The sequence below is a fragment of the Micromonospora sp. KC606 genome, assembly GCF_004348675.1.
GTDB lineage: Bacteria > Actinomycetota > Actinomycetes > Mycobacteriales > Micromonosporaceae > Micromonospora.
In genome coordinates, this window is sequence record NZ_SMKN01000014.1 from 1 (window position 1) to 55,975 (window position 55,975).

The following is a 55,975-nucleotide window of genomic DNA, read 5'->3' on the forward strand; positions in this document are numbered from 1 at the left end:
GCCACGGACCCCGCCGCCCGCGCCGCCGCACTGGCCGGCACGCTCTCCGACGAGGACCTGGTTGGCCAGGTGCTGATGCCCTACGCGTACGGCAGTTCGGCCACCACCGTCACCCCCGCCTCCGCCGCCGGCAACCGGGCCCTCGGCGGCGTCGACACCCCGGCCGAGATGGTGGCCAGGTACCGCCTCGGCGGGGTGATCCTGGTCGGCTTCAGCGCCGACGACCCCACCTCCGGCAACCAGGCCACCACCAACGTCGACAGCCCGAAACAGGTCCGAGAGCTGACTGACGGGCTACGCGCGGCCGCCGCGAAGCTTCCCGCCGGCGCCGCCCCCCTCCTGATCGGCACCGACCAGGAGTACGGCGTGGTCACCCGGGTCACCGACGGGGTGACCATCCTGCCCAGCGCCCTCGCCGCCGGGGCGGCCGGCAAGCCGGCGCTGACCGAGGCCGCCTGGCGGGCCGCCGGCAGCGAACTGGCGGCGATGGGGATCAACCTGGACTTCGCGCCGGTCGCCGACGTGCTCGCCACCCGCAGCACGGTGATCGGCTCCCGCTCCTTCGGCGCCGACCCGAAGGCCGCCTCCGCCCAGGTCGCCGCCGCCGTGCGGGGGCTGCAGAGCGCCGGGGTCGCGGCGAGCGTCAAACACTTCCCCGGGCACGGCCTGAGCGCCGACGACTCGCACGAGGAACTGCCGGAGATCACCCAGTCCCGCGGCGAGCTGGACCGCGTCGCGTTCCCGCCGTTCGCCGGCGGCGTCGACGCCGGCGCCATGGCGGTGATGTCCGCGCACCTGGACGTCAAGGCGGTCGACCCGGGCACGCCGGCCACCTTCTCCCGCAAGCTGCTCACCGACGTGCTCCGCGGCCAGCTCGGCTTCACCGGCGTGGTGATCACCGACGGGATGAACATGGCGCCGGCCAAGCGGTACCCCCCGGGTGAGGCGGCCGTGAAGGCGCTGCTGGCCGGCAACGACCTGATCCTGATGCCGCCGAACGTCGGCCAGGCGTACGACGGGCTGCTCGCCGCGCTGCGCGACAAGACGCTGCCCCGGGACAGGCTGGTCGATGCGGCCACCCGGGTACTGACGATGAAGTTCCGGCTCGCCGACCGGCCCGCCCCGGCGATGTCCACGCTGAACAGCCCCGCGCACCGCAAGGCCGCTGACGCTCTCGCGTCCGCGGCCGTCACCATGCTGCGCGGCAGCTGCGCCGCGCCCGTGCGTGGCCCGGTCACCGTCACCTCCTCCAAGGGACGGGAGCGCACCCGGGCCGTGCTGGCCGAGGCGCTCACCGCCGCCGGGGTCAAGGTGGTGCCCAGCGGCGGCACCCAGGTGCACCTGGTCGGCTACGGCGACGGGGCCGGCGACCTGAGCGCCGACGCGGCGGTGACCGTCGCCATGGACACCCCGTACGTGCTGGAGAAGGCGACGTCACCGACCCTGCTGGCCACCTACTCGTCCAGCCGGACCTCGATGACCGCGCTCGCCCGGGTGCTCGCCGGCAAGGCGCGGCCGGCCGGTCGGTCGCCGGTCCCGGTGCCCGGTCTGCCCGCCACCAGCTGCGCCTGACGCGCGGGCCGGGTCCGGGAGCGGTCAGGGCGCGAGGACGGCGAAGTGCCCCCCGTGTGGGCGTCAGCCGGCGACGGCGACCGTCCGCCCGGCCAGGCGGTACCCGGGCAGGACGTCGTTGGCCTCGGCGATCAGCCCCTCGCTCACAGCCAGCAGAACGGTCCGGTCGCCGGCGGGGACCGCCAGGGCCCACTCCCGGTTCTTCTCCTCGATCAGCTCGTTCGTGGTGATCCAGGAGGCCTCGACCGCGTCCACGGCGCCGGCCCGGACCGTCCGGTACTGCGGGTCGCTGGCCTTCGCGTCACCGGCGACGAACGCCTCCAGCGCCGGTCGTGGGTCGGTGGCGGGCTGGTCGGTGAGCCACACCCGCAGGAAACCGGCGCCGGCGGCCCGGCCGTCGACCTCGCACTGGACCGTCGCGCCGCCCCGCCTGGTCAGCGCCTCGCCGAGCAGTTCACCCAGCTCGCCCTCGGGCGCCTTGATCGGTTTCGCGGTCCGTTCTGGCCCGATGGAGAAGGTGAGCGGCAGTTCGCAGCCGCTGCCCTTGCCGCCGACCGTGGTGCCGGCCGGGGCCGGCGCGATCTCGTCGTGCCAGGGCGCGCCGGTGGCGCTCGGGACAGCCGACGGCGAGGGTGCCGCCGACGGCCCGGTCCGGCCGTCGGCACAGCCGGCGGTCATGGTGAGAGTGAGTGCGGCCAGTACGGCCAGCCGTCGCGTCATGTGTCCCGTCCCCGTCGAATCTTCCGCCGTCGAAACGGCGACCGACGGATGCTAGCCGACGCGTGGCGTCGGGTGCTGCCCGCGCGAGGGTCGGCCACGCGACGGCCGGCACTGCCGGTGAAAAGGGCAGCATCAGCGGTGGAAATGCGGATGCGGCAGCGGGCGAGCACTGGGAGGCTGCCCGGCATGGGACAGGACGCGCAGGGATTCGCGTACGTGGAACGGGCGGACGGCTCGGTGGTGATCACCCACCACGGCCGGGCGGCCGGCACGCTGCGGGGCGGGCGCGCGACGGAGTTCCTCGTCGAGGTCGGCGAGGACCCGCAACTGGTGATGGCCCGCTGGACGGGCAACTACCGCCGGGGCAACGAGCGGACCGCCCGCCAACATCCCCGCAACCGGGGTTGAGACGCCCGTGGGGTCCGCGCTCGACGAGCGCGGACCCCACGGATGCGTCCGGTCTTACAGTGGAATGTTGCCGTGCGCGCCCCGAGCGGCCGGGGCCGCGGCGAGCGCCTCGGCGATCCGACGCCGGGTCTCCTCCGGCTTGATCACGTCGTCCACGACGCCGATCTCCAGGGCCCGGTTCACGCCGCCGGCGACCCGGATCTGCTCCTCGATCAACTGCGCGCGCAGCGTCTCCCGCTGCTCCGCCGGGGCTGCGGCGAGCTTCTTGCGGTGCAGGATGTTCACCGCCGCGCTGGCGCCCATCACCGCGACCTCCGCGTTCGGCCAGGCGAAGACCGCGGTCGCGCCGAGCGAGCGGGAGTTCATGGCGATGTACGCGCCACCGTACGCCTTGCGGGTCACCAGCGTCACCCGCGGCACGACCGCCTCGGCGAAGGCGTGCAGCAGCTTCGCCCCGCGCCGGACCACACCGTCCCACTCCTGGCCCAAACCGGGCAGGTAGCCGGGGACATCGACCAGCACGATCAGCGGCACCCCCAGCGAGTCGCACATCCGCACGAACCGGGCGGCCTTCTCGGCGCTGGACGCGTCGAGGCAACCACCGAGCCGCAACGGATTGTTGGCGATCACGCCGACCGTACGGCCGGCGAACCGGCCGAGCGTGGTGACGACGCTCGGCGCCCACTTGGCGTGCAGCTCCACGCCGGGGGCATCGAGCAGCGCCTTGACCACCGGCTTCACGTCGTACGCCCGGTTGGTCTCGGTCGGCATCCGCGCGGCCAGGTCGTGGCCCTCGTCGCCCACCGGCACGTCGTCCGGGGAGAGCCGGCCCTGGCAGCCGAGCAGCGCGGCGAGCTTGCGGGCCTCCACCATCGCCGCGGCGTCGTCGGCGCACGTCACGTGCACCACGCCGGAGCGCCGGCCGTGCGGCTCGGGACCGCCGAGACGCTCCATGTCGACCTGCTCGCCGGTGACGCTGCGGACCACCTCCGGGCCGGTCACGAAGATCCGGCCCGTCCCGCTCATCACCACGATGTCGGTCAACGCCGGACCGTACGCGGCCCCGCCGGCCGCCGGGCCGAGCACCACCGAGATCTGCGGCACCCGGCCGGAGGCCCGCACCATCGCCGCGAAGACCTGCCCGACGGCGTCGAGCGCGACCACGCCCTCGGCCAGCCGGGCGCCGCCGGAGTGCCAGAGACCGAGCACCGGCACCCGCTCCCGCACGGCGGTGTCGATCGCGTCGACGACGTGCCGGCACCCCTCGGTGCCCATCGCGCCGCCCATCCGGGTGGCGTCGGTGGCGTACGCGATCGCCGGCGTCCCGTCGATCTCACCCCGTGCCCAGAGCACGCCGGAGGTGTCCCGTGGCGCCAGCAGGCGCAGCGAGCCGGCGTCGAACAGGGCCCGGAGCCGGACCTCGGGATCACGGTAGTCCGTTGTCGGGGTTTCCGCGCTGACGGCGGTCGTGGTCACTTGAGCCTCCAAGGCTGTGGTCTCAGGCCCGCGTGAAGACGAGAGCCACGTTGTGGCCGCCGAATCCGAACGCGTTGTTCAGCGCGGCGGGGATCTCCATGTGGCGCGCCTCGTGTGCGGCCACCTCCAGGGTCAGACCGTCGTCCGGGTCGTCCAGGTTGATCGTCGGAGGGACGACCCCGTCGCGGATGGCCAGGATGGTGGCGATCGACTCCAGCGCCCCGGCCGCGCCGAGCAGGTGACCGGTCATCGACTTGGTCGCCGACAGCACCGGGTGGTCCCCGACGGCCTGGTGCAGCGCGCCGATCTCCAGCATGTCGCCCACCGGCGTCGACGTCGCGTGCGCGTTGACGTGCATGATGTCCATTCTGGCCACGTCGGAGTCCGCGATCGCCTTCCGGATTGCCCTGATGGCGCCCTCACCCTCGGCGTGCGGCTGCACCATGTCGTACGCGTCGGAGGTGATGCCGGCGCCGGCGAGGCGGGCGTACACCCGGGCGCCGCGGGCCGCCGCGTGGTCGGCCCGTTCCAGCACCACGATGCCGGCGCCCTCGCCGAGGACGAAGCCGTCGCGGCCCTTGTCCCACGGGCGGGAAGCCCGTTCCGGCTCGTCGTTGCGGGTGGACATCGCCCGCATCGAGGCGAACCCGGCGATCGGCAGCGGGTGGATGACCGCCTCGGTGCCACCGGCCACCACCACGTCGGCCCTGCCGGCGCGGATGATGTCCAGCCCCAGCGCGATGGCCTCGGCCCCGGTGGCGCAGGCGCTGGCCACCGAGTGCACCCCGGCCTTGGCGCCCAGCTCCAGCCCGATCCAGGCGGCCGGCCCGTTCGGCATCAGCATCGGCACCGTGTGCGGGGAGACCCGCCGGGGGCCGGACGCCTCCAGAATGTCGTCCTGGGCGAGCAGGGTGGTGGCGCCGCCGATGCCGGAGCCGACGCTGACCGCCAGCCGTTCCGGGTCCAGCCCGGAGTCGGCGAGGCCGGCGTCCGCCCACGCCTGGTGGGCGGCGATCAGGGCGATCGCCTCGGACCGGTCCAGCCGGCGCAGCTTGACCCGCTCCAGTACCTCGGAGGGGTCGACCGCGAGCTGGGCGGCGATGCGGACGGGCAGCTGCCCGGCCCACTCCTGGGTGAGCGGAACCACCCCGGAGCGGCCGGCGAGCATGGCGTCCCAGGTCGACGTGACGTCCCCGCCCAGCGGGGTCGTCGCGCCGAGCCCGGTGACGACGACGTCGGTGCGACTCATGATCAGGACTGCGCCTCGATGTAGCTGACGGCGTCCCCGACGGTCTTGAGGTTCTGCACCTCGTTGTCGGGGATCTTGACGCCGAACTTCTCCTCCGCCGCCACCACGACCTCCACCATGGAGAGCGAGTCGACGTCGAGGTCGTCGGTGAAGGACTTCCCCTCGGCGACGTCGTCCGGGTTCACCCCGGCAACCTCTTCGAGGATCTCGGCGAGGCCGGCGGTGATCTCGTCACGGGTCATTACGGTGGTTTTCCTCTCCATAGGGGTTGTTCTCCGCCGGATGGCGGGGCGGCACGGTGGGACCGGCCGGGTCTTCACGGGCAGCGGACGACCTGACCGGCGTAGGTCAGGCCGCCGCCGAAGCCGAAGAGCAGCACCGGGGCGCCCGAGGGCACCTCCCGCCGCTCGACCAGCTTGGACAGGGCCAGCGGCACGCTCGCCGCCGAGGTGTTGCCGGACTCGACGATGTCCTTGGCGATGATCGCCTGCGGGATGTTCAACCGCTTGGCGATGCCGTCGATGATCCGGGCGTTGGCCTGGTGCGGCACGAACGCGGCGAGCTCGGACGGGGCGACCCCGGCCCGCTCGCATGCCTGCAGGGCCAGTGGGGCCAGCGCGGTGGTGGCCCAGCGGAACACCGCCTGCCCCTCCTGCGCGACGTACGGGCGCCAGCCCTCGATGCGTACCGCGTCGCTCTTCTCCGGCACCGAGCCCCAGACCACCGGACCGACCCCGGCCGGCTCGTCGCCGGTGGTGGCGGTGACCACCGCGGCGCCCGCGCCGTCGGCGAAGATGATGCAGGTCGAACGGTCGGTCCAGTCGGTGAAGTCGGAGAGCTTCTCCGCGCCGATGACGATCGCGTTGCGGGCCGCGCCGGCCCGGACCGCGTGGTCGACGGTGCCCAGTGCGTACGCGAAGCCCGAGCAGGCGGTGTTGAGGTCGTACGCCGCGGGGGCGTTGATGCCCAGCTTGCCGGCGACCCGGCAGGCGACGTTCGGGCTGCGGTCGATGGACGTGCAGGTGGCGACGACGACCAGGTCGATGTCGGCGGCGGTGAGGCCGGAGTTGGCCAGCGCCTTGCCGGCGGCGGCGGTCGCCATGTCGGCCACCGACTCGCCGTCGGCGATCCGGCGGCTGACGATCCCGACCCGGTCCCGGATCCACTCGTCGTTGGTCTCCACGAGCTGGGCGAGGTCGTTGTTGGTCACCACCCGGGAGGGCTGGTAGTGGCCCAGCGCGAGGATCCGGCTTCCGGTGACGCTCATGCGTGGCCTCCGATGCGGGCGAGGGGCTGACCCGGCGCCACCGGATCGTCGTGGTGGGCGAGCCACTCGGTGAGCAGCCCGCTGTCGTGCGCGGCCACCTCGACCGGCCCCTGCCGGGTGACGATGTGACCGATCACCTGCCCGGTGCGCAGGTCGGCGCCCTCGGCGAGCTCCGCGACCGGCTCGAAGGTGCCCGCGGCGGGGGCGACGACGACCCGGAACTGGATCACCGGCTCGTGCCCGCCCAGGCCGCTGTGCCGGGCGATCAGATCGCGCGCGGCCGGCAGGTCGTCGGGAGTGTTCAGGGTGACGATCTCCGGGACGCCGGTCGCCTTGAGCTCCCGCTTCACCAGGCCGGCCAGCGTGCCGGCCGGCGGCAGCTCGATCACGCCGGTGACGCCCAGGTCGGCCAGGGTACGCATGCACAGGTCCCAGCGGACCGGGGCGGTGACCTGGCGGACCAGCCGCTGGACCATCTCCCGGCCGTGGTTGACGGCCGAGCCGTCAAGGTTGGACAGCAGGATCCGAGCCGGGTCGGTCGGGGTGATGCCGGCGGCGACCCCGGCCAGCGCGGCCTCGGCCGGGGCCATGTACGGGGTGTGGAACGCGCCGGCCACCGGCAACCGGATCACCCTGCTCTTCGCGGGCGGCTCGGCGGCGAGCTTTTCCAGCCCGGCGACGGCGCCCGCGGCGACGACCTGGCCGGCGCCGTTGCGGTTGGCCGGATGCAGCCCGAGCGACTCGATGGCGGCGAGGACCTCGTCCGGGTCGCCGCCGAGCACGGCGGCCATCCCGGTCGGCTCCACCGCGCAGGCGGCGGCCATCTCCCGACCGCGTACCCCGGCGAGGGTGATCGCGGCCTCGGCCGGGAGCACCCCGGCCAGCGCGGCGGCGCCCAGCTCGCCGACGCTGTGCCCGGCGGTGACGGCGACGTCGTACATCGGCAGGTGCTCGGCGGCGAGCAGGGCGGCGGCCACCAGCAGCGGCTGGGTGCGGGCGGTGTCCTTGATCTCGTCGGCGTCGGCCTTCGTGCCGAGGTGCACCAGGTCGACTCCGGCGAGCGCGGACCACCAGCGCAGCCGCGCCTCGGCGCCGGTCAGGTCGAGCCAGGGGGTCAGGAAGCCGGGTTTCTGGGAACCCTGGCCGGGGGAGAGTACGGCGAGCACGTCTATGACTCTCCTGGATACGCGTGGGTATCGCTGTGCCGGCACCAACCAAGCCGCACTAGAACCTTTGGAGGAATCCTACAAACATCTACGATGGTCATCGCCCGACTGGGGCGTTTTCCTGACGGTTGGGGGCAATGTCGGGGTCGGGGCCGCTGAGACACCCGGGACCACCGGGTCGAGCCGACCCACCGTGAGCGCCACCTGGAGCGCGAACGCGTCCCGCGCCGCCAACGGCGAGAAGCCGGTCACCTCGGAGATCCGGCGCAGCCGGTAGCGGACCGTGTTCGGGTGCACGAAGAGCGACCGGGCGGCGCTCTCCAGGGTCCCGCCGGCGGCGAAGAAGGCGTCCAGCGTCTCCAGCAGCTCGCCGCCGGCGCGCACCAGCGCCGCGTACACGTCGTGCCGCAGCCGCCGGCGGGCCTCGGCGTCGCCGGCCAGGGCCCGCTCGGGCAGCAGGTCCGCCGCCGACACCGGGCACGGCGCAGTCGGCCAGGCCGGCGCCGCCCGGAAACCGGCCAGCGCGGCCCGCGCCGACTCCGTCGCCTCGTCCAGACTGGGTACCGCCGGCCCCACCACCACCGGCCCCGTGCCGAACGCGGGCAGCAGCTTCTCGGTGGCGGCGAGCGGGTCGGCGGCCCCGCCGAGCACGATGACCAGCCGGTCGCCGTGCACGCCGCCGATCACCTCCACCCCGATCCGTCGGGCCTGCCGGTAGACCGTGTGCAGCACGGCGGCGACCTCGCCGCCTGGGGAGCGGCCCACCGCCACCGCCACCGGCGGGGCGTCCGCCCACCCCAACGCGGCCGCCCGGCTGGCCAGCACGTCCGGGGAGTCGCCGCGCAGCAGCGCATCCACCAGCAGGGCCTGCAACCGAGCGTCCCACGAGCCGCGGGACTCGGCGGCTCGGGCGTACACCCGGGCTGCGGCGAAGGCGATCTCCCGGGAGAAGCGCAGCACCGCCTCCCGCAACCGCTGTTCCTCGCCCTGGACGGCCAGGTGCCCCACCTGCTCCTCGACCACGTCGATGGTCACCTTGATCAGGGCCACCGTCTGCTGGAGGGTGATCGAGCGGGCCAGGGCCTGCGGGGCGGTGGCGAAGACCTCGTCGGAGACCTCCTGGGTGGCGTCCGGCGTGCCGCCGCCACCGCGCAACCACTGCACCAGGGACCGGACGCCGGCCTGCGCCACCAGCATGACCCAGGACCGCTGGTCGGCCGGCAGCTCGCGGAACCACGGCAGGGTCTCGTCCATCCGGGACACGCTCGCGGTGGCCAGCGCCCCCGCCACCCGTTCGATCCGGCGCAGCGTGGCCGACAGCTCGGTCCCGCCCGGCTCGCTCACCGCTTCAGCCTGTCACGTCCTGACCAGCTCCTGAACCTCGGGCGGGCGGCAGCCCCCGCAGATCCCTCCACCGATGGCGCGAGTGGGTGGGGCAGGGCCCACCGTCGCCGCCGTGATCCGCCCGGTCGCCCCCAGGGCCGGGAGACGATCTCCCGCGCCGGTCGGGGCCTCCGCGCCGGGGTACGTGCCGCACGAGCCGTCGGTGCCGGCCAGTACGGTGGCACTGCCGCCGGGGCGACCTCCCGGCGCGACGCGAGCGTGAGGAGACCGGGATGGCGCACGGGGAGGCCGACCACGGCTGCGCCCAGGGCGAGTCCTGCCGGCCGGGCCACCACGACCAGCCGGGGCCGGCCCGGCCCCACCGACGGCTGGTCGCGGCACCCTGCCCCACCGAACAGGTCGCCCGGGGATTTGAGCGGGTCGACGACGAGCCGGCGGTGCCGCGGCAGCGAGCCGGCCAGGACCGGCCCGAGGCGGGCGGGGGCGTGCGCCCGGCCGAACAGTCCGCACCGCAACCGCCGCGCGGCGTCGAGCCGGCCGATCCCGGCGAGACCGGGCGGGACGCGTCGCGCGGCTGCCGCAGCGAGCTGGCCGGGTGGGCCGGCGCGCACCGGCACGGTCCGGTCCGCCCCGGGCGCCGTCCCGTCCGCCGGGAGCGGCCGCCACACCGCTGGTGCTGACCGTGTGCCGGTCGCCCGGCCAGTAGCGTGGACGCGTGAAGGCGATCGCGATCGACGCGTACGGCTCGGCCGACCAGCTCGCCCTGCGGATCTTCCGCACCCGCCCGTCGGCCCGGACACGGTCCTGGTGCGGGTGCGGGCCGCCGGGGTGAACCCGGTCGACTGGAAGGTCTGCGAGGGCCATCTCGCCGGTGCCATCCCCGGCCACTTCCCGCTGGTGCCCGGCTGGGACGCCGCCGGCGTGGTGGCGGCGGTCGGCCCCGCGGTGACCGGGTTCTCCGTCGGTGACGAGGTGATCGGGTACGTCCGGCGCGACCACATCCAACACGGCACGTACGCCGAACTGGTGCCGGCTCCGGAGCGCTGCCTGGCGGACAAACCGGTGCGGGCGTCCTGGGCCGCCGCGGGCGGGCTGCCGCTGGCCGGGCTCACCGCCTACCAGGCGTTGCGGGCGACGCGGACCGGCGCGGGGGACGTTGTGCTGGTGCACGGCGCCGCGGGCGGGGTGGGACACCTGGCGGTGCAGCTCGCCCGGGCGCTCGGCGCCGACCGGGTGATCGGCACGGCGGGCGAGGCCAACACGACTTCGTCCGTTCGCTCGGGGCCGAGCCGGTCCACCACGGCGCCGGGCTGGCCGACCGGGTCCGGGCGGTCGCGCCCCACGGGGTGGACGTGGCGCTCGACCTGTTCGGCGGGGAGGCGCTGGACGTGTCCGCCGAGCTGCTGTCCCGCCCGGCCCGGCTGGTCTCCACCGCCGACCCGGAGCACGTCACCAGGCTGGGCGGCAGCTACCTCTTCGTCAAGCCGTCCACCCCGGACCTGACCGTGCTGGCGGGCCTGGTCGACGCCGGGCGGCTCGCCGTGCACGTCGAACGGACCTTCCCGCTCGAGCAGGCCGCGGCGGCCCAGCGCCTGGTGCGGGCCGGGCACGTCCGCGGCAAGGTGGTGCTGGAGGTCTGAGCCGCCGGCCGGGCCAGCTCAGCGGGTGCGGCGGCGGACCAGCAGGGCGATCCCGGCCAGCCCGGTGGTGATCACGAGCACCACCCCCAGGTTGAGCAGCAGCAGGCGCTGGAGCTCGCTGATCGCGGTGTCGATGTCCCGGGCGGGGTTGATCGCGTCCTCCGGCAGGACACGCTCACCACCACCGATCCCACCGCTGAGCGTGTCGAACTGGCGCTCCAGCGGGACTCCGGCGTGACGCAGGGTCTCGGACATGTTGAGCCGGCCGAGGAACCAGCCCGCGCTGGTCTTGCGCCCGTCGGGCTGCTTCGCCGGCCGGTAGGCCCGCGGCCCGCCCTTGGCCAGCGGGTAGAGGTCGAAGGTCTGCTTCGGTGCCTCCCCGGCGAGCACCACGACCGTGTACTTCGGACCGAGGTCGGCGACCTTGGGGCCGGTGGGCGCGCCGGTGCGGCCGAACCAGTTGACCTGGTCGATCACCGCGAGCACGAGGGTGGACTGGGTGTCGGAGCGCAGCCGCAGCGGCTCGCTGAGCCCGACGCCGGTGATGTCCACCCCGGGGGCCGGCTTCGGCGCGGCCTCGGCCGCCCGGGAAGGCACGCCCGGGCCGAGACTCAGCACCATGGTGGCCACCACTGCCGCGAGCACCCCGAGCACCCGCCTCGTCCGTCCGACCATCGCCGCCTCCTCGCCCCGTTCGATGGATGGCTGTGCTGCAGGTCACGCGTGTGGTGCCAACGGCGACGACCATGCCCGCGGGCGGGGTACCCACCGCAAAGACTCCGTGGAACGGCGATCGGTTGCAGCTGCTCGACCAGTATGTGGAACTATTTGCGATCCGGATCCGACTAATGGTCAGCCGTTGATCAGCGGCCGGATCGTACCTTTGCGGAGGGACTCATGGGGGGCAGGGTCGCACGTGTGGCGCGTGCCACGCCAGTCGTTATGGGCGCGGCGCTCGGTGTGTCGCTGCTGCTGCCGGCGGTGCCGGCGGCCGCGCACAACTCGCTGACGGGCAGCAGTCCGGCCGACGGGGCCCGGGTGGCGGCCGCGCCTACCCAGGTGGAGCTGCGGTTTCTGTCGAAACTGGACCCGGCCACCACGACGGTCACCGTGGTCGGCCCGGGCCGCGTGCCGGCCGCCGGTGGTGAGCCGCGCTTCGCCGGCAACCGGGTGCGCGTGCCGTTCGCCCCCGGGCCGGCGGGCGAGTACACCGTGGGCTATCAGGTGGCGTCCGGCGACGGCCACCCGGTGAAGGGACAGGTGACGTTCACCCTGACCACCGGGGCACCGGCACCCGCTCCGAGCCCCACGCCGTCCCCGACCGGTCCCGTCGCGCAGTCGGCCACGCCGGGCGGCGGCACCCCGGCCGGGGACGCCCCGACTTCCGCCGAGCCGGCCTCTGCCGCCGCCGACGACCGGACCGCTCCGATCTGGCCCTGGCTGCTCGGTGCCGGGCTGGCCGTGGCGCTCGGCGGCGCGTTGTTGCTGCTGCTGCGCCGCCGGCGTTCCTGAGCGTGCCCGTGCGGACCGGGGGCGGCCGGCACGGTCACGGTCAGACCAGGCGGACCCGGGCGGCGCGCAACCGGGCCAGGGTGCGCTCCCGGCCGAGCACCTCCAGCGACTCGAACAGCGGCAGCCCGACGGTGCGGCCGGTGACCGCGACCCGGACCGGTGCCTGCGCCTTGCCCAGCTTCAGGCCACGCTCGGCGCCAACCGCCTCCAGGGTCGACTTCAGCGCGTCGGCGTCCCAGGACGCCAGCGCCTCGTACCCGGCGACCGCCGCGTCGAGCAGTTCGGCCGCGCCTTCCTTCATGGCTTTGGTCCAGGCCGCCTCGTCGATCAGCGGGTCGGCCACGAAGAGGAAGTCGACGTTCGGCACGATCTCGCTGAGCACCGCGATCCGGGTCTGCGCCAGCGGCGCGACCTTGGCGAACGCCTCGGCGTCGAACTCCTCCGGCCGCCACGGCGGTGGGGCGACGGTGTCCGTGCCGGTCAGCCACGGCTGGCAGGCGACGACGAACTCGTCGAGCGGCAGCGCGCGAATGTACTCGCCGTTGAACGCGCGCAGCTTCTTCTCGTCGAAGAAGGCGGGGGAGGGGTTGACCTCCTCCAGCCGGAACTCCGCCTCGATCACCGACCAGGGCACGATCTCCCGGTCGCCCGACGGCGCCCAACCGAGCAGCATCAGGTAGTTGCGCATCGCGTCGGCGAGGTAGCCCTCGTCCCGGTACGCCTCCAGGGCCACCTTGTCACGGCGCTTGGAGAGCTTCTGCCGCTTCTCGTTGACCACCACCGGCACGTGCGCCCAGACCGGCGGCTTGACCCCGAGCGCGTCCCAGAGCAGCTGCTGCTTCGGAGTGTTGGGCAGATGCTCCTCGGCCCGGATCACGTGGGTGATCCCCATGGTCAGGTCGTCCACGACGTTGGCCAGCAGGAACACCGGCGAGCCGTCGCCGCGGGCGATGACGAAATCCTCGATGAGCCTGTTCTCGAAGGTCGGCTCGCCGCGGATCAGGTCGACGACCACGGTCTCGCCCTCGTCGGGGGTACGGAAGCGCAGCGCGCGCCCCTCGCCCGGGCCCAGGCCACGGTCCCGGCAGTAGCCGTCGTAGCCCTGGTACTGCGAACCGGTACGGGCCTGCACGGTCTCCCGGGTGCAGTCGCAGTAGTAGGCGCGGCCGGCGTCGTGCAGCCTCCGTGCGGCCGCGCGGTGCTCCCCGGCGTTCGACGACTGGAGGTACGGGCCCTCGTAGCTGCCGCGGGCGATGCCGATCCAGTCCAGCGCCGACAGGATGCCCTCGGTCCATTCGGGCCTGTTGCGTGCGGCGTCGGTGTCCTCGATGCGCAGCACGAACACCCCGCCCTGCTGCTTGGCGTAGATCCAGTTCTGCAGCGCCGAGCGGGCGCCGCCGACGTGGAACATACCGGTCGGGGAGGGGGCGAAGCGCACACGTACCGTCACGTCTACCAGCCTACGGCCGACCGCGACGGGATTCCGCCAGGGGGCGGCTGCCCGCGTCCGGCACGCCTGTCGCCCCGCTGACCATGAAGTTGACGGCGGTGTGGATCTCTCCACGTGCCGCCAACCCCATGATCACCGGAGCGACTGGCGGAGCCGGAGGGGTGTGAGGTCAGCGCACGCCGCGAATCTTGAAAACCAGGGCGCTGCCGAACACGGTGATCACCGCGGTGACCGCGTAGAGCGCGGGGTAGCCGCCCAGGTGCACCACGATCGGGGCGGAGATCGCCGGGCCGAGCACCTGCGGGGCCGAGTTCGCGATGTTGATCACGCCGAGGTCCTTGGCCCGGTCGGTGGCCCGGGGCAGCACCTCCGTGATCAGCGCCGCGTCCACCGACAGGTAGACGCCGTAGCCGGCGCCGAGCAGCAGCGCGGCGGCGATCGCCACCGGCCAGACCGGGGCGATCGCGAGCATCAGCGCGGCCACCGCCATCACCAGCCCGGAGACGATCACGTAGATCTTGCGCCGTCCGGAGCGGTCCGAGAGCATCCCGGCCACCACGGCGGTGAGGATCATGCCGAGTGTGTAGAGCAGGATCAGCGTCAGCAGCGCACCCTCGGGGTCGGGGTGGCGCACCCCGTCGGTGAGGAAGTACAGCAGGTACAGCGTGCCCAGGGCGTTGCCGATCTGGACCAGGAACCGGGTGATCCAGGCCCAGGCGAAGTCCGGGTGCCGGCGCGGGCTGATCCACATCGAGGCGACCATGGCCCGCAGCCGCAGCGCCGGCCGGTGCGCCCGGGGCAGCGGGTCGTCGGTGGTGAGCAGCGTGAACGGCAGCGACAGCACCAGCATCGCGACGGCGATCGCGGCGTACCCGGCGGCATTGCCGGTGACCACCGCGGTGACCAGCACCGCGCCGACCACCAGGCCGAGGGCCTGGGGGATGCCGACCCAGCCGGAGACGCCGCCGCGCTGGGTGACCGGCACCCGGTCGGGGATGGCGGCGGTCAGGCTGGCCAGCATCGCGTTGAAGCACACCTGGGCGGCGACCCAGCCCAGCGCCACCCCGGCGATGGTCCGCTGCTGGGCCAGCAGCAGCAGGGCGAGCGCGCCGAGTACCGCGCCACCGGCGGTCCAGACGTGCCGCCGGCCGAACTCCCGGCCGCCCAGCCGCAAACAGGTGCGATCGGACAGCGCTCCGGCGAGGGGGTTGGCGAGCACCGCGGCGAGGGCGCCGAGGCCGGTCACCACGGCCAGCATCGCCTCCTTGTCGGCGGGGGCGATGCGTTCCACCTGCTGCGGCAGCAGCACCTGGATCGGGGTGAAGAACGCCATCCAGACGCCCAGGTTGGCGGCGAAGATGAGCGCGATCCAGTTGCGTCGGACCGGGACGGCCGGTTCGGCGAGCGCCGCCGGCAGCGAGGTCGGTGTCGGGTCGACGGTGGTCACGGCCGGCCCCGGTGATCCGCGATGAGGTCGCGGTACCACGCGTACGAGGACTTGGGCGTGCGGGCCAGGGTGTCGAAGTGGACGTGCACCAGCCCGAAGCGCTTGGTGAAACCCTCCGCCCACTCCCAGTTGTCCAGCAGGGACCAGACGAAGTACCCCGTGACGTCGACCCCGGCGTCCATCGCCGCGCGGACGGCCCGCAGGTGCCCGTCGAGGTACGTGATCCGTTCCGGGTCGTGCACCCGCCCGTCGGCGTCCGGCGCGTCGTCGTACGCGCAGCCGCCCTCGGTGACCTGGATCGGCGGGAGAGCGTCGCCGTACCGCTCCTTCAGTCCAGTGAGCAGGTCACGCAGCCCGTCGGGGACGACCGGCCAGTCGAAGGCGGTGCGTGGGTACCCGTCCAGCGGCACCATGGTGAAGGGAAGCGGGAAACCCTCCTCGGGGGCCCGGATCCCGGTGGGGTTGTAGTAGTTGACCCCGAGCACGTCGATCGGGGCGGCGATCACGTCGAGGTCACCGTCGCGGACCACCGTCGGCTCGGTGCCGGGCGGGTAGCCCAGACCCAGCAGCGGGTCGGTGAACAGCCGGTTGTGCAGCGCGTCGTACGACGCCCCGGCTGCCCGGTCGGCGTCGGTGTCGCCGCAGAGCACCACCGGCGAGTAGTTGTTGGCGATCGCCACCGGGCTGGCGCTGCGCGCGCGTAGCGCGGCGACGGCGAGCCCGTGGCCGAGCAGTTGGTGGTGGGCGACCGGGAAGGCGTCGAAGAGCAGGGACCGGCCGGGGGCGTGCTCTCCCGTGCCGTGGCCGAGGCTCATGTGGATGAACGGTTCGTTGAGCGTGATCCAGAGCTTCACCCGGTCGCCGAGGCGCGCGGCGACCAGGTCGGCGTACTCGGCGAAGCGGCCGGCAGTGTCCCGGTTGAGCCAGCCGCCGGTGTCCTCCAGGGGCTGCGGGAGGTCCCAGTGGAACAGGGTGGCGACCGGGTCGATGCCGGCGGCGAGCAGGTCGTCGACGAGGCGTTCGTAGAAGTCCAGGCCGGCCGGGTTGGCCGCGCCGGTGCCGCCGGGCTGCACCCGGGGCCAGGCGATGGAGAACCGGTACGCCGAGACGCCCAGGCCGGCCATCAGCGCGACGTCCTCGGCGTGCCGGTGGTAGTGGTCGCAGGCCACGTCGCCGGTGCTGCCGTCGGCGATCCGGCCGGGCGTGTGGGCGAAGGTGTCCCAGATGGAGGGTCCACGCCCGCCGGCGTCGGCGCCGCCCTCGATCTGGTACGCCGAGGTGGAGACCCCCCAGCGGAAACCGGCGGGAAACCGGGGTAGCGGCGTCGTCATGAACCCTCCCGAGAAAACGTGAATCTTGCTCGGGACTCTAGGGGGCGAATCGCCGTCGCGCCATAGGCTGCCGACGATGACGACGCAAGGGGTTTCGGCGTGTCTTTTCCAAACCCGTCCCAGTAAGTCCGATTTTGCGCATAGAGTGTGGAATATCGCGGATGTCCTCAGTGGGGGAAGTACAGAAATGATCCTCGTGGAACGCAGTGCGCACGTGATGGCGCCGGTGGAAGCGGTCTGGGACGTCGTGCAGCGGGCCGAGCAGTTGCCGGCCTGGCTGGCGGGGGTCCGTGCGGCGGAGGTCCTCTCGGGGGAGGGCTTCGGCCGACGTCAGTTGGTCCAGGCCGGGCGCGGAGCGGCGCACGAGGCAGAGGTGATCGCCTACCAGGAGCCGACCCTGATCGGCTGGCGGGAGCGCGCCAAGGGCGCCGGCGCTCGGGCCGAGGCGCGCACCGAGATCTACGTCCAGCTCACTCCCGACGAGGAGGAAGGCGGGACGGTCGTGCGGCTCATCGTCGTCCGGTGGCCGGCCGGGCCGGTCAAGGCGGCCCTGCTTCGGCTCGGGCTGCGTCGGGTCGGCGCCGACCTGGAGGAGTCGCTGGCCCGGCTCACCGACCTGGCCGCCGTCGGCTGAGCAGGTCGCCTCCCGCGGCGTCACCCGCGACGGCGGTGGCCCGGCGTCACCACCAGGGGCGTCCGGACCACCGCCGGCTGCTGCGGGGGCGCGGGCCGCGACGTCGCCGACCGGCTGGCTCAGGCGGTCACGGTGAACTCCGCGACATGCACCACGTCGCGGTGCCGGAACTCGAAGAACAGCCGGTAGGTGCCCGCCGACGGCACCGTCACGCCGAACGCCACCACCGACTCGGGCCGGCTCGCCGCCGCCGGATGGACGTGCAGGTAGGCCAGGTCGCCGTGGCGCAACGCCACCAGGTGCCCGTACGCCCCCAGGTGCGGTTGCAGGTCGCCGACCGGCTTGCCGTCCCGGCCCAACCAGACCAGCACCTGGTTCGACTCGCCCGGGCGCAGGCCGCCGTCGAGGGTGACCGTGTAGCCGTCCACGACGATCGTCTCCTGCGGCTCGGCCGGCGGCCGGGGCGCGTACCGGCCGGGGACCGGCACGTCGACGCCGAGGGTGACCGCCCGGTCGGCGTCGGCGGGCCAGAAGTCGGCGATCGCCCGCAACGGGCCGGGCGCCTCCGGGGTGACCCGCACCCGCCAGGTCCCGTCGGGGGACAGCTCCGGGTGCACGTGCCGGTAGCCGGTCAGGTCCCGGCCGACCAGGACCAGGTGCATCAACCGCTCGTGGGTGGTCCGGAACCGGGTCACCGCCGCGCCCGTGGCGTCGACGATCCGGAAGGCCAACTCGCCGGCGCGGCCCGCGCTCAGCGCGGGAGGGCCCAGGGCGAGGGTGTAGCCGTCCTGCGACACCTGGAGGCCACCGGGGGCGTGGGCGGCGTGGGCGGCCGGCTGGGGCGCCGCCGACCGGGCCGGGGCGCGCCCGGCGTCGAGCCGCCCGGCCACGAAACCGAGCGCCAGCGTCAACCCCAGCACCAGCCCGGAGGCCAGGTACCGGGACCACCGGCCGGACGCCGCGACCGCCCGGCCGTCGCCCGCGTCGACCGGGAGGGGGCGCCCCGGGCGGGGCGCCCCCTCGACGTCGGCCGGCGCTACCGGACGGTCGCTGGTCGCGGTCACGACAACCGGGGTCGCAGGACGAAGAGCCCCTGCTCGATGCCGCTGACCACGACGACGCCGCTCGGGAAGTACGGGTAGACGCTCCACGCCCCGTTCATCGAGCTGCTGTCACTGGACGGGTAGATGTCGAAGTACCCGGCCTCCGTCGCCCGGCCGGCCGTCACCTCACGAAGGTCCAGGATGCGCAGCCCGGCCCGGTAGTTGGCCTGGTAGCTGTAGTTGCCCTTGACGTACTGGTTGTGGTCGGTGGCCTTGACGCCGGAGGGCGCGCTGTAGGTGCCGATGTGCCGGGGCGCGTCCAGATCGGCCAGGTCCCAGATGTACGTCTGGGTGTTGACCCCGCGCCGGGACTCGTCGAGCTCGTCGTCGAGCAGGAAGTACCGCTGGTTCTCGGTGAACCACCCCTGGTGGGTGTAGGCCCGGCCGGCGTACCCGATCCGGGAGAGCTGGCGCGGTGCCGACTTGGTCGTCACGTCCACCACGGTCACCGTGTCCTCGTTGGAGCTCACACAGATCTCCCGCCCGGTGTACGTGGTGTCCGGGCCCTGGTAGACGACGCACTGGGTGTCGTGGGTGTACCCGTCGTTGCTGACGCAGCCGGCCTGGGTGGGCGACTTCGGGGTGCGGATGTCCACCATGTGCAACCCGCCGGAGCAGGTGTTCGAGCCCACCGCGTAGGCGTACCCGGTCTCCTCGTTGATCGCGATGTTGTGGGAGTTGCCGAAGCGGGCGTAGTGCACGTCCGCCGTCCAGGTCTGTGGCGTGGTGACGCCCCGCAGCCGGGTCAGGTCGAAGACCTGCATCCCGTGGCCGGACACGTCGGCCACCACGTACGCGTGGTTCTTGTAGACCTTGATGTCCCGCCAGATCGCCGTGCGGTTCTGGTGGGCGGGCAGGTTGCCCAGGTAGACCGGGGCGGTCGGGTTGGACACGTCCACGAACGAGGTGCCGTTGCGGCGGCCGACCAGCGCGTACTCCTTGCCGGTGGCGCTGTCGGTCCAGCCCCAGATGTCGTTGGCCTGGCTGCCGCCCATGTTCGCCAGCGGCATGAACGACAGCAGGTCCACGTTGCGGCACGGGTAGCCCGCCGCCTGGCCGTTGGTGCAGGTCACCTCGGCGGCGGCAGCCAGCCGCTGGGTCGGCTCGCGTTGCGCCATGAACTCCTGCGCCGAGGCGCGCCCGGCGGGCGTGTCCGGCGAGTGCGCCACCGATGCTGCCCCTGGCCCCAGCATCGACACCGTCAGTGTGCCGATCGCCAGGGCGATTCCGATCCGGACGACTCGCATGTCGCCTCCCCACCGTCGCGCCGACCGGGGTCGGTGCGCGATCGTTGGTGGACCGGCGCGACGGAGTGGCCCACCGGCCCAGGCATCGCGCTTGTGGCGCGACGCCCTGAACGCGCCGACATCTATCGAGGATTGTGAACGGCCCACCGGTTCTTGACAAGATGGACAGTGAAAAACGTTCGCGTAGCCGCCGGACGAACAGGGGCCCGGCGCACCGCGCCGGGCCCCTGCGTCGTACCGGGGTGGATCAGCTGTCGCCGCCGGTCTCGCCGACCGGGGCCGCGTTCACGTCGTCGATGGCGTACTTCTTGGCCGCCTCGGCCGGCACGTTCGCCGGCACCGCGCCACGCAGCGCGAGCTGCCGCAGCGTCGCGACCGCCACCGACTCGGCGTCGACGTGGAAGTGCCGGCGCAGCGCGTGCCGGGTGTCCGACAGGCCGAAACCGTCCGTGCCGAGCGAGGTGTAGTCGCCGGGCACCCAGCGGGCGATCAGGTCCGGCACCGCCCGCATCCAGTCGCTGACCGCGACCTTCGGCCCGTCGGCGTCGGCCAGTTTCTGCTGCACGTACGGAATCCGCGGCTCGCCGCCCGGGTGGAGCAGGTTGTGCTCCTCGCACTGCACCGCGTCGCGGCGCAGCTCCGTCCAGGAGGTCACCGACCATACGTCGGCGGCCACCCCCCAGTCCTGGGCGAGTAGTTGCTGCGCCTTGAGCGCCCACTGCATGCCCGTGCCGGAGGCCAGGATGTTGGCCTTCGGGCCGTCGACCTGCGGGGCCGGCGAGTAGCGGTAGATGCCCTTGAGCAGGCCCTCGACGTCCACCTCCGCCGGCTCGGCCGGCTGGTGGATCGGCTCGTTGTAGACGGTGAGGTAGTAAAAGACGTTCTCCTGCTCCTCGCCGTACATCCGGTGCAGGCCGTTCTCCACGATGTGCGCGATCTCGAACGCGAACGCCGGGTCGAACGCGACCACCGCCGGGTTGGTGGCGGCGAGCAGCAGCGAGTGGCCGTCCTCGTGCTGGAGGCCCTCACCGTTGAGCGTGGTCCGGCCGGCCGTGGCGCCGAGCACGAAGCCACGGGTCATCTGGTCGGCCGCCGCCCAGAAGCCGTCGCCGGTGCGCTGGAACCCGAACATCGAGTAGAAGATGTACATCGGGATCATCGGCTCGTCGTGCGTGGCGTACGAGGTGCCGGCGGCGGTGAACGAGGCGACCGAGCCGGCCTCGTTGATCCCCTCGTGCAGGATCTGCCCGACGGTCGACTCCTTGTACGACAGGAAGAGCTCCCGGTCCACCGAGGTGTACCGCTGACCGTGCGGTGAGTAGATCTTGGCGGTCGGGAAGATGGAGTCCAGGCCGAAGGTGCGCGCCTCGTCCGGGATGATCGGCACCCAGCGCTTGCCGAACTCCTTGTCCTTCATGAGGTCCTTGAGCAGGCGGACGAAGGCCATCGTGGTGGCCACCTTCTGCTTGCCCGAGCCGCGCTTGATGTCGGAGAACCGCTCCGAGCCGGGAATGGCCAGCGACTTGTGGGTCGTCCGCCGGGACGGCAGGTAGCCGCCGAGCTGCTGACGTCGCTCCTTGAGGTACGCGATCTCGTCGGACTTCTCACCCGGGTTCAGGTACGGGGGGAGGTACGGGTTCTCCTCCAGCACCTTGTCCGGGATGTCCAGGTAGAGCCGGTCGCGGAAGAGCTTGAGATCCTCCAGCGTCAGCTTCTTCATCTGGTGGGTGGCGTTGCGGCCCTCGAAGTGCGAACCGAGCGTCCAGCCCTTGATGGTCTTGGCCAGGATGACCGTCGGCTGGCCGGTGTGCTCGGTCGCCGCCTTGTACGCCGCGTAGAGCTTGCGGTAGTCGTGGCCGCCCCGCTTGAGGTTCCAGATCTCGTCGTCGGACAGGTGCTCGACCATCTTGCGGGTGCGCTGGTCGCGGCCGAAGAAGTGCTCCCGTACGTACGCCCCGGACTCCGCCTTGTAGGTCTGGTAGTCACCGTCGGGCGTGGTGTTCATCAGGTTGATTAGCGCCCCGTCGGTGTCGGCGGCGAGCAGCGGGTCCCACTCGCGGCCCCAGACCACCTTGATGACGTTCCAGCCGGCGCCCCGGAAGAACGCCTCCAGCTCCTGCATGACCTTGCCGTTGCCCCGGACCGGGCCGTCCAGCCGTTGCAGGTTGCAGTTGATCACGAAGGTGAGGTTGTCCAGCTCCTCGCGGGCGGCCACCCCGATCGCGCCGAGGGTCTCCGGCTCGTCCATCTCGCCGTCGCCGAGGAACGCCCAGACGTGCTGCTGGGAGGTGTCCTTGATGCCCCGGTGCTGCAGGTAACGGTTGAACCGCGCCTGATAGATGGCGTTCAGGCCGCCCAGCCCCATGGAGACGGTGGGGAACTCCCAGAAGTCCGGCATGAGCCGAGGGTGCGGGTACGACGGCAGCCCGCCGCCCGGGTGGGACAGCTCCTGCCGGAACCCGTCGAGCTGGTCCTCGGTGAGCCGGCCCTCCAGGAACGCCCGCGCGTACATGCCGGGGGAGGCGTGGCCCTGGTAGTAGATGTGGTCGCCGCCACCCGGGTGGTTCTTGCCCCGGAAGAAGTGGTTGAAGCCGACCTCGTAGAGCGAGGCGGAGCTGGCGAAGGTGGAGATGTGCCCGCCGACGCCGATCTCCGGGCGTTGCGCCCGGTGCACCAGCATCGCCGCGTTCCACCGGACGAACGCCCGGATCCGCCGCTCGACGTGCTCGTCACCCGGGAACCACGGCTCGCGTTCCGGCGGGATGGTGTTGATGTAGTCGGTGGTGGTCAGCGACGGCACACCGACCTGGCGCTCGCGGGCCCGCTCCAGCAGGCGCAGCATGACGTAGCGGGCGCGCTTTGTCCCGCGCTCGTCGATGACACCGTCGAGCGACTCGACCCATTCGCCGGTCTCTTCTGGGTCGATGTCCGGAAGCTGGCTCGGCAGACCAGCGGTGATCACCGGGCGCTTGCGTTCCGTAGCCACAGGCGTTCCCTCAGTTGTGTGTGGGATAGGTCTCTGCCGCCATCCTGCCCTCTGGTGGTGCCCGCCGTCACGTCCACCGGCAGGAGACGCGACGCTCGACACAGGTACCGACCAGTAACTTTGCCCGGTCGGCCAAGCCGCCACCCGGTTGCCGGCTTGCGCCGGCTGCCTACCCTTCGGGCATGCGATGGCAGGAGCGCCTCGGGTTGGTACTGGCTACGGCCGGGCTCGGCGCCGGCCTCGTCGGCACCACCCTCCTGTGGACGGGAGATCTGACGATGCTGATCGTGCTCGCCCTCGGACTGGTCGCCGTGCTCGTCGGGATCCTGCTGGCACGCGACACCCGGCGAACCGGCGGACGGTCCCGCTCGTCCGGGGGCGGCGCCGGCCCCTACCACCCGAGCACCGCGTACGGCGACACCGGCGTGGCCCACCCCAAATCCCCGCTCGACGACCGGGCCGGCGGCTCCGGGTCGAACGGCGGCGGGTCGGGCTTCTCCTCGGGCGGCGGTGACAGCTCCTCGTCGGGCGGGGACAGCGGCGGCGGAGGCGGCTGGTAGGTCGGTGCGGCAGAATGCGCCCCATGCGCAGTGAGGTGATCAACGTCCGGACCGGATCCAGGCCGACCGTCCTGGACATCACCGCCGAGGCCGAGCGGTTCGTCGCCGGGCAGGGTGACGGCCTGCTGCACGTCTTCGTCCCGCACGCCACCGCCGGCCTGGCGATCATCGAGACCGGCGCCGGCTCCGACGACGACCTGCTGCGCGCCCTCGACGACCTGCTCCCCACCGACGACCGGTGGCGGCACCGGCACGGCTCGCCCGGCCACGGCCGCGACCACGTGCTGCCCGCCGTCGTGCCGCCGTACGCGACGCTGCCGGTGCTCGGCGGGCGGTTGCAGCTCGGCACCTGGCAGTCGGTCTGCCTGGTGGACACCAACGGCGACAACGCCAGCCGCCAGGTCCGCTTCTCCTTCCTCCCGGGCTGATCCCGGCCGGGCGCGACCCGCCGGCCCGGGTCAGGGGCGCGACGTCTCGGTCTCGACGGTGTGGCGGTCCTGGTCGACCTCGGCGGCCAGGCCCCGGGCGACGGCCGGCGGCCGGTCGTAGGTCTGGTGCAGGCCGGGCACCCGGTCCTCGATCGCGAACGAGGCCCGCACGTGCGCGGGGGCGTCCGGCCGGGTGACGTACGGCAGCACCGCGAAGTCGGCAGTGAGTCGCGCCGGGGTGATCGTGGTTCGGACGAATCCGCGCAGATTGTTCTGGAAGCGCAGGTGCGGGTTCGTCCTGAGCCACGGGTGCGAGCCGCTGGCCGAGTCGAAGCCGTCGCCGCCCGAGGTGATCGACGAGCAGACCAGCTCGCTGCCGACGGTGCGGGAGGTCGGGTCGGTGTAGTCGAGCTTCAGGTCGCTGGCCCAGTGCGCGTGCACGTCGCCGGTGAGCACCACCGGGTTGCGTACCCCGGCGGCCACCCAGCCCCGGGTGATCCGGTCCCGGGAGGCGAGATAGCCGTCCCAGGCGTCCATGCTGGTGACGGTGAGCGGCCCGGCGTCGCGGTCCCGCTGGGCGAAGAAGACCTGCTGGCCGAGGAGGTCCCAGCGGGCCTCGGAGCGGCGGAACCCGTCCAGCAGCCACGCCTCCTGCTCTGCGCCGGTGATCGACCGGGTCGGCTCGGCGGCCGCGGCGCAGCTCTGGTAGCCGTCGCCGCAGGCCTGGTCGTCGCGGTACTGCCGGGTGTCGAGCAGGTGGAAGCTGGCCAACCGCCCCCAGCGCACCCGCCGGTAGAGCTGCATGTCGATGCCGCGCGGCACCGACGTGCGCCGCAACGGCATGTTCTCGTAGTACGCCTGGAAAGCCGCCGCCCGCCGGGCGAGGAAGTCCGGGTCCGGCTCCTCCGGCACCTCGTCGGCCCAGTTGTTCTCGATCTCGTGGTCGTCGAAGACCACCAGCCACGGGGCGACCGCGTGCGCCGCCTGGAGATCGGCGTCGGTCTTGTACTGGGCGTGCCGCTGCCGGTAGTTGGCCAGTGTCCGGGTCTCCGGCCCCTCGTGGCCGCGCGGCCGGGTCGGCCCAACCTCCCGGGCGTACTCGTACTGGTAGTCGCCCAGGTGCAGGATCAGCTCCGGCTCCGTCTCGGCCAGCCGCCGGTACGCGGTGAACCAGCCCTGCTCGAAGTGCGAGCAGGAGGCGAAGCCCATGGCCAGCGAGGCCGGCATGGTCCACGGCGCGGGTGCGGTCCGGGTGCGGCCGACCGGCGAGGTGTGCCCCTCGGCGTGGAAGCGGTAGAAGTACTCCCGTCCGGGCAGCAGCCCGTCCAACTCCACGTGCACGCTGTGCGCCGACCCGGGCCGGGCGTCCTGCGCCCCACGCCGGATCACCTGCCGGAACAGTTCGTCGGCAGCCACCTCCCAGCGCACCTCGACGGTTCGGTGGGGCATCCCGCCGAGACCGTCCTCGGCCAGTGGCTGCGGGGCCAGCCGGGTCCAGAGCACGAAACCCTGGTGGTCCGGGTCGCCGGAGGCCACCCCGAGGGTGAACGGCCAGGCCAGCCGGCGGTAACCCGCGCCGACCGGCCCGGGTCGGACCGGGCGGGCGGTGGCGGCGAGCGGGCCAGCCGCCGCGCCGGCCACGCCGAGCGCCGCGCCGGTGATCAGGACAGCACGTCGGGACAGTGTCACGGTTCCTCCCCAGAGTCCGGTTCCGGGCCGACTCCGGGCAGCGTCGCGAGCGTGGGTGACCGTCAGGTGACAGTCTGTGCCCCACGCCGTCACCGGCACGGGAACAGCAGAAGCGGCGGCCATTGCCCACCGGCCGGTGGTCGCCGAGCTCCGCGTGGATCGTGTCTGAGTGGGCGAGCCTGGCCTCCGTCGGTAATGCTGAGCGACGTGACCACCCCGCAGGATCTTGACGACCGGTTCCGGGAGAGCCTGGGCGCGCTGCCCGAGCCCGAGCGGCGGCGTGAACCGGCAGAACCGGTCCGTGCCGATGCCGCGCTGACCGGGCGGCAGCTGCTCGCCCTCTTCGACGCCCAGGTCACCAGCCGCCAGCTCGACCTGGCCGGGCGCTGGCTGCACAGCTTCGACGAGGGCTACCACACCGTCGGCTCCGCCGGCCACGAGGCCAACGCCGCGGTGGCCGCCGCGCTACGCCCGACCGACCCCGCGCTGCTGCACTACCGCTCCGGGGCGTTCTACTGCACCCGCGCCGCGCAGGCCGCCGGGGAGTTCCCCGGCCCCGACGCCACCGACCCGTCCGCGTCCGGTGGCGCCGACCTCGCCGAGCGGCCCGCAACGGGGGTGAGCGTGACCGCCGCCTACCGGGTCGGCGCAGACGGCGTTGCCGAGACTGTCGTCACCGGCCCGGCCGGCTCGCCGCCGGCAACCGGAGCCGCCGCCGACCCGACCACCCGCCCCGCCGACGAAAGCGACCCCACCGGCTCCGCCGGGGACGCCTACGCGGCGGCGGCCTGGGACGTGCTGCGGGGCATGGTCGCCTCGGCCCGAGAGCCGATCGCCGGCGGCCGGCGCAAGGTCTTCGGCCGGGCCGACCTGGCCGTCGTGCCCACCACGGCCACCGTCGGCTCGCACCTGCCCCGGGCGGTCGGCCTCGGCCTCGCCCTGGAACGGCTGCGCCGGATGGAGGCCGGCGGCCGGCGCGGCGACGAGCCCGCGCTGCGTTCGCCGTGGCCCCGAGACGCCATCGTGGTCTGCTCCTTCGGCGACGCCTCGGTCAACCACGCCAGCGCCACCGCCGCGCTCAACACCGCCGGCTGGTACGACCACACCGGCCTGCGTATCCCGGTGCTCTTCGTCTGCGAGGACAACGGCCTGGGCATCAGCGTCCGCTCGCCCGAGGGCTGGGTGGAGCGCGCCCTACGGGCCCGACCGGGGGTACGCTACTTCGCCGCCGACGGCGAAGACCCGGTCGGCACGTACGCGCTCGCCGCCGATGCGGCGGCGTGGGTACGCCGGCACCGGCGGCCGGCCGTGCTGCACCTGCGCACGGTACGGCTGATGGGGCACGCCGGGGACGACGCGGAGACCGCGTACCGCAGCCCGGCGGAGATCGCCGCCGACGAGGCCCGCGACCCCGTGCTGGCCACCGCCCGGCTGCTCGTGGCGGCCGGGGTGGCCGGCGGGGAGGAACTGCTCACCCGGTACGACGAACGCGGCTGGCAGGTCCGCCGGATCGCCGAGGAGGTACTGGAGGAGCCGAAGCTGGGCAACGTCGCCGAGGTGGTCACCCCGCTGGCGCCCCGCCGCCCGTCCCGGGTCGCCGCCGAGGTGGCCGAGGTGGCCGCCAGAGCGGCCGGGCCCGCCGCCGGAGCGCGGTTCGAGGCGTTCGACGGCAGGCCGCCGGAGCTGGCCGGCCCGCTCACCCTCGCGCAGAGCGTCAACGCCGCCCTCACCGACGGGATGCTGGCCCACCCCGGCATGGCCGTCTTCGGCCAGGACGTGGCCGCCAGGGGCGGTGTCCACGGAGTGACGCAGGGGCTGCGGGAGCGGTTCGGCGCGGCCCGGGTCTTCGACACGCTGCTCGACGAGACCTCGGTGCTGGGGCTCGGTCTGGGCGCCGGCCTGGCCGGGATGCTGCCGGTGCCGGAGATCCAGCACCTGGCGTACCTGCACAACGCCGCGGACCAGTTGCGCGGTGAGGCGGCCACCATGCAGTTCCTCTCGCAGGGGGCGTTCCGCAACCCGATGGTGGTGCGGGTGCCGGGGCTGGCCCACCAGGAGGGAACTGGCGGGCACTTCCCCCAGGACAACTCGGTGGCCGTACTGCGGGATGTGCCCGGCCTGGTGATCGCGGTGCCGGCTCGGCCGGACGACGCCGCGCCCCTGCTGCGGACCTGCCTGGCCGCCGCGGCGGTGGACGGCACGGTCAGCGTGTACCTGGAGCCGGTCGCGCTCTACCACGTGCGGGATCTCTACGAGCCCGGCGACGGCGAGTGGCTGGGCCGGTACGCCGAGCCCGGCACGTGGGCGGCCGGGCACGTGCCCATCGGCCGGGCCCGGGTCTACGGCGTCGGGTCGGCCGAGGACGTAACGGTCCTCACGTTCGGTAACGGCGTGCGGATGTCGCTGCGGGCGGCGGCGGCCCTCGCCGACCAGGGGATCGGAACCCGGGTGGTGGACCTGCGGTGGTTGGCCCCGCTGCCCGTGGCGGACATCCTGCGGGAGGCCTCGGCGACCGGTCGGGTGCTGGTCGTGGACGAGACGCGCCGCTCCGGCGGGGTGGCGGAGGGGGTCATCGCGGCTCTGGTCGACGGCGGTTTCGTCGGCACCGTGCGGAGGGTTGCCGGAGTTGACGCGTTTGTACCATTGGGTCCGGCGGCCCGTGAGGTGCTGGTCTCCGAGAAAGCCATTACCGAGGGTGCCCGTACGCTGCTGGCACGGTAAATTCCGTTCCACCCGGTGCGCCACTTGCGCGGCGAGCCGCAACTGTGTGGACTTGGCCCGACGGCGTCGCACGACGCCACGAGCAGGGATGAGAAGAGGAGGCACGCGACAGTGAGCGCGACCGCTGGTCAGGCCGCCGACGGGGTACGCAGCCTGGCGGACCGGTTCGGGATCGAGCCGGGGATGGTCGTCATGGAGATGGGGTACGACGACGACGTCGACCAGGATCTCCGCGACGCCCTTACCGACCGCTGTGGAGAGCTGGTCGACGAGGACACCGACGAGGTGGTCGACGCGGTGCTGCTCTGGCACCGCGACGGCGACGGTGACCTCTTCGAGCTCCTCGTCGACGCCCTCGGCCCGCTGGCCGACGCCGGTGTCGTGTGGCTGCTGACCCCCAAGGCCGGGCGTGACGGGCACGTCGAGCCGAGCGAGGTGGCCGAGTCCGCGCAGACCGCCGGTCTCCAGCAGACCTCCACCGTCAACGCCGGCCGGGACTGGAGCGGCGCCCGCCTCGTGCTGCGACGCGGGTCCAAGGGCAAGAAGTAGGCGGCAGCCGGCTCGCGGCCGTCGCCGCCGGTTGTGGCAGGCTGGTGCACCTCCAGAATCGACCCAAGGAGCTCGCATGCCGATCGAGGTTGGCGCCGAGGCGCCCGACTTCGTGCTCAAGGACCAGAACAACCAAGAGGTCCGGCTCTCGGACTTCCGGGGCAGTCGTACCGTGCTGCTGGTCTTCTACCCACTCGCCTTCACCGGCATCTGCCAGGGCGAGCTCTGCGAGGTCCGGGACAACCTCAACGAGTACGTCAACGACGACGTCCAGGTGCTCACCGTCAGCGTCGACTCGGTCTACGCCCACAAGATCTGGGCCGACCGGGAGGGCTACCAGTTCCCCCTGCTGGCCGACTTCTGGCCGCACGGTGCGGTCGCCCAGGCGTACGGCGTCTTCAACGACGTGGCCGGCATCGCCAACCGGGGCACCTTCGTCATCGACAAGGCCGGCGTCGTCCGGTTCGCCGAGATGAACATGCCGGGCGAGGCGCGTGACCAGCAGGGCTGGCGCAAGGCCCTCGCGGAGGCGGTCGCCGGCTGACGCTCCTACCGGGCACACCGTTGCGTCGGGCCGGAGGCCGGCAGGTAAGCTTGCCACCCTCCGGCCCGCCGTATGGGCGTTCCGGGCGCGTAGCTCAGTGGGAGAGCACTCGCCTTACAAGCGAGGGGTCGCAGGTTCGAAACCTGCCGCGCCCACACACCCCGTTTTACCTGCGGAAACGCGGCGGGGCTCTGCAGACCGGCGACGCTTAGCCGCACATACAGGACTCGCTTTCGAGGCTGGGTCACCGCGCCCATCCCGACACGACTTTGCTCCAGGCCCTGGCCGCCGGGCTCGGGCTCATCGGGCTCTGGCGTCAAGCAGGGCGAGGAACCGGTGCAGCGCAGGGTTCGTGCTGTCACGTGGCCAGGCCAGGGCGACGTCCACGGTGGGCGTCGGGGCCGTGAACCGGCGCAGCCGGACATCGCGCAGCCGTACCGCGCGAGCCCGACCAGCCGGCACAGCCGCGATCACGTCTCCCTGCGCCACCGCCCGCAGCAGCTGCTCGTCGTCCGGCTCCTGTCGGACGAGACGGAAGCCGCCGCGGGGCCAGATTTGGGCGATCGTGCGGTCGAACATGCCGGGGCCATTCTCGCGTGGCCACATCACGGCTGGCAGGTCGACCACCTCGGGCCGGCTGATCCGACGTCGACCGACGGCGAGGGGATGACCGGCGGGCAGGGCCAGCAGCAGTTCCTCGGTGTCGACCGTCCGGCAGGCCAGCGCCGGCTCGTCGATCGGCGGGCGGACGAACGCCGCGTCGAGCCGGCCGGCGAGCAGGCCAGCCACGTTCGGCGTGGTCCAGGCCGTCTCCGAAATCACCTGGACGTCCGGGTAGGCGGCCCGGAACCGGGCGACCAGCGTGTCGACCCGGCCGCCGCGGGCCGACCGGGTGTACGCCAGGCGGAGTCGGCCGCCCCGCCCACGCGCCAGGTCGCGGATGCGGGTGGTTGCCGCGTCCACCTCGGCGAGCAGCCGGGCGGCCTCGTCTGCGACGCGTGCCCCGACCTCCGTCAGGCTGCAACCTCGGCTGCTGCGGTGCACCAGCGGCACGCCGAGCTGGCGTTCCAGGGCTCGGACCTGCTGGCTGAGTGCGGGCTGGGCGACGCGCAGCCGGGCGGCGGCCCGAGTGAAGTGCAGTTCCTCGGCGAGCACCGCGAAGTAGCGCAGCCGCCGCAGGTCTGACCAGCCATGTGGGGCCGGTGTGCCGGACACCCACCCATCATAAGCGCCGCTTATCACCGGCTGTCCGATCCGTCTTGGACGGCATCTGCTGCGGCCACGACGATTCGACACAACGGCGGGAGCGAAGGGGCAGACGGTGACGGCAGCGACGGACGTGGTAGTGATCGGCGGCGGGATCATCGGGATGACAGTCGCGGTCACCCTCCAGCACCGAGGGGCGCGGGTGACGGTGGTGTCCGCCCACGAGCCGGCGGAGACGGTGTCCACGGTGGCCGCCGCGGTCTGGTACCCGAGCCACACCGAGCAGGACCCGCGAGTGCTGCGCTGGGCCCGGGAGACGCACACGGAGCTGGGCCGCCAGGCCACGGCCGGCACACCTGGCGTGACCAACCGACCGACCCGGATGCTGCTGCGCCACCCGTACGCCGGCCCGCCCTGGTGGGCGCAGGCGTGCCGGGACCTGGTGGCGGAGTCGCAGGAGCCACCGTACACAGCGCTGCTGCGGTTCACCGCGCCGACGGTGGAGATGACACCGTACCTGGCTTGGCTGCGGCAGCGCCTGGAGGCCGGCGGCGGGCGGGTGCAGCGCCGGCGGGTACGGCGGCTCGCCGACGCGTTCGACACCGCGCCCACGGTGGTGAACGCGACAGGGCTGGCCGCCGGCCGGCTCGCCGCCGATCCGGCGGTTCACCCGGTGCGTGGGCATCTGGTGCTGGTGGCGAACCCCGGCCTGACCGTCTCGGTGCGCGACGAGGACGACCCGGCCGGGATCACGTACGTGCACCCCCGCCGGCACGACGTGGTGCTCGGCGGCACATACCAGCCGGGAGTGGGGCACACCATGCCCGACCCGGACACGGCGGTGGCGATCCGGAGACGCTGCGTCGCGCTGGTGCCGGCACTGGCCGCCGCGCCGGTCCTGGGCGAACGGATCGGGCTGCGGCCGGCCCGGCACGGCGGCCCTCGAGTGGAGGTGGACCCCGACCCGGCAGTCCCGGCCGGCGGCCGGCTGGTGCACGCGTACGGCCACGGCGGGGCGGGGGTCACCCTGTCCTGGGGGTGCGCCGCCGAGGTGGCAGACCTCGCCCTGACCGGCTGACCGGCGAGCTGGGCAGGTCAACGCAGCAGACCGAGCGCGCCGCTCGCGCGGGGTCGACGAGGCGTACCAGAATCACCTGACGGTGACCGACGGGAGGCGGCGGGTGGGCTACGCGGACGTGAACGGCCTGCGCCTCTGGTACGAGGTGCACGGCACCGGCCGTCCGCTGGTGCTGCTGCACGGCGGGTACGGCGCGGCCGAGATGTTCGCCCCGGTCCTGCCCGCGTTCACCGCCCGACGCCGGGTCATCGCCGTCGACCTCCAGGGCCACGGCCGCACCGGCGACATCGACCGTCCCCTGCGGTACGAGTCGATGGCCGACGACGTCGCCGCACTGATCTGTCACCTGAACCTGGCCGAGGCCGACGTGCTGGGCTACTCCCTCGGCGGTGGGGTGGCGTTGCGCACCGCCGTCCAGCATCCGGGCCTGATCCACCGGCTGGTGCTGGTGTCGACCCCCTGCCGGCGGCGGGGCTGGTACCCGGAGGTGCTGGCCGCGATGGCAGCCCAGGACGAGCGGGTCGGCGAGCAGATGCGTGGTACGCCCGCCCACGAGCGGTACGCGCGCGTCGCTCCCCGCCCCGAGGACTGGCCCCGGCTCTGGGCGAAGACCGGTGACCTGCTGCGCCGCGAGTACGACTGGTCGGCGGAGGTCGCCGCCCTCACCGTGCCCACCCTGCTGGTCTACGCCGACGCCGACTCGATGCCGGTGACCCACATGGCGGAGTTCTTCGGCCTGCTCGGCGGCGGCCACCGCGACGCCGGCGGGGACGGCACCGATCGACCCGCCTCCCGGCTGGCGGTGCTGCCCGGCCTGACCCACTACGACGTCGTCGCCTCCCCGGCCCTGCCCGCCGCCGTGCTGCCCTTCCTCACCCACCAGGTCCGCGCCCCACAGTGACCGTCCCGGTACCCGGCCAGGCCGGTGTAGACCCCGGTCGGGGCGTCGGGGCGTCGGGGTCGACGGTGGCGATGTGGGTCAACCGGATAACCGGCTCACCCGGCGAGGTAGCGCAGGACGACCACCCCGCTGTCGAAGGGGCGGGTCTCCACCAGGCGGAACCGGCGTGAATCGAACTCCCGGTCGACGATCGGGACGCCGCTGCCGACCAGGAACGGGTTGAGTCTGACCACCAGTTCGTCCACCTCGGGCAGCAGTTGGCCGGCGAGCTGGCCGCCGCCGCAGAGCCAGATGTCACCGCCCGGCTGGCGTTTCAGCTCCCGGACGAACGCCACCGGGTCGCCGGCCACGACCTGGGCGTCCGAATAGTCGGCCCGGGGCCAGCGAGCGGGAGAAGACGTACTGCGTGAGGTGGGCATACGGGCTGGTGACGCCCATGGCGAGGGCCGGGTCGTAGGTGTGCCGGCCCATCACCACCGCGTCGAACCGCCCCTGCGGCCGGTCGATGCCGAGGTGCGCGTGGGCGAAGCTGGGGAACGCCTGGGGCCAGAGGCCCCGCTGCTTCGGATCCCGTCCGTCCAGGGCGGGCCGGCTTCTCACAGCCGGCGCTGATCGAGCTGCGACCGGAGGCCGTAAGCCGCCCGGGGCTGCCGGGTGCCTGGCGACACCCTGCGCCGGGGCTACCGCGACGACGGTCTCCTGCTCGATTTGCTCACCACCTCCATCGACGCCGGGTTCGACACCGACGAGGTGTTTTCGCCCCTCGTGTCCCGACTGGTCGCCCGCACCGGCTGACGCGTGGCGGTGTGGCCGACGTCGTTTGCGGCAAGGCGGGGTGTCGGGCGATGGGGATACCGCGATCTGGCGCAACTGGGCGGCCGACAAGGCAAGGGGGCGGCCGACAAGCGGGAGGCCGACAAGACGTATGGCCCAGGTCGCAACGGGAAACCTCCCCGGACGCACCCGGGGAGGAGCGAGGATGAGACACGACACCGGACTGACGATCGGTGTGCTCGGCTCGTACGGCGGCCGGAATCTCGGCGACGAGGCGATTCTCAGCGGCCTCTTGGCCGATCTGCGTGCGCAGGAACCCAACGCCCGGATCGTCGTCTTCTCCCGCAACCCCGCCCACACCGCCATCGCCCACCCCGACGTGGAGGCGGTGCCCTGGGAGGGGGTCAGCCGCGTCGACTCCGCCGAGGTGCTGGCCCGGCTCGACCTGCTGATCCTCGGCGGCGGCGGCATCCTGTACGACAAGGAGGCCCGGCGCTACCTGCGGGTCGTGCGGGTTGCCCAGGAGCGGGGGCTGCCGTTGCTCACGTACGCGGTCGGCGTCGGGCCGCTCAGCGACGGGGTGGACACCGGCATGGTCCGGGAGACTCTGGCCGCAGCCACCGAGGTGACCGTGCGGGACCAGGAGTCCCGGATGGTGCTGGAGGAAGCGGGTCTGGTCAACCCGATCACCGTCACCGCCGACCCGGCGTTCCTGCTGGAACCGGAGGAGTTCCCCGCCCGGCTGCTGCGCGAGGAGGGCGTCCCGGCCGGCCGGCGGCTGGTCGGCCTCAGCGTCCGCGAGCCCGGGCGGGCGGCCGAACGCCTCGACGTCGACGCGTACCACCGGCTGATCGCCCAGATCGGCGATTTCCTGGTGCAGCGGATCGACGCGTACGTGCTCTTCGTCCCGATGGAACGCGACGACATCCGGCACTCGCACGGCGTGCTGTCGCACATGGTCGCCGCCGAGCGGGGCCGCATCCTGCACGGCGACTACTCACCCCGGCAGGTTCTCGGCCTGATGAAGCACTTCGACCTGGCGGTGGGCATGCGGCTGCACTTCCTGATCTTCGCCGCGATGGTGGGCACGCCGTTCCTGCCGCTGCCGTACGCGGGAAAGGTCTTCGACCTGGCCCAGCGGCTCGGGGTGCCGGCGCTGCGGGGCGTGGAGCGCGAGGTGGAGGGCCCGCTGCTGGCGGAGGTCGACCGGCTCTGGGACGAGCGGGACTCCCGCGCCGAGGAGACCGCCCGGCGGGTGGCCGAGGTCTGCGAGCAGGCCCGGGGCACCTCGCAGGTCACCCGGGCGGTGCTGGAGAGCCTGCGCAATCGGACCCTGGCCCGGATGGCCGCCTGAGCCGGCGCGCCGGCCGTGCCTGTCCGCCGGCCAAGGCCGGCGGACAGGCACGGAGCGCACGTCGGGCCACGGGCCGGACCGGCCCTGCGCGGTCACACGGCCGGGCCACGCCAGCGGTAACACCATCCGTCACCGACCGACTCCAGCTCGTAGATCTGCGCGTCGACGAGCCCTTCCGCGCCCAGGTGGTGGTAGGTCAGCGGCGGACGGTCGTTGCTGTCCAACTCGGCGTCGACCGTCTCGCCGTCGGCCGGGCCGTCCGCCAGGGGAATCCTCACCGTTGATGCCATGCCGCCCATCCTGCCCGTCGTGACGCCGCCACGCAGGGTTTGCCGGGCAGCGGCCCGGCGCGTACCCGGCTAGGGTCCGGAGATGGCCGAGATCCCCATCGACCGCACCCTGGGGCCCGTGCTGGCCCGCACCGGCGACGAGCGCGCCGTGCTCGAGGCGTTCCTCGACTTCCACCGGGCCGTCGTGCTGCGCAAGGTGCGTGGCCTGACCGACGCGGCCGCCGCCCACCGGCTGGTGCCGTCCGCCACCACCCTCGCGGGCCTGGTGAAACACCTCGCAATCATCGAGCGGTACTGGTTCCAGGTGCTGCTCGACCCGGCCCCCGGCGACCGGTTCCCGACCGCCGAGGAGGACGCGGCGGCGAGCTTCGCCCTGGCCGAGGGGGAGACGCTGGCGAGCCTGGTCACCGCGTACGAGACGCAGTGCGCGCGGTCCCGTGAGCTGGCCGGCCGCTTCCCGCTGGACCACGTCGTCCCGCAGCCGCAGCTCGGCGAGGTGTCGTTGCGCTGGATCCTGGTCCACATGATCGAGGAGACCGCCCGGCACGCCGGCCACGCCGACATCCTCCGCGAGCTGACCGACGGGGAGACCGGCGCGGTCTGAGGCCGCCGGTCAGGTGGTCGAAGATGGCGCCGAGGCTGGTCCGGCCGCGCCGCCTATCCTGGGCCCCGGGCGTCGACGAGGGGGAGCTGTGCTGGTCATCCACGGGGTGTGGCTGGTCGCCGCCGGCCTCGCCGTCTGGGCCGAGGACACCGCGCTGCCGGCCCGCGCGCCGCGCCGGCCCGGCCGGGCTCCGCGCGAGCGCCCGCACCCGTTCGCCGCCGACCACGCCACGCTGGCCGCCGCCCTCGGCGACGTGCCGGCCGTGGCCGGCTCCGCGCTGCTCACCCTGCCCACCCGCGCCGGCTCGCCGCTGGACTCGCCCGAGCTGGTCCGCACCGCCGTCGCCGAGCCGGTCCGCGGTCCGGTCACCCTCGCCGGGTGGCGCGTTCCCGTGCTGGCGTACGACCCGGACGGCGCGTTGGCGTTGCTGCGTACCCTCGGCGACCGCGCCGCCGTGCCCGGCGCGACCCTGCGCCACCTCGCGGAACTGGCCGACTTCGCGGTCGACCTGGTGGCCCGGGGCCGGCTGCTGCCCGGCCTCGCCGACCAACCCCCGAACCCGCCGGCCACGCTGCTCGGCGCCGCCCGCGCCACGCCCGGCGGCGCGACCCCTCCCGGGGCGCACGGGCCGGCAGGGTCCACGACCGGGGCCGGCCGGGACCGATCGGCCGGCGGCCCGGCCGGCACCGACGGGCCGTGGCGGCGGCCCGGCGACACCGCCGGCCAGCTGCCGGCGTGGGCGATGTGGCGGCCACTGCTCACCGGCGCCGACGCCGCCTGGGCCCGCTCACTGTCCCTGGCGTTGCCCCCGGCCGCCCGTGCCGCCACGACACCCGGCGACCCGCCCGCTCCCGGGACACTGGTCGCCGACGCGCTGGACGCCCTGACCGACGCCGCCGCCCGGGCCGCCCTCGCCGACGTCGACCTGGCCCGGGGTGGGCGGCGCGACACCGCGGTCGGCTGCTGGCTGACCGCGCTGAGCGGCCCGGCCCGGAGGTTCACCGCCGCCCCGGATGCCCTGCGCACCCTCCGCGTCGAGTTGGACGCCTGGCAGCGGGACGCCGTCGGAGGGGCGGTACGGGCCAGCTTCCGCCTGGTCGAGCCCGAGCCCGAGGAGGTCACCGGCCCGCTCGTGGTGGTGCCGGCGGACCCGGCCACGGTGGTCCGCACCGACGGCCTCTGGCGGGTCGAGTTCGGCCTGCAGGCCGCCGACGAGCCCGGGCTGCACGTCGACGCCGGGCAGGTGTGGCGGGCCCCGGAGACCGTCCCCGCGTTGGCCGGGCCGCTGGACAGCCCGCAGGAGACCCTGCTGGCCGAGCTGGGCCGGGCCGGCCGGCTCTGGCCGGAGCTGGACGCCGCGCTGCGCACCGCGACGCCGGAGGAGCTGGAACTGGACGCCGAGGGCGCCCACCGGTTCCTGCGCGACGGCGCCCCCGTGCTGCACGCCGCCGGCTTCGGGGTACTGCTGCCGTCCTGGTGGCGACGCCCGTCCGCGCGGCTCGGCGCCCGGCTGCGGGCACGCGGCCGGACCGCCCCGGGCACGGTGGCCGCCGCCTCCGGCGGCCTGGGCCTGGACGCGCTGGTCGACTACCGGTGGGAGGTGGCGCTCGGCGACGAGACCCTCGACGCCGACGAGTTGGCCGCCCTCGCCGCGCTGAAGACGCCGCTGGTGCGGCTGCGCGGACGCTGGGTGGAGCTGGACCCGAAACGGCTCGCCGCCGGGCTGCGACTGCTGCGCTCCTCCGGCGAGCTGACCGTTGCCGACCTGCTCAGGCTCGGCCTCGCCGAGGGCGACCGGCCGGAGGCGCTGCCGGTGCTGGAGGTCACCGCCGACGGGCCGCTGGGCGACCTGCTCGCCGGGGAGGCCGACCGGCGGCTGACCCCGCTCGACCCGCCGCCCGCCTTCAAGGGGACGTTGCGGCCGTACCAGCGGCGCGGGCTGGCCTGGCTGGCCTTCCTCCAGTCCCTCGGCCTGGGCGGGATCCTCGCCGACGACATGGGTCTGGGCAAGACGGTGCAGCTGCTCGCCCTGCTCGCCGGGGACCCGCCGGACGCCGGCCCGACGCTGCTGGTCTGTCCGATGTCGCTGGTCGGCAACTGGCAGCGGGAGGCCGCGAGGTTCACCCCCGGCCTGCGGGTGCACGTGCACCACGGCGCGGACCGGGCCCGGGGCGCGGAGTTCGAGGACGCGGTGCACGCCGCTGATCTGGTCCTCACCACGTACTCGGTGGCGGCCCGGGACGCTGTCGCGCTCGCCTCCGTCGGCTGGCACCGGGTGGTCCTCGACGAGGCACAGGCGATCAAGAACGCCTCGACCCGGCAGGCCGAGGCCGTCCGGTCGCTGCCCGCGCGGCACCGGGTCGCCGTCACCGGCACACCGGTGGAGAACCGCCTCGCCGACCTCTGGTCGATCATGCAGTTCGCCAACCCGGGGCTGCTCGGCCCGGCGTCCAGCTTCAAGCAGTCGTACGCGGTGCCGATCGAGCGGCACGGCGACGCCGCGACCGCCGCCCGGCTGCGCCGGATGACCGGCCCGTTCGTGCTGCGGCGGCTCAAGACCGACTCCTCGATCATCTCCGACCTGCCGGAGAAGTTGGAGATGGAGGTGCTCTGCAACCTCACCGCCGAACAGGCCTCGCTGTACCGGGCGATCGTCGACGACATGCTGGCGCGAATCGAGTCCAGCGACGGGATGGAGCGGCGCGGGCTGGTGCTGGCCACCATGACCCGGCTCAAGCAGGTCTGCAACCACCCCGCTCAGCTGCTGCGCGACGGCTCCGCCCTGCCCCGCCGCTCGGGCAAGTTGGACCGGCTGGAGGAGATCCTCGACGAGGTGCTCGTCGCGGGGGAGAAGGCGCTGCTCTTCACCCAGTACGCCGAGTTCGGCGGGATGCTCCGCGGCCACCTGTCCGCCCGGTTCGGCCGGGAGGTGCTCTTCCTGCACGGCGGGGTCGGCAAGGCCGACCGGGACGCCATGGTCAGCCGGTTCCAGTCCCCGGGTGGGCCGGCGGTCTTCGTGCTGTCGCTGAAGGCCGGCGGCACCGGGCTCACCCTCACCGCCGCCAACCATGTGGTGCACGTGGACCGCTGGTGGAACCCGGCGGTGGAGGACCAGGCCACCGACCGGGCGTTCCGGATCGGCCAGCGCCGCCGGGTGCAGGTCCGTAAGTTCGTCAGCGCCGGCACGGTGGAGGAGAAGGTGGCCGCGATGATCGCCGACAAGCGCACCCTGGCCGCCTCGGTGGTGGGCAGCGGCGAGCAGTGGATCACCGAGCTCTCCACCGCCCAGCTACGCGAGTTGTTCACCCTCGAGGCCGGGGCGGTGGCCGAGTGACCGGCCGCCGGGACGAGCTCCGGCCGTCCGACACCCCGGCCGGAGCCGATCGGGCCGGAGCCGATCGGGCCGGGGACGACCGGGCCGGAGCCGACCGGTTCGCCGACTTCGGGCGGCCACGCCGGGTCGACGGTGGACTGAAGGCACGCAGTACCCGGGGCGCGATCGGGGTCTCCTGGTGGTCACGGCGCTTCCTGGAGGTGCTGGAGTCGTTCGCGCTCGGCACCCGGCTCACCCGTGGCCGGGCGTACGCGCGCCGCGGTCAGGTGCTCCGGCTCGACGTGCTGCCCGGCCGGGTCGAGGCGACCGTGCAGGGCTCCCGGGCCGCGCCGTACCGGGTCACCATCGAGCTGCCGCCCTTTCCGGCGGCACTCTGGGAAAAGGTCGAACGAAAGCTTGCCGCGCAGGCGTTCTTCAGCGCCCGACTGCTCGCCGGCGACCTTCCGGCCGAGCTGGAGCAGGTCTTCGCCGACGCGGGCGCCCCGCTCTTTCCCGGCGGTCTGCGGGAGCTGACCCAACGGTGCAACTGCCCCGACGCCGCGGTGCCCTGCAAGCACCTGGCGGCGACCTTCTACCTGCTCGCCGAGGCGTTCGACGCCGACCCGTTCGAGCTGCTGCACTGGCGTGGCCGCAGCCGTGCGGTCCTGCTCGACCGGCTGCGTGCGCTGCGCGCCGACGCCACCGCACCGTCCGATCGAGACGGTGCCGAAGTCGCGCCGGCACCCGCCGGTGCGCGGCCCGCCGCCGCATCTTCCGATGCGCGGCCCGCCGCCGCATCTTCCGATGCGCGGCCCGCCACCGCGTCTTCCGGTGCGCAACCGGCCACCGTGCCCGATGTGGGGACCGGCTGCGCCGGGGCGGCCGGCGCGTTGCGGGTACTGGCCGGCCTGCCCGCGACCCCCCTGGCCGAGGCGGTGGACCGGTTCTGGCTGCCGCCGGTGCCGCTGCCGGACCGTCCACCGACCCTGGCCACCGGCCCGGAACTGCTGCTGCGGCAGATCGGTGCGCCCAGCCCGGCGATCGGCGGTCCCGGCCTGTTGGAGCGCCTGCGTCGCGCGTACCGTGCGTTCGGCGACGCCTGACCTCCGGCTGGCGATGGATGATCACCGTCCGGTGCGAACACCACGTGTCGGGCTTCTCGGGCCGGCCGCCGTCACAGCCAGCGGCGGCGGAAGCGCCACATCAGGACGACGTTGACGGTCAGCACCACGGCGCAGACAGCGCCGGCCAACCGCCCGGCCAGCACGGTCATGGCCGGCAGCGACGCCCAGAGCACGATCGTCAACAGCATCAGCCAGCGCCCGCGCCGGGCCCGGGCCCGCTGGTCGAGTCTCGCGAAGAACTTCGGGTCGCTCTCCCGGAGCTGCCGGGTGATCTGTTCGAATCTGCGCTGATCCTCTTTGCTGAGCATGGCGATGCCTTCCCCTCACGGCTTCAGCGGTTCGGCGGCTTACCCGCTGTGGCGGCGGCTCACGCCCTCCCACCGCTGCTACTTTCCGCTGGGTCGGCGATCGCGACACTCGCAAGACGGCGCAAACCGGGGCGTCCGGGCCGCCTGATACCGCAATATGCCGCAATCGCAACGTACGGCCGGGGCCGTTTCGCCGCCGGGATCAGCGGGCGGGGCGGCGGCTGCCGGACGGCCCGCCGGCCGGGCGGGCGCGTTCCGGGCGGGAGCCGCCCGGCCGGGTGCCCGACCAGCGGTAGGGCCGCCGCCGGTGGTGCGGCGGCGGTTCGGTGCCGCCGGTGTGCCTTGCCGCGTCGTCCCTGGCCATCTTGTACCCCCGCTCCTGCCGTTCGTGCGTCACCGGTTCAACGACCTCGCCGTCGCCGGGGGACGCTGGCGGGGCATTCGGATCAGTGACCGCGGCGGGGGAGTGGGAGCTGGCCGGGCAGCAGTTCCGGAGTGAGCGTCACCCCGGTGGCCCGCAGCGCCCCGATGAGGGCGTTCTGCACCAGGTACGAGTCGGGCAGCCGCCACTGTGCCTGTTCCGGGGCGACCGCCCAGCGGACCGGTCCTTCGGGCAGCCGGGTCGGCGGCGCGGCGATCCACGAGCCGGGCCCGTGCCGGACCACCTGGAAGCAGTGGTCGAGCTCGGGTCGCAGCGGGTCGCCGGGGCGGACCAGGAACATCCATCGCCCGGTCGGGGTGACCAGCACCGGGCCGCGGACACCGGCGCCGGCCGGATGCCTCGGGATCGCGTCGATGACGTGCCGGCCGAGGTGCGCCGCCACCTCCAGCACGTCGAAGGCTCGCCCGGTGGGGAGCAGCACCCCGTGCGGGCGGCTACGCCACCAGTTCGCCACCCGCGCGGGGTCGGCGCTGGCCGCGTGCTCCCAGTCCTCCAGCGCCGGATGGCAGCCGACGGTCGGGCAGCCGGCCCGGCCGCAGACGAAGCGGCTCCTGGCCAGGCAGGCGCCGGGAGTCACGGCCCAACCGTGGACGGCGTACCGCACGGCGATCCGGCGCAGCCGGACCCGCTCGATCGACGGCAGTTGAGCGACCCGTGGTCCGACGTTCCTCCACATTCTCCGTGATCTCCCCTCGCCCCGACCGGACGTCCCACCAGGCGACATGTCGAGCACCGTCACTGCCATGACCCGCGATCGTTGAGCTGTCGAACGGCTCGTGCAACTTGCACGAAAGGTACGAGGACTGGCCGTTTGGCCGACGTACAACCTGTGCGACCAGCGAAAACCTCAGACGCGCGGATCGCCGCGCCGGTAGGGGATTGCGTCCGGGGTCCACCGGGCGGACGAGGGGGAGGAGAAGGGGATGGACGAGCTACCCATAGGGCGGCGGGTCGCCTACTGGCGCGGGCGGCGCAAGATGTCCCAACAGGTCTTCGCCGACCGGCTGGGCAAGTCCAAGAGCTGGGTCGACAAGGTCGAGCGCGGGGTACGCCGGCTCGACAAGTTCTCCGTCCTCTACGAGATCGCCGACATCCTCCAGGTCGACGTGCAGTTGCTGCTCGGCAAGGATCCGGAGCGCCGGACCGACGCGCTCAACTGCATCGACCAGATCGAGGTGCAGGAGATTCGGGCCGCCCTGGAGCGGTACGACTCGATGAGCGCCTACTTCGACGCCGCGCCGTACCCGCCGCCGCTGGCCGACATGCGCAAGGCCGTCAACCACGCCTGGCTCACCTACCAGTACGGCCGGTACGGGCTGCTCACCCGGGCTCTGCCGAAGCTGCTGCGCGACGCCCAGGCCGCCGATGCCGGCTTCGGCGGCGACCAGGCCAGGGAGGCAGCCCACCTGCTCGGGCAGATCTACCAGATCGCCTCCTCGGTGCTGCGCAAGCTGGGCGAGTGCGAGCTGGCCTGGCTGGCCGCCGACCGGTCGATGGCGGTCGCCCAGCGCGCCGACGACCAACTGCTGGCCGGGGTCGCGACCACCCGGGTCTGCAATGCCCTGGTGGCGATGGGCCGGGCCCGCCCCGCCCTGGAACTGAACGTCACGATCGCCAACCGGCTCGCCCCCGGCGGCCTGCACGACGCCGAACCAGACCGCCTCTCCGTGTACGGGATGCTGCTGCTCCAGGGGGCGATGGCGGCGGCCCGGATCGGCGACACGTCCACCGTGGCCGACCTGTTCGACGGCGCCCACGAGGCGGCCACGCTGCTCGGCAGCGACCAGAACTACTACTGGACGTCGTTCGGCCCGACCAACCTCGAACTGCACCGCGCCGCCGCGGCAGTCGAGTTGGGCGACGGCGGCCGGGCGGTGGAGATCCACCAGGGCATCCCGGGTCCGGCCTTCAACGCGCTGCTGCCGGAGCGCCGGGCACACCACCTGCTCGATATCGCCCGCGGGTACGCCCAGATCGGCGACGTGGCCAGCGCCGGCGACATGCTGCTGCGCGGCGACCGGCTCGCCCCGTCGGAGATCCGGTGCCGGCCGATCGCCCACGAAGTGATGTCGGACGTCCTGCGTCGCACACGTGGTGCGCCGCCCCCGCCGATTGCCGAGTTGGCTGAGCACATGGGAGTTGGAGTATGAGCACGGTGCCGGCCGGATGAACGGTCCGCACCCCCGAAACGAGCACCTTCCGGTGCTCTACGTCATCGCCTGCGGTTCGCCGCTGGCCCGGCACGTCGGCCGCCTGGTGGAGCTGGCCCAGCAGGTCGGCTGGGACGTCTGCGTGGTCACCACGCCCGACGGCGCGAAGTTCGTCGACCGGGCCGCGCTGGCCCGGCTGACCGGTCACCCGGTACGCGTCCACTACAAGAACGCCGGCGACCCCGACCTGCTGCCCCCGGCCGACGCGATGATCGTCTGCCCGGCGACGGTCAACACGGTCAACAAGTGGGCGGCCGGGATCACCGACACCCTGGCCCTCGGCCTGCTGGTCGAAGGCCAGGGCCAGGGGCTGCCCGTGGTGGTCGTCCCGTTCACCAACACGGCGATGGCCGCGCATCCGGCCTTCCAGGCCGGGCTGTCCCGGCTGCGGGAGTGGGGCACGACCGTGCTCTTCGGTGACCACGTCTTCCCGCTGCACCCGCCGGGCGCGGCCGAACGGCACCTGCACGCCTTCCCGTGGGAGGCCGCGGTGGCGGCCCTGCCCGACCGGTGGGGCAGCGCCGCCGCCTGATCCGGCCCGATGTTCCCGGCAGCCAGCCATGCCGGGGAACACGGGCGGTGGCCGTGACCGTCCGGCCCGGCCTCCGCCGGTAAGCTGACCGGCCGTGAGCACAAGCGCAGCACCACCGACCGTCGCCGACGTGGTGGCGGCGCTGGAGCGCCGGTACCCGCCGGCCTGGGCCGAGGACTGGGACCGGGTCGGCCTGGTGCTCGGCGAGCCCGCCGCCGTCGTGCGCCGGGTCGCGTGCGTGGTCGACGTGGTGGCCGAGACGGTGGCCGAGGCGCTCGCCGCCGGGGCCGACCTGATCGTGGCGCACCATCCGCTGCTGCTGCGCGGCGTCTCATCGGTCGCCCCGACCACGTACAAGGGGCGGATCGTGCACGACCTGATCCGCGCCGACGTGGCCCTGTACGTCGCGCACACCAACGCCGACGTCGCCGACCCGGGTGTCTCCGACGCGTTGGCCGCCCGGTTCGGGCTGACCGGGCTGCGTCCGCTGCACCGGCCGGTCCCGGGCTCCCCGGCCGCGGGGGAGGGCCGGGGAATCGGCCGGGTCGGTGAGCTGCCCACCCCGATGACCCTGGCGGAGCTGACCCGGTACGCCGCCGCCGTGCTGCCCGCCACCGCGTGGGGCGTCCGCGCCGCCGGCGACCCGCAGCGGCTGGTGCGTACGCTGGCGGTCAGCGGCGGCTCCGGCGACTCCTTCCTGGCGGAGGCGACCGCAGCCGGGGTGGACGCCTTCCTCACCGCCGACCTGCGGCACCACCCGGCCGGCGAGCACCTCGCCGCCGGCGGGCCGGCTCTGCTGGACGCCGCCCACTGGGCGACCGAACGACCCTGGCTGGACGACCTGGCCGCCCACCTGCGGGCCGAGTTCGGCGTCGAGACCTTCGTGTCCGACCTGGACACCGACCCCTGGACCCTGCACGCCGCCGCGCCCGCCCTGGACGACAAGGAGCTCCACCGTGAAGGCTGAACCCGAGGTCCAGCGCCGCCTGCTCGACCTTCAGGCCATCGACACCGCCCTCGCCCAGCTCGCCCACCGCCGCCGGACGTTGCCCGAGCGGGCCGAGCTGGAGGCCCTCGCGCGTGAGCTGTCCGCGCTGGAGGACGACCGGGTCCGCGCCCAGGTCGCCGTCGACGACCTGGACCGGGACATCGCCCGGCTGGAGAAGGACATCGACCAGGTCCGGGCCCGCAAGACCAAGGATGAGGACCGGCTCGCCGCCGGCACCGGCCCGGCGCGGGAGCTGGAGGCGCTCCAGCACGAGCTGGTCTCGCTCAACCGTCGCCAGGGCGACCTGGAGGACGCCGAGCTGGAGCTGATGGAGCAGCGGGAGACCGCGCAGGGCGTACTCGACGGGATCGAGGCCAAGCTGGCCGACGCCCGTGAGCGGCGCGCGGCGGCCGAGCGGCGCCGTGACGACAAGCTGGCCGACATCGCCAAGGAAGAGGATTTCAAGAAGTCCGCGCGCCGGCCGCTCGTCGCCGACCTCCCCGCCGACCTGGTCACCCTCTACGACCGGATCCGCGAGGACAGCGGTCTCGGCGCCGCGCTGCTCACCGCCGGGCGGTGCGGCGGTTGCCGGCTGGACCTCTCCGGCGCGGATCTCGCCCGGATCCGCAAGACGGCCCAGGACGAGGTGGTCCGCTGCGAGGAGTGCCGCCGGATCATGGTACGTACCAACGAGTCGGGGCTGTAGCCGGTGGCGGTGGGCGCGGTCGTCGTCGAGGCCGACGGCGGATCCCGGGGCAACCCGGGGCCGGCCGGCTACGGCGCGGTGGTCCGGGACCGGGACTCCGGCGAGGTGCTGGTGGAACGGTCCGAGGCCATCGGGACGGCCACCAACAACGTCGCCGAGTACCGGGGGCTGATCGCCGGCCTGGAAGCCGCCGCCGAGCTGGGTGCGGTCGAGGTCGAGGCCCGGATGGACTCCAAGCTGGTGGTCGAGCAGATGTGTGGCCGCTGGCAGATCAAGCACCCGGGGCTGCGCCCGCTGGCGGCGCAGGCCGCCGCGCTGGTCGACCGGTTCGACCGGGTCCGGTTCAGCTGGATCCCCCGAGAACGCAACCGGCACGCCGACGCGCTGGCCAACGCGGCGATGGACGCGGCCGCCGGCAAGGACGCGGCCGCTGGCAGGGCGGTCACCCGAATCGAGGCGGAGCCGCCCCGTGAGGTGGCCGCCCCCGACTCACCCGCCCGTGCCGCCGCCCGGGAGGCCGCCGCCCGTGCCGCCGCCCGGACCACCGGCACCGACCCGGCGACCGCCAAACCCTCGTGGGAGCCGCGTCCGAGCTTCACCGCCACCCGGCTGATCCTCGTCCGGCACGGCGAGACCGAGTGGACCGTCCAACAGCGCTACGCCGGCCGCGCCGACGTTCCCCTCTCCGACGCCGGCCGGGCGCAGGCCCGGGCCACGGCCGCCCGGGTGGCCCAGCTCGCCCCGGCCGTCGCGGCCGTGCTCAGCTCGCCGCTGTCCCGGTGTACGGCCACCGCCGAGGCGATCGCCTCGGCCCTCGGCGACCTCCCGGTACGCCGGCAGGACGACTGGATCGAGTGCGACTTCGGCGACTGGGACGGCCGGACCTTCGCCGAGGTGCGCGAGGGCTGGCCGGGCGAGCTGGACGCGTGGCTCGCCTCGACCCGGATCGCCCCGCCGGGCGGCGAGTCGTTCGCCACGGTGGGCGCGCGGGTGGCGAAAGCCGTGGCGGAGCTGGGCCAGGCGTACCCGGGGGAGACCGTGGTGGTGGTCTCGCACGTCTCGCCGATCAAGCTGGCGCTGCGCGACGCCCTCGCTGCCGGCGACGCCTTCCTGCACCGGCTCTACCTGGACGCGGCCGGCATCTCCGTGTTCGACATGTGGCCCGACGGCGGCATCGCGGTCCGCTCGGTCAACGACACCGCTCACCTCGCCGGGCTCTGACCGCCTGGCCGAAGGCCGTCGACCTGTGCCGTTCGGCGCAGATCAGCGGCCGTTCGGCGCACCCAGCTTTTCCGATTGAACGTGACAGTGCACACACGGTCGTAGCCTCCGGCCGTCACGTAGCAAGTTAAGACCTACCGGAGGCGTGTATGACCGCACTGGACCCGGAGACGCCGCAGACGGCGTCGTCCAGGGCGAAGGACCACAGTCCCTGGAACTGGCTGCTCTTCATCCCGATCGTGGTGCCGCTGATCCCGGTCCTCTTCAACGCGGACTCGCCCCGGGTGCTCGGCTTCCCGCGCTTCTACTGGCTGCAACTGGTCTACATCCTGCTCGGCGTGGCGACCACCACGCTGGTCTACCAGATGACGAAGAAGCGGGGTGGACGGTGAGCGCGAGGAGTGAGCCGGGCCTGCGAGCCCCGCAGTCGCGAACAGAGGAGGTTCGGTGAGCGCGAGGAGTGAGCCGGGCCTGCGAGCCCCGCAGTCGCGAACAGAGGAGGTTCGCTGATGTGGCGCGACCACCTGACCGAGATCATCGTCTTTACGGCGCTCTTCCTGCTGGTCAGCGCGATGGGTTTCGTGGCGGCCCGATGGCGGGCGCCGCGCGACATGGCCCACCTCGACGAGTGGGGGCTGGGCGGGCGCAATTTCGGCGGCTGGATCACCTGGTTCCTGGTCGGCGGTGACCTCTACACGGCGTACACCTTCGTGGCGGTGCCGGCGCTGGTGTTCGGCGCGGGCGCGATGGGCTTCTTCGCCGTGCCGTACACGATCGTCATCTACCCGCTGGTCTTCCTGGTGCTCTGCCGGCTCTGGTCGGTCTCGCACCGGCACGGTTTCGTCACCCCGGCCGACTTCGTCCGTCGCCGGTTCGACTCGCCGGTGCTGGCGCTGCTGGTGGCGATCACCGGCATCGTCGCGACCATGCCGTACATCGCGCTGCAACTGGTCGGCATCGAGGCGGTCCTCAAGACGATGGGCGTGACAGGTGAGAGCGCGCTGGCCCGACACCTACCGATCGTCATCGCCTTCGCGATTCTCGCCGCGTACACGTACCAGTCGGGGCTGCGGGCGCCGGCGCTGATCGCGTTTGTCAAGGACACCCTGATCTACATCGTGATTCTGGTGGCGGTGCTCTGGCTGCCGTACAAGCTGGGCGGCTGGGGTTCGATCTTCGCCTCCGCCGAGGCGAAGTTCGCCGCGTCGCCGAACCCGGGCGACGGGATCCTGCTCAATGCCAACAATCAGCTCCAGTACGTCACCCTGGCGTTCGGCTCGGCGCTGGCGCTCTTCCTCTACCCGCACAGCATCACCGGCGTGCTGGCCAGCCGGAACCGGGACGTGATCAAGCGGAACATGTCGGCGTTGCCCGCGTACAGCCTGCTGCTCGGGCTGATCGCGCTGCTCGGCTACATGGCCATCGCGGCCGGGGTGAAGCCGTTGCCCGGGGCGACAGCCGGCAGCACGGACGGCAACACCATCGTGCCGGTTCTCTTCGACCAGCAGTTCCCCGACTGGTTCGCCGGGGTGGCGTACGCGGCCATCGGCATCGGCGCGCTGGTGCCGGCGGCGATCATGTCGATCGCGGCGGCGAACCTGTTCACCCGCAACATCTACAAGGAGTACCTGAAGCGCGACGCCACCGCGGCTCAGGAGGCCAACGTCTCGAAGATCACCTCACTGGTGGTGAAGGTCGGCGCGGTGGCCTGCATCGTCTTTCTCGACCCGCAGTTCTCCATAGACCTCCAGCTCATCGGCGGCGTGATCATCCTGCAGACGCTGCCGGCGGTGGCGCTGGGGCTCTACACCCGGTGGTTCCACCGGGGCGCGCTGGTCGCCGGCTGGGTGGCGGGAATGAGCATGGGCATGTGGATGCTCTACCAGATCGGCAACCCGGTGACCGGCAGGAAGCACTTCGCCGGCTCGGCCTTCCCCCTGTCGGAGTTCGGCTTCGACACCACAAAGACGATCTACGTGGGCATCGTGGCCGTACTGGTGAACCTGGTGGTCGCGGCCCTGGCGACGCTGGCGTTGCGGGCGGCGAAGGTCGCCGACGGGGTCGACGGCACCACGTCCGACGACTACTTCGCCGACGAGGGCGACCCGCGAGTCACCCCCGGCCCCACCCGGGGCGCCGACGCCGCCCCGGAACCCGTCGCCTGACCCGGGAGGCAGGGGCCCCTGCCCGCCGCATGTGTGAAGCAGGGGCCCTGCCGGGGCGAACCTCACGGACTGGAGCCGATGCACCCGCTGGTGTTGGGCGTGCTGACAGTCAGCGCAGCGCGCGCCAGAGCAGGTACAGGCCGACGACCGTGCCGAAGACGACGACCACCGTCTTGAGCACCACCGGCGGCAGCCGGCGGACCATCCGCGCGCCCGCGTACCCGCCCAGCAGTGTCGCCGGGGCCACCACCGCGGCCGCCGCCCAGTTCACCGGGCCGAAGAGCGCGAAGACCACCAGCGTGGTCAGCCCGACCACGGCAGAGAGCAGGTTCTTCACGGCCAGCACCCGGGCCAGCGTCGCGTCCAACACCAGGGCCAGGCCGGCCACCAGCATGACCCCGAGCGCCGCGCCGAAGTAGCCGCCGTACGCCGTGCCGACCGCGACCATGGTGTGCACGGTGACGGTACGGCGGCGCGGGCCGAGGTTGGCGGGGTGCCCGACCAGGCGGCGCAGCGGATCCTGGAAGGCGAGCATGGCCGTGGCAGCGAGCACCAGGAACGGCACCACCAGCTCGAACGCCCGGGCCGGGGTGGCCAGCAGCAGCAGGCAGCCGCCGACCGAGCCCACCACAGCGGTGGGCAGCAGCGGCCACAGCGACCGGCCGGGCGGTAGATCCGTGCGGCTGCCCGCCACGCTGGCGACGTACCCGGGGAACACCGACACGGAGTTGCTGACGTTCGCCGACAACGGCGGCAGCCCGATCGAGAGCAGTGCCGGAAAGGTGATCAGGGACCCGCCGCCAGCCAACGCGTTCACCGCGCCGGCGACGAGACCGGCGGTGAGCAGGAGCGCGGCGTGGGGGAGATCCATAATGCCCCCGAGGCTAGTACGCTCCTCTGCACGCCGCTCGGCCGTACCCCGACCGAACACCGGTCCTGTTGAGCGGGCGTCAACCCGTTCGCGCACCGTCGGGTATCGAGCAACCCGTGCCCCGAATGCCCCATCTTCTTCGCATCCGCAGTGAAGAACTGAGAGCCGCTGCTTCCGCTTCTACTTCGAGAGCCTGTGGCATCGCCACCGATTGAGGCGTGGGACCTGCCCGCCGTGTCGCCCGTCGCCCGCCCCGGCCGGTAGCGCCCGGTCCGGGGCGGAATCGGGACCGCCCGCCCTGTCGTTAGGATGGAGGACGCGACGGACGAGTCGACCGGGCGGTCGCGTCGGCGGGCTGCGGCCTGCCGCCGAGGAACGTCCGGACTCCACAGGGCAGGGTGGTTGCTAACGGCAACCCGGGGTGACCCGCGGGACAGTGCCACAGAAAACAGACCGCCGTCCCGATACGGGACGGTAAGGGTGAAACGGTGGGGTAAGAGCCCACCAGCACTCCGGGTGACCGGGGTGGCTCGGTAAACCCCACCCGGAGCAAGGCCAAGAAAGGGCCGTCACCGCAGGGTGGCGCCCGGCGCAGACGCTCGAGGGCTGCCCGCCCGATGTCTGCGGGTAGGCCGCACGAGCCTGTCGGCGACGGCAGGCCGAGATGGATGGCCGCCGCCGGCGCGGACCCTGCGAGGGGTACGCGCCGGGCACAGAATCCGGCGTACAGGTCGACTCGTCCGTCGCCCACCAGCTCAGAGCCGCGATCAAGGCTCTGAGCTGGTTCTATGTCCGGGCGTCGATGGTCGTCCTTGGTCAATCTTGGCCGACATTTGACGGCCTGGCGACGGCCCGACGGCCTGGAGGCGGCCTGATCTTGAACCGATTGCATCAGCATGTATTTATGGGTTGCGGTATGGTCGGTGGGTCGGCCTTGCTCGGTGACGCGCCGCAAGATGCCCTGGCTGCCACCCCGTCACCCGTCGTTTTGCACCCCGTGGAGTGGGTATCGAAGCTATTGCCCCTCTGGCTTGACGAACGTGCCCTTGCCGGGCACCACGTAGACCAAGCCTTCGTTCACCAGCACCCGAACCGTGTGCAGGATGGTGCCGCGCGCCAGGCCGTATTCCTGCTGAAGCCGGGCCACGCTCGGGATCGGCCGGTTGGGTGGCAGGTCTCCGCGCTCGATCTGCTCGCGCAGGATCGCCGTCAACTGCTGGTAGACCGGCACTGGCCCTTCGGGGTCGATCACGGTGTTGGAGGAAAGAGCAGCTCCTTTCGCGGTCGAGCACCGGCTACCTTCGCCGCATGCCTGAACTGATCCTGCCGACCACCCGCCTGCACGCCGCCTTTCTTGAGTGCCGCGACGACTGGGGCCCCGGTCTTCACGAGGACGGCTTCGGCCTGGCCGCCGACGACGACGTGGACTCACCCGAGGGCTTCGCCACCTGGGTGCACCAGCGGGTCCGCCTGGCCCACCTGGCCGGGGAACCCTGCCCGAACGAGCAACACAGCTCACCCCGCTGGATCGTCGAAGACGGCCAGGTACTCGGGGGCATCGACCTGCGGCACAAATTCGACAACGACCTCGGCCACATCGGCTACGGCGTACGCCCGTCCGCGCGTCGTCGCGGGCTGGCGAGCTGGGCACTGGGCGAGATGCTCCGCGAGGCCCGCGCCACCCTCGGCCTCGACCGCGTCCTCATTCCCTGCCTCGCCGACAACGTCGCCTCAGCCCGAACCATCGAACGCAACGGCGGTGTCCTCGAAGGTATCTGCGACTTCGAGGACTTCTCGGTGAGGCGCTACTGGATCGCCCTGAACCAGTGAGCGTGCCCGACCGCGGCGTCCGGCGATGGTTGCCCCTGGTCCGCCTGGTCCGCCTGGTGCGTCTTCACGGCCACCCACCCCGCGCCCCGGCGGCGGCCGGACCGGCCACGCGCAGTGCGAGGCCAGCGGCGAGGTACAGCACCCACCGGCGCGGCCGTCGACGAGCGTCCTCCCTCAAGGTCATTTCCGCACGATCGATCGACTAGTCGGCTTTCGTGTCGCGGACCCCGCTTCCGACGGACACCGCCACAGTGGCGTAGTTGACCTAACCTCGCCCGACACGAACCCGGCTCCCGGGGTCGAAGCTGGCCACCGGCGGCCACCCCTCAGCAGTTCGACTACAGTCCAGTTCGCACCACTCTTCGCATCACCCGTTATTGCTTTGACCGCTTCGACCTGGCCAAGGTGCACAACAGGAACTTCCCCCATGCCCATAGCTGCTCTAATCCGGAACGGCCAACGAAGTATGTCGCGCCATACCGGCTGTTTTCCCACAAGATCTCGCCTGACCTCTGGCGTAGGTCGTCGGCTTGTCTCGAACTAATCATCCGATAGCCCTTGGTCCTACCAGGGCCGACCTTCAGCCGTTTGAAGTGCTCGAACCGAGGTTCCCGGTTGACAAGTTCGGTGGTTGCCGTGTCCTTGCCAGTAGCGGGCGCACCGTAAAGAACCAGGCCCTTTCTCGCAGTTCAGCCATCTTGCTGAGCAGCTCCTTGGCTTGCTCCTGTAGCGGTCGAGCGCCTGCGGAGTTGTCGACGCTTACGTAGGGAATCTTGGGCTCGAACATAAGGTCAAGGCCATCAAGGTACTTGGCCCAGTTTCCAAGCTTGTAGTCATCTCGGGCGGCACCACGGCGACAGATATAGGTGTGCATGGTATCGGCATCGCAGTACACCCAAACAACCTGGAGAGTTCCGCTGTACTCCGCTACCGTGGCGGCCAGACGATCACACCATGCTTTATCTCGTAGCTCCTTGGTGAAGGGCGCAGTCACGACCACCGACAACCCGCACTGCAAATTTTCCGTGAGGGTGGCCGTCAGGGTTTCGTATTTCGCAGGGCGGATCGCCGACAGGTAGGTCTCTGACTCGCGATCGTGGGGAGACCGCCCCATCCGCTCTAGCGCTGCTTCGACCACAGGCCGCGTTGTTGTGTCTTTGTCGAGTATCGCCCAGCCAGTCTGACGAGCGATAACGCGCCCGAACTCTGTCTTGCCCGATCCGGGATATCCTCCAATGAGGATTACTCGGGGTCCTGACTTGTTCGGGGCTCCGCCGGGGATGTGCACGATTCGACTTGAACGAGCCCGATTGATAACGAGCCCTTCGTCCGCCAGCATCGCCATCGCTCGATTGATTGTAGCAACGCTGTGTCCCAGGGCGCCGCAAGAGCCTGCCCGACCAGCCACTCAGATCCCCCCGGACGCCGACCGCCCCTTGCACCTCCGGATGGCGTTTGCAAAACCGCAGCTGGTTCGGCGACGCGGCATTTCATGGAGCCGGAAGGTTCTGCGCGCCGACAATGTCGACGCCGGATTTCTCGCCGCTGAAATCCGACACTACGTCTGCCACCCTGAATACCGGGCGGCGATCGGCAGCCAGGCCGAGTACCAACGGCTTCTCGCCGAGTTGCCCGACCGGGACGGTTGAAAGGACGTGCCAACGCAGGCCGAACGTCAAGCCCTTCTGTCTCGCCACGCCCACAGGTTGTCCTAAGCCGTGCCGTCGCTCACCCCGCCCGCCGTGCCACCTGGTTCGCTGGCCGCACGGGGCAGGTCGTCGGGCAGATCAGCCTGCGCCGGCTGGTCCTCGCCGAAGGGCTCGCCGAGGTTTCCTACCGGGGGCTGCCGTCCGCCCGTGGTCGTCGGGTCGACCGGCGGGCGTCGTCGGCGCTGGCCGCCTGGTGCTTCGAGGTTCCCGGGCTGCACCGCGCCGAGCTGAGCCACTCGACGGCGAACGTCGCGTCCTGCCGGATCGCGGCGTACGCCAGCTTCCCGCCGAGGGCACGAAGCGGGGCGAGGGACTGCACACCGACGGCTGGCACGACATGCACCTGCACGCCCGGCTGTACGACGACCACTGATGAGTGCCGCCGAGCGCCCTCCGGTACCGGTACCGGCCGTTGCCCAGGTCATGACCGCCGATTCTGCCGGTGCCGGCGATGCGGCGGTACCGGCCGTCGCGCGGTGCCGGTCACGACGGGCACGGCATCCGCTCCAGCCCCGCCGGATTGGAGCCTGGACCAACCACCTGCGCGAAGCAGCCGTCGGCGGTGGCCCGCTGCCACCCGAAGACGCTCGACGCGGTCTTCGCCACGCGTACCCGGAAAACCAGCCGGACCCCTGTGGTGCCGGTCTCCACGTTGAGCACCTCGACGCCGTCGGCACGGTCGGCGATTCCGCGCAGCGTCGCCTGCCCGGCCGCCGGGTCGGCCAGCAGTCTCGTCCGCGTCCGCTGGGCGGTTGCGGTCACCTCGCGGCCCGCCCGCTGCTCCAACCGCTGCTGTGAGTGGTCCCGCAGCAGTGGCGCCGCCGCCACCAACCCGACCACGGCCAGCGCCACCACCACACTCGCGGCAACCAGGCCGCGTCGCGCCCGCGCCAATCTTCCTTCCCCGAAACGCACCTCGGGATTCTGCTTCACCGATCCCCTTCCCGGCTGCCCCATCAACGGCAGGCTGGTTCCGTCATTCCCGCCCGCATGCCCTCTGAGCAGGTCTAATGTGGAAGTCGGCGCGTATTTACCCGATCCGGTGGCGGCCGGGCTGCTCGCGGTGCACAGTGATCCCATGAACGACAGCGGACGTGGCGGGCACTACTACTGGTGCACGCGACACCACCGGGTCGAGACCGATGCCGACGTGTGTCCCGCCCGGCACGTTCTCGGGCCGTACGCCTCAGCCGCCGACGCGGAGAACGCCCTGCAGAGGGTGCGGGAGCGCAACGACGCGTGGGAGGCCGAGGACGCCCGCTGGGCCGGGGAGGGCAGATAGGCGGCGCGGGACGGCCCGCGTCGAGGAACTCCGTGTCTCCGTTAGGCACGTGAGCGCATGTCCCCAAGGAGGGAACCGAGATGGCCGAAGCACAACAGGCCACCACCCGCCCGGCAGCCAGGAAATCCGCCGCGGCGGAGCGGACCGCTGGCACCACCCGGAGCACCGCGGCACGCCGGTCCGCGCCGGCCACCGTGACGGCCCGGAGAGCAACGGCCGGCAAGGCGTCGCCGAGCGCCGCGGGCGCCGGGACCGGGCGTGCCCCGGCCACCACGGCGACCGCCGCGAAGAAGACCACGGCCGCGAAGAAGACCACGGCCGCGAAACGAACCACGGCCGGGAGGAAGACCACGGCCGCGAAGCGGACCACGGCCGCGAAGCGGACGACGGCGGCGAAGACGGCACCGGTGACGAAGACCGCCGCGAAGAAGGCCCCGGCGACCAGGATGACGGCGAAGAAGGCTCCCGCCAAGAAGGCCGTCACCCGGGCCACCGCCGGGGCGAAGAAGACCACGGCAGCGGCGAAGAAGGCCGGCACCGCCGCTCAGAAGACCACCGGCGGGGCGAAGAAGACCACGGCAGCGGCGAAGAAGACCGCCGCCGCGAAGTCCACCGCGACCACCCGGAAGGTCACCTCCACCGGCAGGAAGGCCACGGCCGCGGTCCGCAAGAGCGCCGGCGCGGCGAAGAAGACGACGTCGGCCGCCGCGAAGAAGACCACCATGGCCGCGAAGCAGGCGCCGGCCTCGAAGACCACCGCCAGGAAGGCTTCGGCGACGAAGACCACCACCCGCAAGGCCCCCGCGAGGAAGTCGACCGCCACATCGTCGACCACGGCCCGCAAGTCGGCGGCGAAGACGGCACCCGCGAAGAAGACCACCGCCCGCAAGGCCCCCTCACGTACGGCGGCCGCCCGCGCCTCCGCGCCGGCCGGCACCCGCTCGCGGGCGCGGAAGGCCACCGGCTGACCGTACGGCGACCGCCGCCCCTTTCGCCGGAGAGCGGATCATCCGCCGGGCTGCCAGGATTGACCCGTGGTCATCCGACGTGTGCTGGCGCCCCGCATCGACTTCGGTGCGCTGCGCCGCGAACTGGGACTGCCGGACAGTTTCCCGGTCGCGGCGCAGCGCGAGGCGGACGAGGCAGCCGCCGCCCCGCCCTCCAGCCGGGTCGACCGCACCGACGTTCCGTTCGTCACGGTCGACCCGGCGACCTCCCGCGACCTCGACCAGGCGATGCACCTGAGCCGCCGCCCCGGCGGCGGCTTCCGGGTGCGGTACGCCATCGCCGACGTCGCCGCCCACGTCCGCCCCGGTGGCCCGCTGGAGTTGGAGACCTGGCGGCGCGGGCAGACCGTCTACCTTCCCGACGGCAACGTGCCGCTGCACCCGCGCACGCTCAGCGAGGGCGCGGCCAGCCTGCTGCCCGACGCCGACCGGGCGGCGGTGGTGTGGACCCTCGACCTCGACGCCGACGGCGGCACCGACGCCGTCGCGCTGGAACGCGCCCGGGTACGCAGCCGCGCCAAGCTCGACTACGTCGGGGTACAGGCCGCCGCCGAAACCGGGACCCTGCCGGAGCCGATCGCCCTGCTGCCCGAGATCGGCGCGCTGCTCACCGACCGTGGGCTGCGCCGGGGCGCGATCAACCTGCCGCTGCCCGAGCAGGACGTCGAGCCCGACGGCGACGGCTGGCGGCTGGTGCTGCGCGGCCCCGTCCCGACGGAGGACCACAACGCCCAGATTTCGCTGCTCACCGGGATGGCCGCCGCCGACATCATGCTCGCCGGCGGGATCGGACTGCTGCGGACCATGCCGCCGCCGAAGCCCGAGGCGGTGACCCGGCTGCGGGCCGCGGCGGCTGCGCTGGGCGTGCCCTGGCCGGACGGGACCAGCGTCGGCGAGCTGCTGGTCGGGCTGGACACCACCCAGTCCCGGGCCGCGGCCTTCGTCGACCAGGCGGCCGAGTTGATGCGCGGGGCCGCGTACACCGCCTTCGACGGCGAGCCGCCCGAGCAGCCGGAG

The 55,975-nt window shown here is 72.9% G+C and carries 54 protein-coding genes, 1 tRNA gene, 1 other RNA gene and 3 pseudogenes (1 of these 59 cut by a window edge); 33 read left to right on the top strand and 26 right to left on the bottom strand.

Annotated features, from left to right (window positions below):
• Positions 1–1,572, top strand: a 1,572-nt coding sequence (locus E1193_RS05565) for a glycoside hydrolase family 3 N-terminal domain-containing protein (protein WP_132180902.1), incomplete at its 5' end; no start/stop codon positions are given.
• A 63-nt stretch (positions 1,573–1,635) separates the two neighbouring features.
• On the opposite strand, the gene E1193_RS05570 is transcribed toward E1193_RS05565, so the two are convergent.
• Complete coding sequence (locus E1193_RS05570; RefSeq protein WP_132180904.1) at positions 1,636–2,292, bottom strand: lipoprotein; 657 nt, start codon at positions 2,290–2,292, stop codon at positions 1,636–1,638.
• A 186-nt stretch (positions 2,293–2,478) separates the two neighbouring features.
• Here E1193_RS05570 and E1193_RS05575 point away from each other — a divergent pair, with 186 nt between their 5' ends.
• Positions 2,479–2,700, top strand: a complete 222-nt coding sequence (locus E1193_RS05575; RefSeq protein ID WP_132180906.1) for a hypothetical protein — start codon at positions 2,479–2,481, stop codon at positions 2,698–2,700.
• Positions 2,701–2,754: 54 nt separating this feature from the next.
• Here E1193_RS05575 and E1193_RS05580 read toward each other — a convergent pair whose 3' ends face one another.
• The 6 genes from E1193_RS05580 to E1193_RS05605 all read right to left on the bottom strand — a co-directional run bounded on the left by E1193_RS05580 (position 2,755) and on the right by E1193_RS05605 (position 9,202).
• A complete protein-coding gene (locus tag E1193_RS05580; RefSeq protein WP_132180908.1) occupies positions 2,755–4,176 on the bottom strand; it encodes a carboxyl transferase domain-containing protein in 1,422 nt (473 codons plus the stop codon).
• 22 nt (positions 4,177–4,198) lie between these two features.
• Positions 4,199–5,425, bottom strand: coding sequence for a beta-ketoacyl-ACP synthase II (gene fabF / locus E1193_RS05585; RefSeq protein WP_132180910.1), 1,227 nt, complete (start codon positions 5,423–5,425; stop codon positions 4,199–4,201).
• Positions 5,426–5,427: 2 nt separating this feature from the next.
• Positions 5,428–5,667, bottom strand: coding sequence for an acyl carrier protein (locus tag E1193_RS05590; RefSeq protein WP_007072348.1), 240 nt, complete (start codon positions 5,665–5,667; stop codon positions 5,428–5,430).
• Positions 5,668–5,741: 74 nt separating this feature from the next.
• Positions 5,742–6,692 carry a beta-ketoacyl-ACP synthase III gene (locus E1193_RS05595; protein WP_132180912.1) on the bottom strand — a complete coding sequence of 317 codons (951 nt, stop codon included), beginning with the start codon at positions 6,690–6,692 and terminating at the stop codon, positions 5,742–5,744.
• Entirely contained in the window at positions 6,689–7,858 is a 1,170-nt protein-coding gene (locus E1193_RS05600) for an acyltransferase domain-containing protein (RefSeq protein ID WP_132180914.1), read from the bottom strand. Before E1193_RS05600 ends, E1193_RS05595 begins: the two co-directional genes overlap by 4 nt.
• A gap of 78 nt (positions 7,859–7,936) precedes the next feature.
• Positions 7,937–9,202: a helix-turn-helix domain-containing protein gene (locus E1193_RS05605; RefSeq protein WP_132180916.1), complete on the bottom strand. Its 1,266-nt coding sequence runs from the start codon at positions 9,200–9,202 to the stop codon at positions 7,937–7,939.
• A gap of 272 nt (positions 9,203–9,474) precedes the next feature.
• Between E1193_RS05605 and E1193_RS05610 the strand changes: the two genes are divergently transcribed.
• From E1193_RS05610 to E1193_RS32910, 3 genes and pseudogenes are all read left to right on the top strand, one after another.
• Positions 9,475–9,882, top strand: a complete 408-nt coding sequence (locus tag E1193_RS05610) for a hypothetical protein (protein ID WP_132180918.1) — start codon at positions 9,475–9,477, stop codon at positions 9,880–9,882.
• 148 nt (positions 9,883–10,030) lie between these two features.
• Positions 10,031–10,126, top strand: a pseudogene (locus E1193_RS32905) (NADP-dependent oxidoreductase); the annotation flags it as partial.
• Between the two features lie 386 nt (positions 10,127–10,512).
• Positions 10,513–10,842: a zinc-binding dehydrogenase gene (locus tag E1193_RS32910; RefSeq protein WP_243707307.1), complete on the top strand. Its 330-nt coding sequence runs from the start codon at positions 10,513–10,515 to the stop codon at positions 10,840–10,842.
• An 18-nt stretch (positions 10,843–10,860) separates the two neighbouring features.
• Here E1193_RS32910 and E1193_RS05620 read toward each other — a convergent pair whose 3' ends face one another.
• Positions 10,861–11,517, bottom strand: a complete 657-nt coding sequence (locus tag E1193_RS05620) for a hypothetical protein (protein ID WP_132180920.1) — start codon at positions 11,515–11,517, stop codon at positions 10,861–10,863.
• Positions 11,518–11,760: 243 nt separating this feature from the next.
• Here E1193_RS05620 and E1193_RS05625 point away from each other — a divergent pair, with 243 nt between their 5' ends.
• Entirely contained in the window at positions 11,761–12,354 is a 594-nt protein-coding gene (locus E1193_RS05625; protein ID WP_243707303.1) for a copper resistance CopC family protein, read from the top strand.
• Positions 12,355–12,394: 40 nt separating this feature from the next.
• Here E1193_RS05625 and gltX read toward each other — a convergent pair whose 3' ends face one another.
• From gltX to E1193_RS05640, 3 genes are all read right to left on the bottom strand, one after another.
• Positions 12,395–13,804, bottom strand: coding sequence for a glutamate--tRNA ligase (gene gltX, locus E1193_RS05630; protein WP_132180924.1), 1,410 nt, complete (start codon positions 13,802–13,804; stop codon positions 12,395–12,397).
• 169 nt (positions 13,805–13,973) lie between these two features.
• Positions 13,974–15,251, bottom strand: coding sequence for an MFS transporter (locus E1193_RS05635; protein ID WP_132180926.1), 1,278 nt, complete (start codon positions 15,249–15,251; stop codon positions 13,974–13,976).
• A complete protein-coding gene (locus E1193_RS05640; RefSeq protein WP_132180928.1) occupies positions 15,248–16,582 on the bottom strand; it encodes a GH1 family beta-glucosidase in 1,335 nt (444 codons plus the stop codon). Before E1193_RS05640 ends, E1193_RS05635 begins: the two co-directional genes overlap by 4 nt.
• A 187-nt stretch (positions 16,583–16,769) precedes the next feature.
• Here E1193_RS05640 and E1193_RS05645 point away from each other — a divergent pair, with 187 nt between their 5' ends.
• Positions 16,770–17,216, top strand: coding sequence for an SRPBCC family protein (locus tag E1193_RS05645; RefSeq protein WP_132180930.1), 447 nt, complete (start codon positions 16,770–16,772; stop codon positions 17,214–17,216).
• A gap of 119 nt (positions 17,217–17,335) precedes the next feature.
• On the opposite strand, the gene E1193_RS05650 is transcribed toward E1193_RS05645, so the two are convergent.
• From E1193_RS05650 to aceE, 3 genes are all read right to left on the bottom strand, one after another.
• Positions 17,336–18,280, bottom strand: a complete 945-nt coding sequence (locus tag E1193_RS05650; RefSeq protein ID WP_132180932.1) for a hypothetical protein — start codon at positions 18,278–18,280, stop codon at positions 17,336–17,338.
• Positions 18,277–19,566, bottom strand: a complete 1,290-nt coding sequence (locus E1193_RS05655) for a choice-of-anchor B family protein (protein ID WP_132180934.1) — start codon at positions 19,564–19,566, stop codon at positions 18,277–18,279. The genes E1193_RS05650 and E1193_RS05655 overlap by 4 nt, the downstream gene beginning before the upstream one ends.
• 247 nt (positions 19,567–19,813) lie before the next feature.
• The gene (aceE, locus tag E1193_RS05660) at positions 19,814–22,552 is read right to left on the bottom strand and encodes a pyruvate dehydrogenase (acetyl-transferring), homodimeric type (protein ID WP_132180936.1); all 2,739 of its coding nucleotides are present in this window, start codon (positions 22,550–22,552) and stop codon (positions 19,814–19,816) included.
• Positions 22,553–22,734: 182 nt separating this feature from the next.
• On the opposite strand from aceE, the gene E1193_RS05665 reads away from it, so the two are divergent.
• Together E1193_RS05665 and E1193_RS05670 are read left to right on the top strand one after the other, a co-directional pair.
• Complete coding sequence (locus tag E1193_RS05665; RefSeq protein ID WP_132180938.1) at positions 22,735–23,112, top strand: hypothetical protein; 378 nt, start codon at positions 22,735–22,737, stop codon at positions 23,110–23,112.
• 23 nt (positions 23,113–23,135) lie between these two features.
• The gene (locus E1193_RS05670; RefSeq protein ID WP_207922578.1) at positions 23,136–23,540 is read left to right on the top strand and encodes a YjbQ family protein; all 405 of its coding nucleotides are present in this window, start codon (positions 23,136–23,138) and stop codon (positions 23,538–23,540) included.
• Between the two features lie 30 nt (positions 23,541–23,570).
• Here E1193_RS05670 and E1193_RS05675 read toward each other — a convergent pair whose 3' ends face one another.
• On the bottom strand, positions 23,571–25,229 hold the full coding sequence (locus tag E1193_RS05675; RefSeq protein WP_132180942.1) for an alkaline phosphatase D family protein: 1,659 nt from the start codon (positions 25,227–25,229) through the stop codon (positions 23,571–23,573).
• A gap of 195 nt (positions 25,230–25,424) precedes the next feature.
• Between E1193_RS05675 and E1193_RS05680 the strand changes: the two genes are divergently transcribed.
• From E1193_RS05680 to E1193_RS05695, 4 genes are all read left to right on the top strand, one after another.
• Positions 25,425–27,950, top strand: a complete 2,526-nt coding sequence (locus E1193_RS05680) for a transketolase C-terminal domain-containing protein (RefSeq protein WP_132180944.1) — start codon at positions 25,425–25,427, stop codon at positions 27,948–27,950.
• Positions 27,951–28,061: 111 nt separating this feature from the next.
• Entirely contained in the window at positions 28,062–28,499 is a 438-nt protein-coding gene (locus tag E1193_RS05685) for a DUF3052 domain-containing protein (RefSeq protein WP_132180946.1), read from the top strand.
• 76 nt (positions 28,500–28,575) lie between these two features.
• Positions 28,576–29,043: a peroxiredoxin gene (locus E1193_RS05690; RefSeq protein WP_132180948.1), complete on the top strand. Its 468-nt coding sequence runs from the start codon at positions 28,576–28,578 to the stop codon at positions 29,041–29,043.
• Positions 29,044–29,126: 83 nt separating this feature from the next.
• A tRNA-Val gene (locus E1193_RS05695) sits at positions 29,127–29,198 on the top strand.
• Positions 29,199–29,343: 145 nt separating this feature from the next.
• On the opposite strand, the gene E1193_RS33670 is transcribed toward E1193_RS05695, so the two are convergent.
• Positions 29,344–30,258 carry a LysR substrate-binding domain-containing protein gene (locus E1193_RS33670; RefSeq protein WP_279433296.1) on the bottom strand — a complete coding sequence of 305 codons (915 nt, stop codon included), beginning with the start codon at positions 30,256–30,258 and terminating at the stop codon, positions 29,344–29,346.
• A 106-nt stretch (positions 30,259–30,364) separates the two neighbouring features.
• Between E1193_RS33670 and E1193_RS05705 the strand changes: the two genes are divergently transcribed.
• Positions 30,365–31,327, top strand: coding sequence for an FAD-dependent oxidoreductase (locus E1193_RS05705; protein WP_243707304.1), 963 nt, complete (start codon positions 30,365–30,367; stop codon positions 31,325–31,327).
• Positions 31,328–31,430: 103 nt separating this feature from the next.
• Positions 31,431–32,228: an alpha/beta hydrolase gene (locus E1193_RS05710; protein WP_132181025.1), complete on the top strand. Its 798-nt coding sequence runs from the start codon at positions 31,431–31,433 to the stop codon at positions 32,226–32,228.
• A gap of 95 nt (positions 32,229–32,323) precedes the next feature.
• On the opposite strand, the pseudogene E1193_RS05715 reads toward E1193_RS05710, so the two are convergent.
• Positions 32,324–32,777: pseudogene (locus E1193_RS05715) on the bottom strand (dihydrofolate reductase family protein); the annotation flags it as partial.
• A 105-nt stretch (positions 32,778–32,882) separates the two neighbouring features.
• Here E1193_RS05715 and E1193_RS05720 point away from each other — a divergent pair.
• Together E1193_RS05720 and E1193_RS05725 are read left to right on the top strand one after the other, a co-directional pair.
• Positions 32,883–33,023: a hypothetical protein gene (locus E1193_RS05720; protein WP_243707305.1), complete on the top strand. Its 141-nt coding sequence runs from the start codon at positions 32,883–32,885 to the stop codon at positions 33,021–33,023.
• 184 nt (positions 33,024–33,207) lie between these two features.
• Positions 33,208–34,356: a polysaccharide pyruvyl transferase family protein gene (locus E1193_RS05725; protein ID WP_132180952.1), complete on the top strand. Its 1,149-nt coding sequence runs from the start codon at positions 33,208–33,210 to the stop codon at positions 34,354–34,356.
• 92 nt (positions 34,357–34,448) lie between these two features.
• Here E1193_RS05725 and E1193_RS05730 read toward each other — a convergent pair whose 3' ends face one another.
• On the bottom strand, positions 34,449–34,646 hold the full coding sequence (locus E1193_RS05730; protein ID WP_132180954.1) for a hypothetical protein: 198 nt from the start codon (positions 34,644–34,646) through the stop codon (positions 34,449–34,451).
• Positions 34,647–34,728: 82 nt separating this feature from the next.
• Between E1193_RS05730 and E1193_RS05735 the strand changes: the two genes are divergently transcribed.
• The 3 genes from E1193_RS05735 to E1193_RS05745 all read left to right on the top strand — a co-directional run bounded on the left by E1193_RS05735 (position 34,729) and on the right by E1193_RS05745 (position 39,666).
• Positions 34,729–35,250 carry a DinB family protein gene (locus E1193_RS05735; protein WP_132180956.1) on the top strand — a complete coding sequence of 174 codons (522 nt, stop codon included), beginning with the start codon at positions 34,729–34,731 and terminating at the stop codon, positions 35,248–35,250.
• An 88-nt stretch (positions 35,251–35,338) separates the two neighbouring features.
• Entirely contained in the window at positions 35,339–38,584 is a 3,246-nt protein-coding gene (locus E1193_RS05740) for a DEAD/DEAH box helicase (RefSeq protein ID WP_132180958.1), read from the top strand.
• Positions 38,585–38,721: 137 nt separating this feature from the next.
• A complete protein-coding gene (locus tag E1193_RS05745) occupies positions 38,722–39,666 on the top strand; it encodes an SWIM zinc finger family protein (RefSeq protein WP_243707310.1) in 945 nt (314 codons plus the stop codon).
• A 71-nt stretch (positions 39,667–39,737) separates the two neighbouring features.
• Here the strand turns inward: E1193_RS05745 and E1193_RS05750 are convergent, their stop codons facing one another.
• The 3 genes from E1193_RS05750 to E1193_RS05760 all read right to left on the bottom strand — a co-directional run bounded on the left by E1193_RS05750 (position 39,738) and on the right by E1193_RS05760 (position 41,113).
• Positions 39,738–39,995, bottom strand: coding sequence for a DUF3040 domain-containing protein (locus E1193_RS05750; RefSeq protein WP_132180962.1), 258 nt, complete (start codon positions 39,993–39,995; stop codon positions 39,738–39,740).
• A gap of 202 nt (positions 39,996–40,197) precedes the next feature.
• Positions 40,198–40,392: a hypothetical protein gene (locus tag E1193_RS05755; RefSeq protein ID WP_132180964.1), complete on the bottom strand. Its 195-nt coding sequence runs from the start codon at positions 40,390–40,392 to the stop codon at positions 40,198–40,200.
• Positions 40,393–40,441: 49 nt separating this feature from the next.
• Positions 40,442–41,113, bottom strand: a complete 672-nt coding sequence (locus E1193_RS05760; protein WP_132180966.1) for a bifunctional DNA primase/polymerase — start codon at positions 41,111–41,113, stop codon at positions 40,442–40,444.
• 247 nt (positions 41,114–41,360) lie between these two features.
• On the opposite strand from E1193_RS05760, the gene E1193_RS05765 reads away from it, so the two are divergent.
• The 7 genes from E1193_RS05765 to E1193_RS05795 all read left to right on the top strand — a co-directional run bounded on the left by E1193_RS05765 (position 41,361) and on the right by E1193_RS05795 (position 48,259).
• Positions 41,361–42,587, top strand: a complete 1,227-nt coding sequence (locus E1193_RS05765) for a helix-turn-helix domain-containing protein (protein ID WP_132180968.1) — start codon at positions 41,361–41,363, stop codon at positions 42,585–42,587.
• Between the two features lie 16 nt (positions 42,588–42,603).
• On the top strand, positions 42,604–43,179 hold the full coding sequence (locus E1193_RS05770; RefSeq protein WP_132180970.1) for a flavoprotein: 576 nt from the start codon (positions 42,604–42,606) through the stop codon (positions 43,177–43,179).
• A gap of 94 nt (positions 43,180–43,273) precedes the next feature.
• A complete protein-coding gene (locus E1193_RS05775; RefSeq protein ID WP_132180972.1) occupies positions 43,274–44,146 on the top strand; it encodes a Nif3-like dinuclear metal center hexameric protein in 873 nt (290 codons plus the stop codon).
• Positions 44,136–44,873, top strand: coding sequence for a C4-type zinc ribbon domain-containing protein (locus tag E1193_RS05780; RefSeq protein WP_132180974.1), 738 nt, complete (start codon positions 44,136–44,138; stop codon positions 44,871–44,873). The genes E1193_RS05775 and E1193_RS05780 overlap by 11 nt, the downstream gene beginning before the upstream one ends.
• 3 nt (positions 44,874–44,876) lie before the next feature.
• On the top strand, positions 44,877–46,094 hold the full coding sequence (locus tag E1193_RS05785; RefSeq protein WP_132180976.1) for a bifunctional RNase H/acid phosphatase: 1,218 nt from the start codon (positions 44,877–44,879) through the stop codon (positions 46,092–46,094).
• A 149-nt stretch (positions 46,095–46,243) separates the two neighbouring features.
• Positions 46,244–46,486 (top strand): DUF3311 domain-containing protein, encoded by a 243-nt coding sequence (locus E1193_RS05790; protein WP_132180978.1) that lies wholly within the window; start codon positions 46,244–46,246, stop codon positions 46,484–46,486.
• A gap of 117 nt (positions 46,487–46,603) precedes the next feature.
• Positions 46,604–48,259, top strand: coding sequence for a sodium:solute symporter (locus E1193_RS05795; RefSeq protein ID WP_132180980.1), 1,656 nt, complete (start codon positions 46,604–46,606; stop codon positions 48,257–48,259).
• Positions 48,260–48,368: 109 nt separating this feature from the next.
• Here E1193_RS05795 and E1193_RS05800 read toward each other — a convergent pair whose 3' ends face one another.
• Positions 48,369–49,130 carry a sulfite exporter TauE/SafE family protein gene (locus E1193_RS05800; RefSeq protein WP_132180982.1) on the bottom strand — a complete coding sequence of 254 codons (762 nt, stop codon included), beginning with the start codon at positions 49,128–49,130 and terminating at the stop codon, positions 48,369–48,371.
• Positions 49,131–49,456: 326 nt separating this feature from the next.
• Between E1193_RS05800 and rnpB the strand changes: the two genes are divergently transcribed.
• An RNA gene (rnpB, locus tag E1193_RS05805) (RNase P RNA component class A) lies at positions 49,457–49,873 on the top strand.
• Positions 49,874–50,145: 272 nt separating this feature from the next.
• Here rnpB and E1193_RS05810 read toward each other — a convergent pair.
• Entirely contained in the window at positions 50,146–50,382 is a 237-nt protein-coding gene (locus tag E1193_RS05810) for a winged helix-turn-helix domain-containing protein (RefSeq protein ID WP_132180984.1), read from the bottom strand.
• A 56-nt stretch (positions 50,383–50,438) separates the two neighbouring features.
• On the opposite strand from E1193_RS05810, the gene E1193_RS05815 reads away from it, so the two are divergent.
• Positions 50,439–50,960: a GNAT family N-acetyltransferase gene (locus E1193_RS05815; RefSeq protein ID WP_132180986.1), complete on the top strand. Its 522-nt coding sequence runs from the start codon at positions 50,439–50,441 to the stop codon at positions 50,958–50,960.
• A 580-nt stretch (positions 50,961–51,540) separates the two neighbouring features.
• On the opposite strand, the gene E1193_RS05820 is transcribed toward E1193_RS05815, so the two are convergent.
• A complete protein-coding gene (locus tag E1193_RS05820; protein ID WP_207922579.1) occupies positions 51,541–52,305 on the bottom strand; it encodes an AAA family ATPase in 765 nt (254 codons plus the stop codon).
• Positions 52,306–52,450: 145 nt separating this feature from the next.
• Complete coding sequence (locus E1193_RS32925; protein ID WP_243707311.1) at positions 52,451–52,657, bottom strand: hypothetical protein; 207 nt, start codon at positions 52,655–52,657, stop codon at positions 52,451–52,453.
• A 71-nt stretch (positions 52,658–52,728) separates the two neighbouring features.
• On the opposite strand from E1193_RS32925, the pseudogene E1193_RS32930 reads away from it, so the two are divergent.
• A pseudogene (locus E1193_RS32930) lies at positions 52,729–53,042 on the top strand (GNAT family protein); the annotation flags it as partial.
• A 110-nt stretch (positions 53,043–53,152) separates the two neighbouring features.
• Here E1193_RS32930 and E1193_RS05835 read toward each other — a convergent pair.
• Positions 53,153–53,602, bottom strand: a complete 450-nt coding sequence (locus E1193_RS05835) for a hypothetical protein (RefSeq protein WP_132180990.1) — start codon at positions 53,600–53,602, stop codon at positions 53,153–53,155.
• A gap of 145 nt (positions 53,603–53,747) precedes the next feature.
• Here E1193_RS05835 and E1193_RS05840 point away from each other — a divergent pair, with 145 nt between their 5' ends.
• The 3 genes from E1193_RS05840 to E1193_RS05850 all read left to right on the top strand — a co-directional run.
• Positions 53,748–53,951, top strand: coding sequence for a hypothetical protein (locus E1193_RS05840; RefSeq protein ID WP_132180992.1), 204 nt, complete (start codon positions 53,748–53,750; stop codon positions 53,949–53,951).
• 80 nt (positions 53,952–54,031) lie between these two features.
• Positions 54,032–54,919 carry a histone gene (locus E1193_RS05845; RefSeq protein ID WP_132180993.1) on the top strand — a complete coding sequence of 296 codons (888 nt, stop codon included), beginning with the start codon at positions 54,032–54,034 and terminating at the stop codon, positions 54,917–54,919.
• A gap of 66 nt (positions 54,920–54,985) precedes the next feature.
• A protein-coding gene (locus E1193_RS05850) for an RNB domain-containing ribonuclease (RefSeq protein WP_132180995.1) crosses the window boundary here: on the top strand, positions 54,986–55,975 show its 5' portion. 444 nt of this gene lie beyond the right edge of the window; only the first 990 of its 1,434 coding nucleotides appear in the window; its start codon is at positions 54,986–54,988; the stop codon falls past the right edge of the window.

Excerpts from the sequence above, each read along its gene's own strand:
- E1193_RS05800 (WP_132180982.1), bottom strand. The coding sequence starts at position 49,130 with ATGGATCTCCCCCACGCCGCGCTCCTGCTCACCGCCGGTCTCGTCGCC.
- E1193_RS05820 (WP_207922579.1), bottom strand. The coding sequence starts at position 52,305 with ATGGCGATGCTGGCGGACGAAGGGCTCGTTATCAATCGGGCTCGTTCA.
- E1193_RS05765 (WP_132180968.1), top strand. The coding sequence starts at position 41,361 with ATGGACGAGCTACCCATAGGGCGGCGGGTCGCCTACTGGCGCGGGCGG.
- E1193_RS05575 (WP_132180906.1), top strand. The coding sequence starts at position 2,479 with ATGGGACAGGACGCGCAGGGATTCGCGTACGTGGAACGGGCGGACGGC.
- E1193_RS05770 (WP_132180970.1), top strand. The coding sequence starts at position 42,604 with ATGAACGGTCCGCACCCCCGAAACGAGCACCTTCCGGTGCTCTACGTC.
- E1193_RS05725 (WP_132180952.1), top strand. The coding sequence starts at position 33,208 with ATGAGACACGACACCGGACTGACGATCGGTGTGCTCGGCTCGTACGGC.
- E1193_RS05640 (WP_132180928.1), bottom strand. The coding sequence starts at position 16,582 with ATGACGACGCCGCTACCCCGGTTTCCCGCCGGTTTCCGCTGGGGGGTC.
- E1193_RS05590 (WP_007072348.1), bottom strand. The coding sequence starts at position 5,667 with ATGACCCGTGACGAGATCACCGCCGGCCTCGCCGAGATCCTCGAAGAG.
- E1193_RS05680 (WP_132180944.1), top strand. The coding sequence starts at position 25,425 with ATGCTGAGCGACGTGACCACCCCGCAGGATCTTGACGACCGGTTCCGG.
- E1193_RS05760 (WP_132180966.1), bottom strand. The coding sequence starts at position 41,113 with ATGTGGAGGAACGTCGGACCACGGGTCGCTCAACTGCCGTCGATCGAG.
- E1193_RS05665 (WP_132180938.1), top strand. The coding sequence starts at position 22,735 with ATGCGATGGCAGGAGCGCCTCGGGTTGGTACTGGCTACGGCCGGGCTC.
- E1193_RS05690 (WP_132180948.1), top strand. The coding sequence starts at position 28,576 with ATGCCGATCGAGGTTGGCGCCGAGGCGCCCGACTTCGTGCTCAAGGAC.
- E1193_RS05840 (WP_132180992.1), top strand. The coding sequence starts at position 53,748 with ATGAACGACAGCGGACGTGGCGGGCACTACTACTGGTGCACGCGACAC.
- E1193_RS05815 (WP_132180986.1), top strand. The coding sequence starts at position 50,439 with ATGCCTGAACTGATCCTGCCGACCACCCGCCTGCACGCCGCCTTTCTT.
- E1193_RS05610 (WP_132180918.1), top strand. The coding sequence starts at position 9,475 with ATGGCGCACGGGGAGGCCGACCACGGCTGCGCCCAGGGCGAGTCCTGC.
- E1193_RS05595 (WP_132180912.1), bottom strand. The coding sequence starts at position 6,692 with ATGAGCGTCACCGGAAGCCGGATCCTCGCGCTGGGCCACTACCAGCCC.
- E1193_RS05655 (WP_132180934.1), bottom strand. The coding sequence starts at position 19,566 with ATGCGAGTCGTCCGGATCGGAATCGCCCTGGCGATCGGCACACTGACG.
- E1193_RS05730 (WP_132180954.1), bottom strand. The coding sequence starts at position 34,646 with ATGGCATCAACGGTGAGGATTCCCCTGGCGGACGGCCCGGCCGACGGC.
- E1193_RS05670 (WP_207922578.1), top strand. The coding sequence starts at position 23,136 with ATGCGCAGTGAGGTGATCAACGTCCGGACCGGATCCAGGCCGACCGTC.
- E1193_RS05570 (WP_132180904.1), bottom strand. The coding sequence starts at position 2,292 with ATGACGCGACGGCTGGCCGTACTGGCCGCACTCACTCTCACCATGACC.
- E1193_RS05845 (WP_132180993.1), top strand. The coding sequence starts at position 54,032 with ATGGCCGAAGCACAACAGGCCACCACCCGCCCGGCAGCCAGGAAATCC.
- E1193_RS05645 (WP_132180930.1), top strand. The coding sequence starts at position 16,770 with ATGATCCTCGTGGAACGCAGTGCGCACGTGATGGCGCCGGTGGAAGCG.
- E1193_RS05750 (WP_132180962.1), bottom strand. The coding sequence starts at position 39,995 with ATGCTCAGCAAAGAGGATCAGCGCAGATTCGAACAGATCACCCGGCAG.
- E1193_RS05795 (WP_132180980.1), top strand. The coding sequence starts at position 46,604 with ATGTGGCGCGACCACCTGACCGAGATCATCGTCTTTACGGCGCTCTTC.
- E1193_RS05790 (WP_132180978.1), top strand. The coding sequence starts at position 46,244 with ATGACCGCACTGGACCCGGAGACGCCGCAGACGGCGTCGTCCAGGGCG.
- E1193_RS05735 (WP_132180956.1), top strand. The coding sequence starts at position 34,729 with ATGGCCGAGATCCCCATCGACCGCACCCTGGGGCCCGTGCTGGCCCGC.
- fabF (WP_132180910.1), bottom strand. The coding sequence starts at position 5,425 with ATGAGTCGCACCGACGTCGTCGTCACCGGGCTCGGCGCGACGACCCCG.
- E1193_RS05620 (WP_132180920.1), bottom strand. The coding sequence starts at position 11,517 with ATGGTCGGACGGACGAGGCGGGTGCTCGGGGTGCTCGCGGCAGTGGTG.